Source organism: Brevundimonas sp. FG128 (genome assembly GCF_057809775.1).
On record NZ_JBMDKP010000003.1, the window covers coordinates 54,230 to 109,173 of the forward strand.

Annotated in this window: 57 protein-coding genes and 1 pseudogene (2 of these 58 running past the window's edge); 23 read left to right on the top strand and 35 right to left on the bottom strand. The window is 68.7% G+C overall.

Going from position 1 to position 54,944, the window contains the following annotated elements; all coding sequences use genetic code 11:
* Positions 1–232: the beginning of a ferrochelatase gene (hemH, locus tag ACODSC_RS08785; protein WP_488813525.1), read on the bottom strand. Its footprint begins 830 nt before the window's first position; 232 of the gene's 1,062 nt are visible here — the first part of the coding sequence; it begins with the start codon at positions 230–232; its stop codon lies off the left edge, out of view.
* Positions 229–1,287 carry a uroporphyrinogen decarboxylase gene (gene hemE, locus ACODSC_RS08790; RefSeq protein WP_488813526.1) on the bottom strand — a complete coding sequence of 353 codons (1,059 nt, stop codon included), beginning with the start codon at positions 1,285–1,287 and terminating at the stop codon, positions 229–231. The genes hemH and hemE overlap by 4 nt, the downstream gene beginning before the upstream one ends.
* Before the next feature lie 446 nt (positions 1,288–1,733).
* On the opposite strand from hemE, the gene ACODSC_RS08795 reads away from it, so the two are divergent.
* From ACODSC_RS08795 to dnaQ, 5 genes are read left to right on the top strand one after another with little or no spacing between them, the layout of a single operon-like run.
* Positions 1,734–2,618 (top strand): pyruvate, water dikinase regulatory protein, encoded by an 885-nt coding sequence (locus ACODSC_RS08795; RefSeq protein ID WP_488813527.1) that lies wholly within the window; start codon positions 1,734–1,736, stop codon positions 2,616–2,618.
* Positions 2,615–3,208 carry a Maf family protein gene (locus ACODSC_RS08800; protein ID WP_488813528.1) on the top strand — a complete coding sequence of 198 codons (594 nt, stop codon included), beginning with the start codon at positions 2,615–2,617 and terminating at the stop codon, positions 3,206–3,208. Before ACODSC_RS08795 ends, ACODSC_RS08800 begins: the two co-directional genes overlap by 4 nt.
* Complete coding sequence (locus tag ACODSC_RS08805) at positions 3,205–4,035, top strand: shikimate dehydrogenase family protein (protein WP_488813529.1); 831 nt, start codon at positions 3,205–3,207, stop codon at positions 4,033–4,035. Before ACODSC_RS08800 ends, ACODSC_RS08805 begins: the two co-directional genes overlap by 4 nt.
* Positions 4,032–4,682, top strand: coding sequence for a dephospho-CoA kinase (gene coaE, locus ACODSC_RS08810; RefSeq protein WP_488813530.1), 651 nt, complete (start codon positions 4,032–4,034; stop codon positions 4,680–4,682). The genes ACODSC_RS08805 and coaE overlap by 4 nt, the downstream gene beginning before the upstream one ends.
* Before the next feature lie 6 nt (positions 4,683–4,688).
* Entirely contained in the window at positions 4,689–5,411 is a 723-nt protein-coding gene (dnaQ, locus tag ACODSC_RS08815) for a DNA polymerase III subunit epsilon (protein WP_488813531.1), read from the top strand.
* 127 nt (positions 5,412–5,538) lie between these two features.
* Here the strand turns inward: dnaQ and dapB are convergent, their stop codons facing one another.
* The 3 genes from dapB to dnaK all read right to left on the bottom strand — a co-directional run bounded on the left by dapB (position 5,539) and on the right by dnaK (position 9,565).
* Positions 5,539–6,288, bottom strand: a complete 750-nt coding sequence (gene dapB / locus ACODSC_RS08820) for a 4-hydroxy-tetrahydrodipicolinate reductase (protein WP_488813532.1) — start codon at positions 6,286–6,288, stop codon at positions 5,539–5,541.
* Positions 6,285–7,484, bottom strand: a complete 1,200-nt coding sequence (gene dnaJ / locus ACODSC_RS08825) for a molecular chaperone DnaJ (RefSeq protein WP_488813533.1) — start codon at positions 7,482–7,484, stop codon at positions 6,285–6,287. Before dnaJ ends, dapB begins: the two co-directional genes overlap by 4 nt.
* Before the next feature lie 173 nt (positions 7,485–7,657).
* Positions 7,658–9,565, bottom strand: a complete 1,908-nt coding sequence (gene dnaK, locus ACODSC_RS08830; protein ID WP_488813534.1) for a molecular chaperone DnaK — start codon at positions 9,563–9,565, stop codon at positions 7,658–7,660.
* Between the two features lie 222 nt (positions 9,566–9,787).
* Here dnaK and ACODSC_RS08835 point away from each other — a divergent pair, with 222 nt between their 5' ends.
* Positions 9,788–10,417 carry an alpha-ketoglutarate-dependent dioxygenase AlkB gene (locus tag ACODSC_RS08835; RefSeq protein ID WP_488813535.1) on the top strand — a complete coding sequence of 210 codons (630 nt, stop codon included), beginning with the start codon at positions 9,788–9,790 and terminating at the stop codon, positions 10,415–10,417.
* Here ACODSC_RS08835 and ACODSC_RS08840 read toward each other — a convergent pair.
* From ACODSC_RS08840 to ACODSC_RS08850, 3 genes and pseudogenes are all read right to left on the bottom strand, one after another.
* A complete protein-coding gene (locus ACODSC_RS08840; RefSeq protein ID WP_488814051.1) occupies positions 10,404–10,868 on the bottom strand; it encodes a siderophore-interacting protein in 465 nt (154 codons plus the stop codon). The genes ACODSC_RS08835 and ACODSC_RS08840 overlap by 14 nt on opposite strands.
* Positions 10,869–10,877: 9 nt before the next feature.
* Positions 10,878–11,212, bottom strand: a pseudogene (locus ACODSC_RS08845) (siderophore-interacting protein); the annotation flags it as partial.
* The gene (locus ACODSC_RS08850; protein ID WP_488813536.1) at positions 11,209–11,745 is read right to left on the bottom strand and encodes a PadR family transcriptional regulator; all 537 of its coding nucleotides are present in this window, start codon (positions 11,743–11,745) and stop codon (positions 11,209–11,211) included. The gene ACODSC_RS08850 and the pseudogene ACODSC_RS08845, both read right to left, overlap by 4 nt.
* Positions 11,746–11,963: 218 nt before the next feature.
* Between ACODSC_RS08850 and ACODSC_RS08855 the strand changes: the two genes are divergently transcribed.
* The 3 genes from ACODSC_RS08855 to ACODSC_RS08865 are packed head-to-tail and all read left to right on the top strand — an operon-like array spanning position 11,964 to position 14,160.
* Positions 11,964–12,713: a dienelactone hydrolase family protein gene (locus tag ACODSC_RS08855; protein WP_488813537.1), complete on the top strand. Its 750-nt coding sequence runs from the start codon at positions 11,964–11,966 to the stop codon at positions 12,711–12,713.
* A gap of 57 nt (positions 12,714–12,770) precedes the next feature.
* Positions 12,771–13,250 (top strand): Rrf2 family transcriptional regulator, encoded by a 480-nt coding sequence (locus tag ACODSC_RS08860; RefSeq protein WP_488813538.1) that lies wholly within the window; start codon positions 12,771–12,773, stop codon positions 13,248–13,250.
* Entirely contained in the window at positions 13,228–14,160 is a 933-nt protein-coding gene (locus tag ACODSC_RS08865; protein ID WP_488813539.1) for an NAD(P)/FAD-dependent oxidoreductase, read from the top strand. Before ACODSC_RS08860 ends, ACODSC_RS08865 begins: the two co-directional genes overlap by 23 nt.
* Before the next feature lie 3 nt (positions 14,161–14,163).
* Here ACODSC_RS08865 and ACODSC_RS08870 read toward each other — a convergent pair whose 3' ends face one another.
* The 12 genes from ACODSC_RS08870 to ACODSC_RS08925 all read right to left on the bottom strand — a co-directional run bounded on the left by ACODSC_RS08870 (position 14,164) and on the right by ACODSC_RS08925 (position 26,377).
* On the bottom strand, positions 14,164–14,601 hold the full coding sequence (locus tag ACODSC_RS08870; RefSeq protein WP_488813540.1) for an NINE protein: 438 nt from the start codon (positions 14,599–14,601) through the stop codon (positions 14,164–14,166).
* A gap of 76 nt (positions 14,602–14,677) precedes the next feature.
* Positions 14,678–15,142, bottom strand: coding sequence for an OsmC family protein (locus ACODSC_RS08875; RefSeq protein WP_488813541.1), 465 nt, complete (start codon positions 15,140–15,142; stop codon positions 14,678–14,680).
* A 26-nt stretch (positions 15,143–15,168) separates the two neighbouring features.
* The gene (locus tag ACODSC_RS08880; RefSeq protein WP_488813542.1) at positions 15,169–15,864 is read right to left on the bottom strand and encodes a GNAT family N-acetyltransferase; all 696 of its coding nucleotides are present in this window, start codon (positions 15,862–15,864) and stop codon (positions 15,169–15,171) included.
* A 76-nt stretch (positions 15,865–15,940) separates the two neighbouring features.
* Positions 15,941–16,990, bottom strand: a complete 1,050-nt coding sequence (gene trpS, locus ACODSC_RS08885) for a tryptophan--tRNA ligase (RefSeq protein ID WP_488813543.1) — start codon at positions 16,988–16,990, stop codon at positions 15,941–15,943.
* Between the two features lie 135 nt (positions 16,991–17,125).
* The gene (gene murJ / locus ACODSC_RS08890) at positions 17,126–18,721 is read right to left on the bottom strand and encodes a murein biosynthesis integral membrane protein MurJ (RefSeq protein ID WP_488813544.1); all 1,596 of its coding nucleotides are present in this window, start codon (positions 18,719–18,721) and stop codon (positions 17,126–17,128) included.
* A gap of 36 nt (positions 18,722–18,757) precedes the next feature.
* A complete protein-coding gene (gene glnD, locus ACODSC_RS08895; protein WP_488813545.1) occupies positions 18,758–21,457 on the bottom strand; it encodes a [protein-PII] uridylyltransferase in 2,700 nt (899 codons plus the stop codon).
* 44 nt (positions 21,458–21,501) lie between these two features.
* Positions 21,502–23,334 carry a translational GTPase TypA gene (gene typA, locus ACODSC_RS08900; RefSeq protein WP_488813546.1) on the bottom strand — a complete coding sequence of 611 codons (1,833 nt, stop codon included), beginning with the start codon at positions 23,332–23,334 and terminating at the stop codon, positions 21,502–21,504.
* Positions 23,335–23,472: 138 nt separating this feature from the next.
* On the bottom strand, positions 23,473–23,979 hold the full coding sequence (locus ACODSC_RS08905; RefSeq protein WP_488813547.1) for a GNAT family N-acetyltransferase: 507 nt from the start codon (positions 23,977–23,979) through the stop codon (positions 23,473–23,475).
* Positions 23,979–24,413, bottom strand: a complete 435-nt coding sequence (locus tag ACODSC_RS08910) for a DUF1178 family protein (RefSeq protein WP_488813548.1) — start codon at positions 24,411–24,413, stop codon at positions 23,979–23,981. The genes ACODSC_RS08905 and ACODSC_RS08910 overlap by 1 nt, the downstream gene beginning before the upstream one ends.
* Before the next feature lie 7 nt (positions 24,414–24,420).
* The gene (locus ACODSC_RS08915; protein ID WP_488813549.1) at positions 24,421–25,257 is read right to left on the bottom strand and encodes a carbon-nitrogen hydrolase family protein; all 837 of its coding nucleotides are present in this window, start codon (positions 25,255–25,257) and stop codon (positions 24,421–24,423) included.
* A gap of 4 nt (positions 25,258–25,261) precedes the next feature.
* Positions 25,262–25,519 carry a glutaredoxin 3 gene (gene grxC, locus ACODSC_RS08920; RefSeq protein ID WP_488813550.1) on the bottom strand — a complete coding sequence of 86 codons (258 nt, stop codon included), beginning with the start codon at positions 25,517–25,519 and terminating at the stop codon, positions 25,262–25,264.
* Positions 25,520–25,582: 63 nt separating this feature from the next.
* Positions 25,583–26,377: a ComFC family protein gene (locus ACODSC_RS08925; protein WP_488813551.1), complete on the bottom strand. Its 795-nt coding sequence runs from the start codon at positions 26,375–26,377 to the stop codon at positions 25,583–25,585.
* Between ACODSC_RS08925 and ACODSC_RS08930 the strand changes: the two genes are divergently transcribed.
* Complete coding sequence (locus ACODSC_RS08930) at positions 26,376–27,278, top strand: methyltransferase domain-containing protein (protein WP_488813552.1); 903 nt, start codon at positions 26,376–26,378, stop codon at positions 27,276–27,278. The two genes, ACODSC_RS08925 and ACODSC_RS08930, sit on opposite strands and share 2 nt — an antisense overlap.
* Here ACODSC_RS08930 and ACODSC_RS08935 read toward each other — a convergent pair.
* From ACODSC_RS08935 to ACODSC_RS08960, 6 genes are read right to left on the bottom strand one after another with little or no spacing between them, the layout of a single operon-like run.
* The gene (locus tag ACODSC_RS08935) at positions 27,275–27,466 is read right to left on the bottom strand and encodes a Flp family type IVb pilin (protein WP_488813553.1); all 192 of its coding nucleotides are present in this window, start codon (positions 27,464–27,466) and stop codon (positions 27,275–27,277) included. The two genes, ACODSC_RS08930 and ACODSC_RS08935, sit on opposite strands and share 4 nt — an antisense overlap.
* A 24-nt stretch (positions 27,467–27,490) precedes the next feature.
* Positions 27,491–27,904 (bottom strand): (deoxy)nucleoside triphosphate pyrophosphohydrolase, encoded by a 414-nt coding sequence (locus tag ACODSC_RS08940; RefSeq protein ID WP_488813554.1) that lies wholly within the window; start codon positions 27,902–27,904, stop codon positions 27,491–27,493.
* Positions 27,901–28,173, bottom strand: a complete 273-nt coding sequence (locus tag ACODSC_RS08945; RefSeq protein ID WP_488813555.1) for a hypothetical protein — start codon at positions 28,171–28,173, stop codon at positions 27,901–27,903. Before ACODSC_RS08945 ends, ACODSC_RS08940 begins: the two co-directional genes overlap by 4 nt.
* Positions 28,157–28,381, bottom strand: coding sequence for a colicin E5-related ribonuclease (locus ACODSC_RS08950; RefSeq protein WP_488813556.1), 225 nt, complete (start codon positions 28,379–28,381; stop codon positions 28,157–28,159). The genes ACODSC_RS08945 and ACODSC_RS08950 overlap by 17 nt, the downstream gene beginning before the upstream one ends.
* A complete protein-coding gene (gene argJ, locus ACODSC_RS08955) occupies positions 28,381–29,784 on the bottom strand; it encodes a bifunctional glutamate N-acetyltransferase/amino-acid acetyltransferase ArgJ (protein ID WP_488813557.1) in 1,404 nt (467 codons plus the stop codon). The genes ACODSC_RS08950 and argJ overlap by 1 nt, the downstream gene beginning before the upstream one ends.
* Before the next feature lies 1 nt (position 29,785).
* Entirely contained in the window at positions 29,786–30,700 is a 915-nt protein-coding gene (locus ACODSC_RS08960) for a peptidylprolyl isomerase (RefSeq protein WP_488813558.1), read from the bottom strand.
* A 245-nt stretch (positions 30,701–30,945) separates the two neighbouring features.
* Between ACODSC_RS08960 and secA the strand changes: the two genes are divergently transcribed.
* The 4 genes from secA to ACODSC_RS08980 are packed head-to-tail and all read left to right on the top strand — an operon-like array spanning position 30,946 to position 35,587.
* Positions 30,946–33,795 carry a preprotein translocase subunit SecA gene (gene secA / locus ACODSC_RS08965; protein ID WP_488813559.1) on the top strand — a complete coding sequence of 950 codons (2,850 nt, stop codon included), beginning with the start codon at positions 30,946–30,948 and terminating at the stop codon, positions 33,793–33,795.
* 57 nt (positions 33,796–33,852) lie between these two features.
* Entirely contained in the window at positions 33,853–34,134 is a 282-nt protein-coding gene (locus tag ACODSC_RS08970; protein WP_488813560.1) for a ribbon-helix-helix domain-containing protein, read from the top strand.
* Entirely contained in the window at positions 34,131–34,430 is a 300-nt protein-coding gene (locus ACODSC_RS08975; protein WP_488813561.1) for a type II toxin-antitoxin system RelE/ParE family toxin, read from the top strand. The genes ACODSC_RS08970 and ACODSC_RS08975 overlap by 4 nt, the downstream gene beginning before the upstream one ends.
* Complete coding sequence (locus tag ACODSC_RS08980) at positions 34,427–35,587, top strand: aminotransferase class V-fold PLP-dependent enzyme (protein ID WP_488813562.1); 1,161 nt, start codon at positions 34,427–34,429, stop codon at positions 35,585–35,587. The genes ACODSC_RS08975 and ACODSC_RS08980 overlap by 4 nt, the downstream gene beginning before the upstream one ends.
* Here the strand turns inward: ACODSC_RS08980 and ACODSC_RS08985 are convergent, their stop codons facing one another.
* On the bottom strand, positions 35,588–36,493 hold the full coding sequence (locus tag ACODSC_RS08985) for a hypothetical protein (protein WP_488813563.1): 906 nt from the start codon (positions 36,491–36,493) through the stop codon (positions 35,588–35,590).
* Positions 36,494–36,927: 434 nt separating this feature from the next.
* Between ACODSC_RS08985 and ACODSC_RS08990 the strand changes: the two genes are divergently transcribed.
* Complete coding sequence (locus ACODSC_RS08990) at positions 36,928–41,802, top strand: NAD-glutamate dehydrogenase (protein WP_488813564.1); 4,875 nt, start codon at positions 36,928–36,930, stop codon at positions 41,800–41,802.
* Between the two features lie 91 nt (positions 41,803–41,893).
* Positions 41,894–42,361 (top strand): universal stress protein, encoded by a 468-nt coding sequence (locus tag ACODSC_RS08995; RefSeq protein ID WP_488813565.1) that lies wholly within the window; start codon positions 41,894–41,896, stop codon positions 42,359–42,361.
* Between the two features lie 10 nt (positions 42,362–42,371).
* On the opposite strand, the gene ACODSC_RS09000 is transcribed toward ACODSC_RS08995, so the two are convergent.
* A complete protein-coding gene (locus ACODSC_RS09000) occupies positions 42,372–43,502 on the bottom strand; it encodes an MltA domain-containing protein (RefSeq protein ID WP_488813566.1) in 1,131 nt (376 codons plus the stop codon).
* Positions 43,502–44,140, bottom strand: coding sequence for a TIM44-related membrane protein TimA (gene timA / locus ACODSC_RS09005; RefSeq protein WP_488814052.1), 639 nt, complete (start codon positions 44,138–44,140; stop codon positions 43,502–43,504). The genes ACODSC_RS09000 and timA overlap by 1 nt, the downstream gene beginning before the upstream one ends.
* A gap of 197 nt (positions 44,141–44,337) precedes the next feature.
* On the opposite strand from timA, the gene secB reads away from it, so the two are divergent.
* Both secB and ACODSC_RS09015 read left to right on the top strand, forming a co-directional pair.
* Positions 44,338–44,841, top strand: coding sequence for a protein-export chaperone SecB (secB, locus tag ACODSC_RS09010; protein ID WP_488813567.1), 504 nt, complete (start codon positions 44,338–44,340; stop codon positions 44,839–44,841).
* Between the two features lie 57 nt (positions 44,842–44,898).
* Positions 44,899–45,837: a DMT family transporter gene (locus ACODSC_RS09015; protein ID WP_488813568.1), complete on the top strand. Its 939-nt coding sequence runs from the start codon at positions 44,899–44,901 to the stop codon at positions 45,835–45,837.
* On the opposite strand, the gene ACODSC_RS09020 is transcribed toward ACODSC_RS09015, so the two are convergent.
* Genes ACODSC_RS09020 through coaBC form a run of 3 tightly spaced genes read right to left on the bottom strand, consistent with a single transcriptional unit; the run spans position 45,838 to position 47,960 of the window.
* Entirely contained in the window at positions 45,838–46,218 is a 381-nt protein-coding gene (locus ACODSC_RS09020) for a cupin domain-containing protein (RefSeq protein ID WP_488813569.1), read from the bottom strand.
* 57 nt (positions 46,219–46,275) lie between these two features.
* On the bottom strand, positions 46,276–46,734 hold the full coding sequence (gene dut, locus ACODSC_RS09025) for a dUTP diphosphatase (protein ID WP_488813570.1): 459 nt from the start codon (positions 46,732–46,734) through the stop codon (positions 46,276–46,278).
* On the bottom strand, positions 46,731–47,960 hold the full coding sequence (gene coaBC, locus ACODSC_RS09030; RefSeq protein ID WP_488813571.1) for a bifunctional phosphopantothenoylcysteine decarboxylase/phosphopantothenate--cysteine ligase CoaBC: 1,230 nt from the start codon (positions 47,958–47,960) through the stop codon (positions 46,731–46,733). Before coaBC ends, dut begins: the two co-directional genes overlap by 4 nt.
* 109 nt (positions 47,961–48,069) lie before the next feature.
* On the opposite strand from coaBC, the gene ACODSC_RS09035 reads away from it, so the two are divergent.
* Both ACODSC_RS09035 and ACODSC_RS09040 read left to right on the top strand, forming a co-directional pair.
* Positions 48,070–48,585, top strand: a complete 516-nt coding sequence (locus ACODSC_RS09035) for an S-type pyocin family protein (RefSeq protein ID WP_488813572.1) — start codon at positions 48,070–48,072, stop codon at positions 48,583–48,585.
* A 35-nt stretch (positions 48,586–48,620) separates the two neighbouring features.
* A complete protein-coding gene (locus ACODSC_RS09040) occupies positions 48,621–49,463 on the top strand; it encodes an HAD family hydrolase (RefSeq protein WP_488813573.1) in 843 nt (280 codons plus the stop codon).
* Here the strand turns inward: ACODSC_RS09040 and ACODSC_RS09045 are convergent.
* From ACODSC_RS09045 to ACODSC_RS09055, 3 genes are all read right to left on the bottom strand, one after another.
* Positions 49,460–49,813 (bottom strand): PilZ domain-containing protein, encoded by a 354-nt coding sequence (locus tag ACODSC_RS09045; RefSeq protein ID WP_488813574.1) that lies wholly within the window; start codon positions 49,811–49,813, stop codon positions 49,460–49,462. The two genes, ACODSC_RS09040 and ACODSC_RS09045, sit on opposite strands and share 4 nt — an antisense overlap.
* 63 nt (positions 49,814–49,876) lie before the next feature.
* On the bottom strand, positions 49,877–50,656 hold the full coding sequence (map, locus tag ACODSC_RS09050) for a type I methionyl aminopeptidase (protein ID WP_488813575.1): 780 nt from the start codon (positions 50,654–50,656) through the stop codon (positions 49,877–49,879).
* Positions 50,653–50,856, bottom strand: a complete 204-nt coding sequence (locus ACODSC_RS09055; RefSeq protein WP_488813576.1) for a ParD-like family protein — start codon at positions 50,854–50,856, stop codon at positions 50,653–50,655. The genes map and ACODSC_RS09055 overlap by 4 nt, the downstream gene beginning before the upstream one ends.
* A 152-nt stretch (positions 50,857–51,008) precedes the next feature.
* Here ACODSC_RS09055 and dapF point away from each other — a divergent pair, with 152 nt between their 5' ends.
* The 3 genes from dapF to rsmI form a co-directional block, all read left to right on the top strand.
* The gene (gene dapF, locus ACODSC_RS09060; protein ID WP_488813577.1) at positions 51,009–51,866 is read left to right on the top strand and encodes a diaminopimelate epimerase; all 858 of its coding nucleotides are present in this window, start codon (positions 51,009–51,011) and stop codon (positions 51,864–51,866) included.
* A gap of 208 nt (positions 51,867–52,074) precedes the next feature.
* A complete protein-coding gene (locus tag ACODSC_RS09065) occupies positions 52,075–54,405 on the top strand; it encodes an NADP-dependent malic enzyme (protein ID WP_488813578.1) in 2,331 nt (776 codons plus the stop codon).
* A protein-coding gene (rsmI, locus tag ACODSC_RS09070) for a 16S rRNA (cytidine(1402)-2'-O)-methyltransferase (RefSeq protein ID WP_488813579.1) crosses the window boundary here: on the top strand, positions 54,402–54,944 show its 5' portion. It continues 330 nt past the right edge of the window; only the first 543 of its 873 coding nucleotides appear in the window; its start codon is at positions 54,402–54,404; its stop codon lies beyond the right edge, outside the window. Before ACODSC_RS09065 ends, rsmI begins: the two co-directional genes overlap by 4 nt.

A 54,944-nucleotide genomic window follows, 5' to 3' on the forward strand; every position in this document is an offset into this window, starting at 1 on the left:
CGGCCAGCAGGGGCGATCCGCCGCCCATCAGCGCATAGTTGGCCTGGGCGCTGGTCTCGCGACGGCTGGAGATCAGTTTGGCCAGCGGCGTGCGCACGATCCCGGGCAGGCCGATGATGGCCGGGTCGTTGAACAGGTTGAAAAGAAACGGTTTCACCGACGCCTGATCGTCCGGCCCGCCCAGATTGAACAGCACCACCGCGATGCGGCGGCCGGCATGGGTTTCGGTCATTGGGCGCCGATCCGTTTCAGAACCTGTTCGACATGGTCGATGGGCACATCCGGCAGGATGCCGTGACCCAGGTTGAACACCCACGGCCCCTGGCCCCATGCCTCCATCAGTTGATCCACGCGGCGGTCCAGCAGGTCGCCGCCGGCGCGCAGCAACAGCGGGTCCAGCGCGCCCTGGATCGGCTTGATCTGCTGCACACGTTTGCCGACCTCCAGCGGACAGGCGGTGTCCAGGGCGACGGCGTCGACCTCGACCTCCTGCGCATACCGCTCTGCAAGCGCCGCAGAGCCCCGTGGGAAGCCGATCAGGGGCACGGTGACGCCCAGCTCCCGCGTGCGCTTAACAAGCGCCTGGTGGGGCGTCAGGACCAGTCTTTCGAACAGGTCATCCGGCAGGCCCTCCGCCCAGCTTTCGAAGATCTTCAGAACCTGGGCGCCGGCGTCCGCCTGCATCTTCAGATACCGGGCCGTGGCCTCGACCAGAACCTCCAGCGTCTCGTCCACCCGCCTGGGGTCGGCATAGGCATAGGTCCGGGCCTGGGCGCGTTCGCCCTTGCCGATGGTCCGGTGCTCGCCGTCCAGCATATAGGTGGCCACGGTCCAAGGCGCGCCGGCGAACCCGATCAGGGCCCGCTCGGGCTCCAGCGCCGCACGCACGATCGACAGGGTCTCGCCCACGGACGACAGATACTCGCCCGCCCCCGCAGCCAGTTCCGCCATCCGACCAGGAATCGGCATCTCGCCCAGACGCGGCCCCTCGCCCGTCTCGAACCAGACGTCCTGGCCCAGGGCGCGGGGGATCAGCAGGATGTCGGCGAAGACGATGGCCGCATCGAAGCCGAACCGCCGCATCGGCTGAAGCGTCGCCTCGGCCGCCATCTCGGGGTTCAGGCAGAAGGCGATGAAGTCGGGCGCCTCGGCCCTCAGCCGACGATACTCGGGCAGATACCGCCCCGCCTGGCGCATGAACCAGACCGGCGGGCGATCCAACGTCTCTCCCCGGAGAGCCCTGATCATTACAGGTGTCTGATCGGTGTTCTGGGTCGGATCGGTCATGCCGGACGATTAAGGTCACAGCCCCCCGCTCTCAATCCCTAATCAGATTAAGAATTAAAAGATTCGTAGTGGCAGGTAGGGCCGGGAATGACGGGGACGACTCTCGCGTCGCCCACGGAACAAAAGCGGATATCCACGCGCCGAGATCCTTAACGGGGATGTCTGAAGCGATTATTCAGCCGGTGGACAATCCCTAATGAAACCTTAATGCGCAAGGGTTCGCAGGGGTGCGGGGCTGTGAACGGGGTTAAGGGTCGTTAACCTTTCGTTAGGAGTTTCCACAGGTCGGTGAAAACCGGTTTTCAGCCTTGGGATGATCCGGGGCGGGCGCGCGAGGTCGCCCACCGTCATCCCCGCTCGCGGCCCGGTCGCTCAGCCGCTATGGAGAACGGCGCCCCGACGATCCCGCGCCGCCCACCGACTTTCCACAGGGAGCCGAACGCCCAATGAGCCCCGCCCGCCCTTCCGGCTCGCGTCCCTCCGGCCCCGGCCGGCTGGCCACCTATTTCCATGTCCATCTGGTGTCGGACTCGACCGGCGAGACGCTGAACGCCATGGCCAAGGCGGTGACGGCCCGGTTCGACGGCGTCATCCCCATCGAACACATCTACGCCCTGGTCCGTTCGGAAAAGCAGATGGACCGGGTGCTTCAGGAGGTGGCGGCGGCGCCGGGCGTGGTTCTGCACACCCTGGTCGATCGCGACCTGCGCGAACAGCTGGAGGAAGGTTGCCGCCAGCTGGACATGCCCCAGATCGGCGCCCTGGATCCGCTGGTGGGGGCGATGTCGCGCTATCTGGGCGCGGCCCTGTCCACCCGCGTCGGCGCCCAGCACGCCCTGGATCACGACTATTTCAACCGCATCGCCGCCCTGGACTTCGCTATGGCCTATGACGACGGCCAGGGCTCGCTGGAACAGCTCGAGGGGGCCGACGTCGTGCTGTGCGGGGTCAGCCGGACGTCCAAGACCCCGACCTGCATCTATCTGGCTCACCGCGGCATCCGGGCGGCGAACGTGCCGCTGGTGCCGGGCCAGGAGGACGGCGAACGGCTGACGCAGCTGAAAAACCCCCTGGTGATCGGCCTGACTGTCTCGCCGGATCGGCTGGTCCAGATCCGTCGCAACCGGATCGACAATCTGAACGCCAGCCAGTCCTCCAACTATACTGACCAGGACGCGGTGCGCGAGGAGACGATCAAGGCCAGGCGGGCCTTCGAGCGGCGCGGCTGGCCCACCATCGACGTCACCCGCCGCTCGGTCGAGGAGACGGCGGCGGCCATCACCAACCTGCTCAGCGAGCATCGTAACCACAAGATCGGGACGACCTGGTGACGGAAAATCTTATTCTGGCGTCCAGGAGCGCCGCCCGCCGCGCCATGCTGGAAAACGCCGGTGTTCCCTTCGACGTCCGCGTGGCCGATGTAGACGAGGAAGCGATCAAGGCCGTGTCCGGCGATCTGGACGCCGCAGCCCTGGCGGTGCGCCTCGCAGTGGCCAAGGCCCTGGCGGTGTCGCGCGACGATCCCGAGGCCTGGGTGCTGGGTTCGGACCAGACCCTGGCCTTCGACGGCGGCCTGGTGTCCAAGGCGAAATCCCTGGATGCGGCGCGCGAGCGGCTGAAAACCATGCGCGGCCGGTCGCACCAGCTTCATTCCGGCGCCGCCCTGGCCATCAAGGGCGAGATCGTCTGGTCCGGCGTCGATACGGTCGAGATGCGGATGCGCGACTTCTCCGACGCCTTCCTCGACGCCTATCTGGCGGCGGAGGGCGAGGTCCTTCTGTCCTGCGTCGGCTCCTATCGGTTGGAGGCCTTGGGCTCGCAGTTGTTCGCGGCGGTGGAGGGCGACTATTTCACCGTCCTGGGCCTGCCCCTCTGGCCCGTGCTGGCCGAGCTGCGTCGGGCGGGAGTTCTGACGGCATGACGAGACATCGCATAACGGGCGCGGCCATGGTCGCGGGCATTGCCGGCAATCCGATCATACATTCGCTCAGCCCGGTCATCCACAACGCCTGGCTGGCGGCCGGCGACATCGACGGCGCCTATGTTCCCTTCGCTCCGGCCGACGCCGACGGCTTCGCGGCCCTGGTCGCGGCGGGCCGGGCCGGGCTGATCGCCGGGCTCAACGTCACCGCCCCGTTCAAGGAACAGGCCTTCGCCCTGGCGGACGAGGCGACGGCGGCGGCGAAACTAACGTCCTCCGCCAATATCCTGGCCTTCGACGCCGGCCGGGTTCGCGCCGACAGTTCCGACGGCGTCGGCCTGATGCTGGGGCTGAAAGAACAGGCCCCCGATTTAAACGTGAAGGGTCGGCCCGTCGTCATCCTGGGCGCGGGCGGCGCCGCGCGCGCCGGATCGGGCGCCTTGGTCGAGGCCGGCGCCCTGGTCCGCATCGTCAACCGCTCGCCTGAGCGCGCCCAGGCCTTGGCCGCCGATCTCGGACCCTCGGTCCAGGTGATGGCCGCTGCCCGGGCCTTGGAGGGCGCCGTCCTGGTGATCAACGCCCTCAGCGTCCAGCCGGAGCTTGACTTCGCCGCCGTCGCCCCCGGCACGGTGATGATGGACATGACCTACAAGCCCTTGGCCACGCCCTTCCTGACGGCGGCGCGGGCGCGCGGCCTGCCGACGGTGGACGGCCTGTCCATGCTGATCGGCCAGGCGGCGCCGTCGTTCCAGGCCCTGTTTCGCCGCCCGCCGCCGCCGCTCGATCTGCGCGCCCTGCTGCTGAAACACCTGGGCGAGACGGCATGATCCTGCTCGGCCTCACCGGCTCCATCGGCATGGGCAAGTCCACGACGACCGCCATGTTCGCCGACCTGGGCGCCGTCGTCTGGAACGCCGACGACGCCGTGCACCGCCTCTACGCCCCCGGCGGCGCGGCGGTCGAACCCGTGGGCGACGTCTTTCCGGGCGTGGTCGTCGACGGTGCCGTGGATCGAACGCGTCTGGCGCAGGCCCTGGGCCGCGACGAGACGGCCTTTCGCCGCCTGGAGTCCATCGTTCATCCCCTGGTGGCGCAAGGACGGGCGGCGGACCTCGACGCAGCGCAGGCCTCGGGGGTGAAGCTGGCCGTGCTCGACATCCCCCTGCTGTTCGAGACCGGCGGAGACGCCCATGTCGATGCGGTGGTCGTGGTCTCCGCCGACGCCGCCGTCCAGGCCCAACGCGTCCTCGCCCGTCCCGGCATGACCCGCGACCGCTTCGAGGCCATTCTTGTGCGTCAGATGCCCGATGCGGAAAAGCGCGCGCGCGCCGACTTCATCATCGACACCGGGCGCGGGCTGGACCCCGCGCGGGCCCAGGTAAAGGCCGTGGTCGAGACGGTGCTGGATCCGGCGTGGATATCTCCCCGTCGCGGCAAGGCCGGTCTTCCGCAAAGCGACGAACCTCGCCATTAAGGGGACATGGCGCGCGAAATCGTTCTGGATACGGAAACCACCGGCTTCGACCCCAAGACGGGCGACCGGCTGATCGAGGTCGGCTGTATCGAGATTCAGGATCTGCTGCCCACCGGCCGCACCTTCCACCGTTTCGTCAATCCCGAGCGGACCATCCCGCCCGATGCGATCCGGGTTCACGGCATCACCGACAACAAGGTCAAGGACGCCCCGAAATTCGCCGAGATCGCCGACGACCTGATCGAATTCGTCGGCGATGCGCAGATGATCGCGCACAACGCCGCCTTCGACCGCAACTTCATCGACTTCGAATACAATCGCTGCGGCCGGCCGATCACGGGCGAGGCGCGCTGGATCGATACGCTGAAACTGGCCCAGGCCCGGTTTCCCGGCATGCCCAACTCGCTGGACGCCCTGTGCAAACGCTACAAGGTCTCCCTGGTCGAACGCACCCTGCACGGCGCCCTGATCGACGCCCGTCTGTTGGCGGAGGTCTATCTGGAGCTTCGCGGCGGCAAGGAGCGGGTTCTGGACCTGTCGTCCGGCCCCCGCGGAAGAGGCCCCGGCGGCGTGCTGGAAGTCGCCGCCTACGGCCAGCGTCCCCGCCCGCTGGCGCCCCGCTCGACCGAGGCTGAACAGGCCGCCCACATCGCCTTCCTGGCCCAGGTGCTGAAGGATCGGTCGCTGTGGGAAGCCTACGGCCTGCCCGCCCAGGACGACGCGGCCTGACGCAGCGGCGATCGCCGACGCTTATCAAATTGCGCTCAAGCCGTGAGCGACCGCAGAGCCTGTCCTCGGGCCGATCGAAGATCGGACCCGGGGGCGAACATAGCGCGGCGCGTCAGCGCCCTAGGCATCAAGCCTGCCTGAAGCCCAGCACGTCCTGCATGTCATAGAGGCCCGGGCCCCGCGTGCGAACCCAGGCGGCGGCCGCCACGGCGCCCCGGGCGAACAGGGACCGGTCGATGGCCGAATGGCTGAGGGTCAGCACCTCGTCCTCCGAGGCGAACAGAACCGTATGTTCGCCGATGATGCCGCCGGCGCGGATCGAGGAGAAGCCGATCTTGCCGCTCTCGCGCTCGCCCTGCACCCCGTCGTAGGGTTTGGACCGCACGTCCGCCAGATCCGAGAACCGGCCCTCGGCGGCGGCCTCGCCCAGCATCAGGGCGGTGCCTGACGGCGAATCCACCTTCCTGCGATGGTGGGCCTCGGTGATCTCGATGTCCCAGTCCTGGGCGTCCAGACGCTGGGCGGCGTGCTGGACCAGGCCGATCAGGATGTTCACGCCCAGCGAGAAGTTCCCGCTCTTGACGATGGCGACCGTCTCGGCGGCCTTCATCAACTCGGCCTCCTGTTCGGGCGTGAAGCCGGTCGAGCCGATGACCAGGGCCGGACCGCCGCGTTCCGCCGCCCCCTGCGCCAGGGCCACCGAGGCGTCGGGGGTCGAGAAGTCGATGATCACGTCGCACAGCGACAGGTCGGCCGTCTCGCCCCAGTCGAAGCGGGCGGCGACGACCACGTCCTCGCGTGCATCCAGCACCTGGGACACCGCGCGACCCATCCGGCCGCGATAGCCGGAGATGCCGGCGTGGAAGATTGCGCTCAAACCGCGTTCTCTTTCGATCCGTCCGCATCCTGATTGCCCAGGATGTCTGCCCAGAAGCGCTTCGCCTTTCCGGCGAAGCTGGAATTGCGAGGGTTCTGCCCCTCGCCGAACGACAGGGCAAGCTCTTCCAGCAACTCACGCTGGCGCGCGGTCAGATCGGTGGGCGTCTCGACGAACAGTTCGACCACCAGATCGCCGCGCGTGCGGCCGTTCAGATGGGGCATGCCCTTGCCCTTGATGCGGACGGTCTTGCCGGTCTGGGCGCCGGCGGGCACCGTAACGGCGGCCCGGCATTTGCCGTCGCAGGCGGCCGACACCAGGCAGGGGGCGTCGATCTCGCCGCCCAGGGCCGCCACCGTCATCGGCACGGGCACGGTGACCAGCAGGTCCAGGTTGTCGCGTTCGAACAGGTCGTGCGGCGTCACCGAGATGAAGACATACAGGTCCCCGCGCGGTCCGCCGCGCTGGCCGGCATCGCCCTCGCCCGACAGGCGAATGCGCGAGCCGTCGTCCACGCCGGCGGGGATCTTCAGGTTCAGGGTGCGGGTCTTACGCACCTGGCCGTGACCGTGGCAGGTGGTGCAGGGATCGGCGATCATCTGGCCCGAGCCATGGCAGCGGGGGCAGGTGCGCTCGACCTGGAAGAAACCGTTGGCCTGGCGCACGCGGCCGGCGCCCTGGCAGGTGCTGCAGGTGACGGGCTTGGTGCCCGGCTTGGCGCCCGACCCCTCGCAGGTCTCGCAGGTCATGGTCGCGGGAATGGCGATCTCGACGTCTTCGCCCTTGTAGGCCTGCTCCAGGGTGATCTCGAGATCGTAGCGCAGGTCCGAACCCCGACGCGGTCCGCCCTGCTGGCCCCGGCCCTGGCGCCCGCCGAAGGCGTCCCCGAACGCATCGCCGAAGACCTGCGAGAAGATGTCGTTGATGTCAGAGAAGCCCTGCTGGCCCTGGCCGAAGCCGCCGCCTGCGCCGCCGTTCACGCCCGCATGGCCGAACCGGTCGTAGGCGGCCCGCTTGTTGTCGTCCGACAGGACCGTATAGGCCTCGGAGATTTCCTTGAACTGGGCCATCGACTCTTCCGAACCGCCGTTGCGGTCGGGGTGATGGATCATGGCCAGCTTGCGATAGGCGGCCTTCAGACCAGGGGCGTCGACCGTGCGTTCGACGCCAAGAACCTCGTAATAATCACGCGCCATCGGGCGTTCGTCCTCATACTTCCCCTGCCGTTCACCTCGGATCTCTGCGGACCCTGGAGGAAAACGGTGTCCCGGCTGACATGGGGGCCGGGACGAACGATGCAAGTTTCAGAAAAAGGCCCCGCCTATCGCAAGACAAGCGGGGCCGTATCATTTCAGCGCACTGTGGCGGATCAGGCGCTCTTCTTGTCGTCGCCGTCGGTGTCCGAGACTTCCTCGAACTCGGCGTCGACCACGCCGTCGTCGGCCGGGGCGGCGCCGCCTTCGCCCGCGCCCTGCTGCTGGGCGTACATGGCCTCGCCCAGCTTCATCGAGGCCTGGACCAGGGTGTTGGTCTTGGCACGGATGTCTTCCGCGTCCGTGCCTTCACGCGCGGTCCTCAGCTCGGCCAGGCCGGTCTCGATCGCCGCCTTCTCGTCCGCACCCACCTTGTCGCCGTGTTCGGCCAGGGCCTTCTCGGTCGAGTTGATCAGGCTGTCGGCGGCGTTCTGGGCCTCGACCAGATCCTTGCGGACCTTGTCGGAGGCGGCGTTGGCCTCGGCTTCCTTGACCATCTTGTCGATGTCGGCGTCCGACAGGCCGCCGTTCGCCTGGATGCGGATCGACTGTTCCTTGTTGGTCGCCTTGTCCTTGGCCGAGACGTTGACGATGCCGTTGGCGTCGATGTCGAAGGCGACCTCGATCTGCGGCATGCCGCGCGGCGACGGCGGAATGCCCATCAGGTCGAACTGACCCAGCATCTTGTTGTCCGACGCCATCGGACGTTCGCCCTGGAAGACCCGGATCGTCACGGCCGACTGGTTGTCGTCGGCGGTCGAGAAGGTCTGGCTCTTCTTGGTCGGGATCGTCGTGTTGCGCTCGATCAGGGGCGTGAAGACGCCGCCCAGGGTCTCGATGCCCAGGGTCAGAGGCGTCACGTCCAGCAGCAGCACGTCCTTGACGTCGCCTTGCAGAACGCCGGCCTGAACGGCGGCGCCCAGGGCCACGACCTCGTCAGGGTTCACGCCCTTGTGGGGCTCCTTGCCGAAGAAGGCCTTCACGGCCTCCTGCACCATGGGCATGCGGGTCATGCCGCCGACCAGGACGACTTCGTCGATGTCTGCCGCCTTCAGCCCGGCGTCGGCCAAGGCCTTCTTGCAAGGCTCGATCGTGCGCTGGACCAGGTCTTCGACCAGGGATTCCAGCTTGGCGCGCGTCAGCTTGATGTTCAGGTGCAGCGGACCCGAGGCGTTCATGGTGATGAACGGCAGGTTGACCTCGTACTGGGTCGTGGTCGACAGCTCCTTCTTGGCCTTTTCGGCCTCTTCCTTCAGACGCTGCAGGGCCAGCTTGTCCTGGCGCAGATCGACGCTCTGCTCTTTTTTGAACTCATCGGCCAGGTAATCGACCAGGCGCAGGTCGAAGTCCTCGCCGCCCAGGAAGGTGTCGCCGTTGGTCGACTTCACTTCGAAGACGCCGTCGCCGATCTCCAGGACAGAGACGTCGAAGGTGCCGCCGCCCAGGTCATAGACGGCGATCTTCTGACCGTCGTTCTTCTCCAGCCCATAGGCGAGCGCGGCCGCAGTCGGCTCGTTGATGATGCGCAGCACTTCCAGGCCGGCGATCTTGCCGGCGTCCTTGGTGGCCTGGCGCTGGCTGTCGTTGAAGTATGCGGGAACGGTGATGACGGCTTGCGTCACCTTGTCGCCCAGGAAGGCCTCTGCCGATTCCTTCATCTTCTGCAGGATGAAGGCCGAGATCTGCTGGGGAGAATAGTCCTTGCCGAAGGCGCGCACCCAGGCGTCGCCGTTCGGACCCTTGACGATCTCATAGGGCACCATCCCCTTGTCCTTCGCCACGACGGGGTCGTCGAAGTTGCGGCCGATCAGGCGCTTGATGGCGAAGAAGGTGTTGGACGGGTTGGTGACGGCCTGGCGTTTGGCGGGCTGGCCCACCAGCACTTCCGCGCCGTCCTGGATCGCCACGACCGACGGGGTCGTGCGGTTGCCTTCGGCGTTCTCGATGACCTTGGGGGTCTTGCCGTCCATGGCCGCCACGCAGGAGTTGGTGGTGCCGAGGTCGATGCCGATAATCTTGGCCATGTGTTTCTTCAGTCTCTCTCGTTCAGCGGGCGATGCGGCGGCCTTCGAGGAAGCGCTGCGCGTGACCGCCCCCGGTTGGGTTGGCGTGGATCGAACTGGATAGCCCCAGGATTTGCGGGGTTTCTCCGAAGCTGGCCCCGATATGGGAAAATCCACTGCCCCTGCAAGAGCGTTATGCGATTCAGCGGTGCGCGCGGCCCCGATTTCGCGCAGGATCGGCTCATGTCCGCCATCTCAGAGGTGAAGACCGCCGTCGAGGGCTTTCGGCTGTGGCCGGGCGCGCTGGACGCGGCCGAACAGAACCGCCTCGTCGCCGAGGTCTTCGCGCGCCTCCAAGCCGCCCCGCCGTATTGGCCCCAGACGCCGGGCGGGCGGCCGTTTTCGGTCCAGATGAGCAATTTCGGGCCGCTGGGCTGGGTCTCGGACCGCGCCGGCTATCGCTATCAGCCGACCCATCCCGTCACCGGCGAGCCTTGGCCGACGATCCCGCAAAGCCTTCTGGACCTGTGGGACGCCACGGTCGGCTGGCCCGATCCGCCGGACGCCTGTCTGGTCAATCTGTACCGCGAGGGCGCCAGGATGGGCCTGCATCAGGACAAGGACGAGACCGACCTGGGCGCGCCCGTCTTGTCGATCTCCCTGGGCGACACCGCCCTGTTCCGTATCGGCCCGGCCGCTGGCGGACGCACCACGACGCTGAGGCTGGAAAGCGGAGACGTCTGCGCCCTGACGGGATCGGCGCGACTGGCCCGCCACGGGATCGACCGCGTGCTGGAGGGCTCGTCTCGCCTGATCCCCGGCGGCGGCCGTCTGAACCTGACGCTGCGCCGCGCTGGCCTCAATCCAGGTTGATCTTTTCGCCGCCCGCGCCGCCCAACCGCCAATAGCCGGCCGCCTTGATCGCCTTTGGTGAAAAGCCCATCGCCAGGACCTGAGCCCGCAGGGTCTTTGCCACCTGCGCCTCGGCGGCGATCCAGACATAGGCGTCGGACGGATCGACCTCGCGCAGGGCCTTATCCACCGCCGTCCGCAGGGTTTCCTCGCGTCCGCGCGGGGCGCCGTCGCGCGTCGCCCAGGTCATCGCGACCTCGGCCCTGCTTTCCAGCGCCAGACGGGACGCCGCGTCGGCGACCTCGACCACCGCATGGGCGCGGACCCCGGCCGGCAGTTCCTCCAGCCGTCGGGCGATGGCCGGCAGCGCGGTCTCGTCGCCGATCAGCACATGATCGGCGAAGACGGTCGGCACGATAAAGGAGCCGCGCGGCCCGCCGATCCCCAGCAAGGAACCGACCTTGGCCGCCATCGCCCATTCGGTCGCCGGCCCGCCGTGGCCGGTCACGAAGTCCAGCGTCAGCCGGTTCGTCGCCGCATCATGGGCGCGGGGCGTATAGTCGCGGGCGACCGGGCGCGGCTCGGGAAGACAGGCCCGTCCGGCCCCATGGTCGGCAGGATCGGCGCCCGGCCGTCGGCGGCGGGAAAGATCTTCACATGGTCGTCGAACCCCGGCGAGACGAAACCGGCCAGATCCGCCCCCTCCAGCACGATGCGGCGAAGACCGGGCGTCAGGTCCTGGACCGAGGCGACGCTCAGGGTGCGGAACTTCAGTTCGTGTCGCACCCGCCGGGAAATGCGAAGCCCGTCGCTCATGCCGTCTCCACCTTGTCGGCGGCCTCGGCCAGGATGGCGGCGATGGCCTGGACCTGGGCCTCTGTCAGGGCGGTCTCGCCCGTCAGGCGCGCATGGATGGCGTGGCGCAGGCGGCCGATGGCGTCCTGGATGGCGGTCGGGCGCAGGGCGCGGGCGGCGAACTTGTCCATGGTCGCCTCGGCGGCGCGCAGGACCTCGGCGTTCTCGGCCAGAAGCGCACGGCCCGCCTCAGTTATGGAATACAGTTTCTTGCCGCCCTGCGCCTCGGAATCCAGGGCGCCCATCTCTTCCAGCAGGGTCAGGCTGGGATAGATGACGCCGGGGCTGGGCGAATAGGCGCCGCCCAGCCGGGTCTCGACCGCCTTGATCAGCTCATAGCCATGGCTGGGCTTGTCCGCGATCAGCGACAGCAGCACCCAGCGCAGGGTTCCGTGGTCGAACAGACGCCCGCCGCCGCGTCGACCGTGGCCGTGACCTCGCCCCTCGCCGCCTTCCCAGCCCGGCCCGAAGTCCGCGCCGCGTCCGCCGCGCATGGCCCGCCCAAAACCTTGGCCGAAGCCGCGCCCGAACCCGTGGCCGCCATGGCGACCTTGTTTTTCACCGCATCCGTCGCGGCGTCCTTCAAAGATCCCCTTGGATCGCATCATCTCTTCCTTTTCGATATATCTGTTCACGAGCGATTAGATATATCTGAATAACGTCCCACGCAAGGGGCTGGCGTTCGGGCGCAGGCTGCGGCCATAAATCCGGCATGGACGATCTGAAGCGCCGCTGGGCCCGGCTGGAGCCCCATGTCACCGTCGTCGGTCCCGACGACGACCGGCCCCGGCCGTCGGTTCTACTGTTCCATGGTTGCGGCGGCCTGCGCGGTCACCTGCCGCGATACGCCGAGGCGGCCAAGGCGGCGGGCTGGCGGGCCTTCATCGTCGATTCCTACGCCCCGCGCGGCTGGGGCCGTGGCTACACTTTGACGGCGGTCTGCACCGGCCTGGCCTTTCGCGGCTATGAGCGGGCGGGCGACGTCCTGGCGGCCATCCACGGCGTCTCGGCCCGGTCGGATGTGGATGCGACCCGACTGGCTCTGGCGGGCTGGAGCCACGGCGGCTGGTCGATCATGGAGATGATGAGCGCCGCGCCCGATCCGAACACGGTCGGGGTCGCCGATCCCGCTTCGGCCGACCTGTCCGGCGTCAGGGCGGTCTGGCTGGCCTACCCCTACGTCGGGCCGTTCGCCTTCAACCGGATGAAGCCCTGGCGCCACTGCCCCAAGGTGCTGGCCGTCACTTGCAGACGCGATCACCTGACCACGGTGCGCAACGCCGAACAGGTCAACGCCATGATCCGCAACTGCGGCGCCGAGGTCGAAAGCTGGATCGCCGAGGGCACCCACGCCTTCGACGAACCCACCAACAACGGCCCCATGCGCCACGACCCGGCCCTGGCGGACGAAGCGCTGGCCCGCTTCCGCGCCTTCCTGACCGACGCCGCGCCGCACGGCTGAAAAGAATCCGGCGGGCGAGGCTTGACGCGCCCCCCATCACGTAACAATTGAAGTTACATGAAAAGAGACTCCCGCCTCTCCAACATCCTCCACGCCCTGCTGCACATGGCCGACCATGAGGCCAGAACGGGTGGCCCCATGACGTCGGACCAGTTGGCGCTCTGCCTGTCCACCAATCCGGTGGTGGTGCGTCGGACCATGGCGGGCCTGCGCGAACAGGGGCTGGTGGCGTCCGAAAGGGGCCATGGCGGCGGCTGGCGTCTGGCCCGGCCGCTGGATCAGGTGACCCTGGGCCAGGTGAACACCGCCCTCGGGGGCGCCGATCTGTTTCCGCCGGCTCCGCCCGTCGAGGCCGAGGGCTGCCTGGTCGAGGCGGCGGTCAACGACGCCCTGGCCGAGACCTACGCCGCGGCCCGCGCCCTGCTGGTCGCGCGGCTGAACGACATCACCCTGGCCGATCTGGCGGCGGACTTCTCGCGCCGGATGGCCGCCCATCCGAACAGGACCCCTCCCCATGACCACAGACACCCGGCGTGACCCCAGGCCCCACGACGCCCTGATCATCGGCGGCTCCTACGCCGGCCTGTCCGCCGCCATGCAGCTGGTCCGCGCCCGGCGCCGGGTGCTGGTCATCGACGACGGGCGGCCGCGCAACCGCTTCGCCGCCCGCTCCCACGGCGTCCTGACAAACGACGGCAAGCCGGGGGCCGAGATCGCCGCCGTCGCCCGCGCCCAGGTCGCCGCCTATCCCACCGCCGCCTTCCGCATGGCCGAGGCGGTCGCGGTGGAGCGGATCGACGACGGCTTCTCGGTCGCCTTCGCCGACGGCACGCGCACCACAGGGCGCCGGCTGCTGCTGTCGCACGGGGTCGAGGACGTACTGGCCGATATTCCCGGGGTGAAGGACCGCTGGGGCCGCACCGCCCTGCACTGCCCCTGGTGCCACGGCTACGAGATCGGCGGCGGGCCCATCGGCGTGCTGGGGCGCGGCGACCACGCGGTCCAGTATGCGGTCACCGTCGCCGAATGGGGTGATGTCACCCTGTTCATGGATATGGACGTCGGCCTGTCGCCCGAGGACGCCCATCTGCTGGACCGGCGCGGCGTGACCATCGAGCCGACGCCCATCGCACGGCTGGAGGGCGAGGCTCCAGCCCTGGCCGGGGCGCGGCTGACCGACGGGCGGTTCGTTCCGCTGAAGGCCATCTTCGTCGGCGCCAGCGTCCGCGTCGCCAGTCCCTTCGCCGAACGTCTGGGCTGCGAGATGACCGACACGCCCATGGGCCGGGTGATCAAGGTGGACGCCCTGCAGGCGACGACCCAGCCGGGCGTCTTCGCCGCCGGCGATCTCGCGCGCGCGGCCTCCAACATCACCCTGGCGACCTCCGACGGCATGATCGCCGCCCACGGCCTGTTCCGCTCCCTGATCGAGGAGGAGACGCGATAGGCGTCAGACGGGGACGCCTATCAGGCGTCGCTTCTGCGCTTCGTATTCGTCCTGCGAAATGGCGCCGCTATCCCGCAATGTCGCAAACTTAGCCAGCTCATCGACGACGGACTCTTGGGGTTTCGTGCCCACATTGAGGCGGTCCATCAGCTTTCGATTTTGTTCTTCGACCATGCCGCCGATGGTGAACAGATCGATCAGCAGCCAAACCGCCAGAGCAGCGATCAAGAAGAATCCGACGACCACCACAGCGAGCAATATGCCGGTCAGGCAGAGAGTGAGTTGGGCCACGGCGGATCCGGTGCGGCCAAGGTAGAAACGATGCCCGCCCACGCTCCCGGTGAAAAACCAGAGCAGATAGGCGACGCCAGCGGACTTCTTGCTGGCTTCGAACGCCATCAAGGCCTGCGTATCGGCGCTCAGGCCGCTTTGATTGGACATCTTACTTCCCCCACAAGGGGTGTATTTCTCAACCGAAGCGCGTGGAGTCAAGGTGCTCCGGCTTTCGCATCAGACTTCAGCCGATGGTCGCCTCGACCGTAATCACAGCCCGGACCGAATGGGCCATTTCGCAATGCTCGTGAGCCTGGTGGTGCAGGGCGTCCAACTCTTCCTGCGACGGCGCGCGGCCGGTAAAGCGGGTGCAGGGGCGCAGGGTCACCTCGGCGATATAGCCGCGTCCCTGTTCGTTTTTACCCATCTTGCCCGAGGCCTCGTCGATATAGCTATCCACCACCAGGCCGGCGTTGACGGCGAAGGCCAGGAACCACAGCATGTGGCAGCTGGACAGGGAGGCGATCATCGCCTCCTCCGGATCGACCGCAGCGGGATCCGACATCGGCACGGGCACGCTGACCGGCGCCGACGACCCCGGGACGACCGCGCCGCCGTCGAAGGTCCAGGAATGGGCGCGGCTGTAACGCTTGTCGAGGAAGGGCTGGTCGCCCCGGCTCCAGGCGATCCTGGCTTCGTACACGCCCATGTCGGTCTCCCCGTCTGTTGGCCAGTCTATTCGGCCAGAATGGTATAGGTCATCGGCGCGCGGATTTCGAAGCCCAGCGACCGATAGAAGGCGATGGTCCCGTCGTGGTCGGCGAAGGCGTGCAGGAAGGCGGCCTCGCCCGTGGCGTGGATCTCGCCGACGATCAGGCGCGACAGCGCCGCCGCATAGCCCTGGCCGCGATGATCCGGATGGGTGCAGACCCCGCTCAGCTCGGTGAAACCCTCCACCCTCAGCCGCCGCCCCGCCATGGCGACCAGTTCGCCGTCCTGCTTGATCCCGATGAAGGGGCCGAGTTCGCGGGTCTTCGATCGGAACGGGCCGGGCCGGGTCAGGGTCGCCAGGGCCAGCATGGCCGGGGCGTCGGCCTCGGCCAGGGTCTCGAAGGCGATGTCGGGCGCGTGCGCGGGCGTCAAGGCGGTCGCGGTCATCTGCACCAGGGCGATGCGCCGCTCGACCGCGATCCCGTCGGGCAGGACCTCGGCCATCGGCCCGTCGGCGCGCTCGACCAGGCTCGCTCCCGGATGGCGGCGCGCCAGTTCGGTCAGGTGCGCACGGCTTTCGCGCGAGGCGTCGGCGGCGGACAGGAAGACCCCCACCTCGGGATCGATCCGCACGGCGCGCGCGTCGGAATCCGGCGTCGTGAAGGCGGACAGCCTAGTATCCAGGGCGTTCCAGACGGCGCGGTCGAGCGGGTGGTTCATGGCCGCGCTTCTAGTCCGGTCAAAGCGTGAGCGGAACGGGTTCCGACGATGTCGCAGCCGAAAACCGCCGAGGGCCTTACGCCCGCCAGAAGCCCACGATCTTCTTGACCTCGTCCACCACCGGATCGGCCACCTCGGCCGCCCGTTCGGCGCCGTCCTTCAGCACCCGGTCGATCTCTGCGGGATCATCCATCAGCCGGCGCATCTCGGCCGTGACGGGGGCGAGCGACGCCACCGCCAGATCCGCCAGCGCAGGCTTGAAGGCGCCGAAGCCCTGACCGCCGAACTGTGCGATCACCTGTTCGCGCGTCAGGCCGGCCAGGGCGGCGTAGATGGCCACCAGATTTTTAGCCTCGGGCCGGTCGTTCAACCCGTCCAGGGTTTCCGGCAGGGGCTCGGGATCGGTCTTGGCCTTCCTGATCTTGGACGCGATCGTGTCGGCGTCGTCGGTCAGGTTGATGCGGCTGTTGTCCGACGGATCCGACTTGGACATCTTGGCCGCCCCGTCGCGCAGGCTCATGACGCGCGTCGCCGGCCCCTGGATGATCGGCTCCGGCACCGGGAAATAGCCGGGCACGCCGAAGTCGTTGTTGAACTTGGCGGCGATGTCGCGGGTCAGTTCCAGATGCTGTTTCTGGTCCTCGCCGACCGGCACTTCCGTGGCCTTGTACAGCAGGATGTCGGCGGCCTGGAGCACGGGATAGGTATAGAGGCCGACCGAGGCCCGCTCCTTGTGCTTGCCCGACTTCTCCTTGAACTGGGTCATCCGGTCCAGCCAGCCCAGGCGGGCGACGCAGTTGAAGATCCAGGCCAGTTCGGCGTGGGCGCGCACGGCCGATTGCGGGAAGATGATCGACTTGGCCGGATCCAGGCCCGAGGCCAGATAGGCGGCGGCGATCTCGCGCGTCTGGGCCGCCAGCTTCTCGGGCTCCTGCCAGACCGTGATGGCGTGCAGGTCGGCGACGAAGACGAAGACCGGCGCGCCCTGGTCCTGCAGTTCGACGAACCGCTTCAGCGCGCCCAGATAGTTGCCCAGGTGCAGGGCGCCCGAGGCCTGGATGCCGGACAGGATGCGGCGCGGGCCGTCATAGGCCGGAGCAGCGGTCGGCGGGGTTTGGTCGGTCATGAAATCGGGTCTCGAAAAGTCGGGGTCAGGCGTGGCGAAGGGTGCGGCGGTTCAGCCGCACCATCGCCGGTCGAGGATCGGGCCCGAAAGGATCATGGCTCGCGCTTATCGCCTCGGCCCCTTGCCGTCCAGACCTCAATCCAGGCCGGACACCGGCCCGGCGCCCGGCTCGCGCCGCAGCGTCCCTTTGAGTTCCGACAGGGTGACGGCGCGGAAGGCCAGCAGACAGACGCCATAGACCCCTGCACCGGCCGCGCAGACGATCAGCACCGCCGCCTCTTTGGCCAGGAACAACCGGCTGAGTACCGGATAGCCGAGGCTGGCGGCGAACAGCAGGCCGGCCATGACCAGGCTGGCGGCGACGATGCGCGAGAAGCGCGACACGAAGGCCGCAGACGGCCGCCAGCTGTCTTCGCGGATCAGCGTGCCGGCCAGAAGCGCGACGTTCACCCAGGCGGAGATGCTGGTGGCGATGGCAAGGCCCAGAACCCCGTCCCAGCCCCGCGACCCGAACCAGAAGAACAGGGCCGATCCCAGCACCACGGTCAGGATCACCGAGGTTACGGCGAAGATCATCGGCCGGCGCGTGTCCTGACGCGCGAAGAACGGCGGGGTCAGCACCTTGACCAGGACGAAGGCCGGCACCCCCCAGGCGAACTGGCGCAACACGTCGGCGGTCCGCGCCGCATCGGCGGAGGTGAAGGCCGCGCGCGTCACCGTGGCGTCGATGATGAAGAAGGGAATGACGAACAGGGCCACAGCCGCCGGCAGGGCGAAGGCCAGCGCCAGACCCAGTCCGTCGTCCATCGTCCGGCGTCCGCCCTCGTGGTCGCCCGAGACGAAGGCCCGCGTCAACCGCGGCACCAGGGCCAGGCCCAGCGCCACCCCCACCAGGCCCAGCGGCAGCTGGTACAGCCGGTCGGCGTTGTACAGCACCGACCGCGCCCCTTCGTTCGACCCGGCCAGGAACTGGCTGACCAGGGAGTTGATCTGGAAGGCGCCCCCGGCCAGCACACCGGGAATGGCCAGCGCCAGCGTCTTTTTGACCCCGGTCGTCAGACGCGGCCACGACAGGCTGATCCCCACGCCGAGACGGCGCACGCCCCACCACAGCAACGCCGCCTGGACCACCCCCGACACGGTCACCGCCGCGCTGACCGCCATCAGGATCTCGGGTTGGGCCATCGGTACGACGCTGGGGGCCATCAGCGGGACCAGGGTGCACAGGTTCAGGAAAACCGGCACGCCCGCCGACAGGGCGAACCGCCCGCCGGTGTTCAGCACGCCCGACAGCAGCGACGCTATGGTCATGCAGGCCAGATAGGGCATGGTCAGCTGAGCCGCCGTCACCGCAGCGCGCATCACCGCGTCGTCGTCGCGCCAGGCCGACAGCAGCCAGGGCATGATCCACGGCATGGCGACCTGCAATACGATGCAGAAGGCCGCCACCACCGCGAAGATGAAGCTCAGCGCCTCCGACGCCGTGACGGCCGCCGCCGCCTCGCCCTCGCGCGCCCGCACCCCGCCATAGATCGGCACGAAGGCCTGGGCGAAGGCGCCCTCGGCGAACAGGCGGCGGAACATGTTGGGCAGCATCAGCGCGGTGGTGAAGGCGTCCATCATCGGCCCCTGGCCGAACCGCGCCGACAGGAACAGGTCGCGGGCGAAACCCAGTATGCGACTTCCCAGGGTCAGGCTGGCTTGCACCAGGGTGTTGCGGGCGAGGCTCATGCGGACCGGCGGCGAAGGACTGGAAAGGAGGGACGCTTAGCGCGCTTGCGCGGCCGGCGATACGGGCTTGGCGCGGGTGCGGCGGCCCAGGTCGGAGACGTCGCGGGCGCTGGCGCGGGCCGAGGCGACCTTGCGGCCGGCGGGGGCCGGGGCGCGGCTGTCCAGCACGGCTTCCAGGGCGGTGCGCAGTTCGGCGATCCGCTGTTCGGAGGTCACCTTGCGCCCCTTTCCATCGACGACATAGAAGCTGTCGACCGCCCGCTCGCCATAGCTGGCGACGTGGGCCGAACGGATGTTCAGCCCCTCGTCGTTGAATACGCGCGACAGGGCCGCCAGCAGGCCGGGCCGGTCGGCGCCGGACACCTCGACCACGGTGGCGCTCTCGCTGGCGTGGTGATCGACCATGACCACGGGGCGCACCTCGAAGGCGGCCTTGCGGGCGTTGCCGGCGGGGTCGGGCGCCTTGCCGATGCGGCCGTCGCCGCGCGCGGCCTTCTCCAGCGCCTCGACCAGGGCCTTGAGCCGTCGCGGCTCGGCCTGGCCATAGGGCAGGCCCGCCCCGTCCTGAACGCGGAACACGTCCAGCACCACCCCGTCCAGCGTCGCCACCCGTGCGTCGGTCACGTCTGCGCCCAGGGCCGCCATTGTCTGCGCCAGGTCCGCGAACAGGCCCGCTCGGTCGATCGCGGCGATGGAGATTTCGGTGGTCTGGACCGCCAGACCCTCGACCGGGGCGGTGGGCGAGGCCTCGGCTGCGGCGCCGTTCTCGCGCGCCCGCTGGACCAGCGCCGGATGCGCCGCCAGGGGATCCTCGCGCGCCACGTCCTCGCCTCGGAACAGGGCGTTGACCTGGTTGTAGAGGGTGCGCATCAACTGCCCCTTCCAGCCGTTCCACACCCCCGGCCCCACCGCCCGGATATCGGCCACGGTCAGCACCAGCAGCATCCGCAGCCGTTCGGGATCGCCCACCAGTTCGGCGAAGGCGCGGACCGTGGCCGGATCGGACAGATCGCGCTTCTGCGCATAGTCCGACAGCGCTAGATGGCTGCGCACCAGCCAGACCACCAGTTCGATGCGGCGCGGATCGACGCCCAGCCGTTCGCAGGCCCGGCGCGCGGCGATGGCGCCGTCCTCCAGCTGCCCCCGCTCGCCGCCCTTGCCCACGTCGTGCAGCAGCATGCCCAGCATCAGGGCTTCCATGTCCGAGATCAGGTGCACGATCTCCGACGCCATCGGATGGTCGCCCTTCAGCTTGCCGCGCGCGATGTCGTTGATGATGCCGATGGCCTGCAGCGTGTGCTCGTCCACCGTATAGGCGTGGTACATGTTGAACTGGGTCTGGCCGACGATCCGCCCCCATTCGGGCAGGAACCGACCCAAGAGCCCCGTCTCGTTCATGATCGTCAGGACGCGATAGGGCCGCTGCCCGTGCGCCAGAATGTCCAGAAAGGCCCGCGTCGCCGCCGGATCGCGCCTCAGCCGGGGCGTCACCAGCGACAGCGACCGCGTCACGGCCGAAAAGGCGTCGGGGTGCAGGTCCAGGTCGTGCCGGTCGGCGCAGACGAACAGGGCCAGCAGCTTGACCGGGTCGGCGGCGAACACCTCCGGCCCCTCGACCGACAGCCGCCCCTGGTCGATCCAGAACCCCTCGACCTCCATCTTGCGCCGCGCCGGCCGGAACGGCGTCATCAGGCGCGACAGCCCCTGCGCCGTCTTCTGGTGGCGCGCCTCCAGCTTGGCGGACATGGCGCGGGTCAGGGCGCCGACATCGCGGGCGACCAGAAAGTATCGGCGCATGAACCGTTCCACCGCCGGCTCGTCGCCCCGCCCGCGCCAGCCCATCCGGCGGGCCACCTCGGGCTGCATGTCGAAGGTCAGCTTTTCCTCGGCCCGCCCCGCGATCAGATGCAGATGGATCCGCACCCGCCACAGGAAGTCGAACGCCTCGTCCGAGGTGCGCCGCTCGCGCGGGGTGAACAGCTCGTCCATCACCGTCGCCCCCAGCCGGCTCTCGGGCGCCAGGGACCGTGCAATCCAGTACAGGGTGTTCAGGTCGCGAAGCCCGCCCTTGCCGTCCTTGACGTTGGGCTCGACCTTGTAGCGGGTCACCCCCGCCTTCTGGTGGCGGACGGCGCGCTCCTCCAGCTTGGCGGCGATGAAGGGGCGCGGGTCCGACTTGGACACCATGTCGCGAAACCGCCCGACCATCAGTTCGGCCAGGGCCTGGTCTCCCGCCAGGGGCCGCGCCTCCAGCAGGGTCGTGCGCACCGTCATGTCGGTGCGCGACAGGGTCAGGCATTCCTCGACCGACCGCACGGCGGCCCCGACCTTCGCGCCAAGGTCCCACAGCACATAGAGGACGAATTCGATCACCCGCTCGCCGCGCGGCGTCGCCTTCGAGGAGCGCAGAAACAGCAGGTCCAGATCGGAATGGGGCGCCAGAACGCCCCGGCCGTAGCCCCCGACCGCCACCAGCGACAGCCGCTCGCTCTCGACGGCTGAGATCGGCCACAGCGTCTGGGTCGCGACCCGCCACAGGCTGGCCAGCATCTCGTCGGCGGCGGCGGCGTACAGGCGCGCCACGTCGCGCCCGTTTCCGCCCGCGTCCAGCCGGCGCTCGGCGCGGGCGCGGGCGGCGTCATAGGTCTCGCGCAAAACGACAGAGACCGCCGCGCGCGGATCGTCCGCGCGGGCGGCCTCGTCAAGGCGGTCATCCAGACTGGGCGAAACGGTCATGTCAGCCACCTATAGGCCGCATCCCCCTTCGCGTCAGTGCAGGATTACTCGGGGCGAACGCGCTTCTTGCGGAACGACGGGTTCAGCGTCTGCTTGCGCAGGCGGATGGACTTCGGCGTCACCTCGACCAGCTCGTCGTCGTCGATATAGGCGATGGCCTGTTCCAGCGACATCTGGCGCGGCGGGGTCAGGCGCACGGCCTCGTCCTTGCCGGAGGCGCGGACGTTGGTCAGTTGCTTGCCCTTGATCGGGTTGACGTCCAGGTCGTCCCAGCGTGCGTTCTCGCCGATGATCATGCCCTGATAGGTCTTCTCGCCGGCGCCGACGAACATGATGCCGCGATCTTCCAGGTTCCACAGGGCGAAGGCGGCGGTGTCGCCGTCCGAGTTCGAGATCAGCACGCCCTTCAGACGGCCGGCGATCGCGCCCTTGTAGCCTTCGTAGTGGCTGAAGACCCGGTTCAGCACGCCCGAACCGCGCGTGTCGGTCAGGAACTCGCCCTGATAGCCGATCAGCGAGCGCGACGGGCATTTCAGGCTGATGCGGGTCTTGCCGGCGCCCGACGGCCCCATGTCGGTCATTTCGGCCTTACGGGCCGACAGTTTCTCGATGACGATGCCCGAGAACTCGTCGTCGACGTCGATCATGACGTCTTCGATGGGCTCCATCTTCTCGCCGTTGGGGCCTTCCTGGAAGACCACGCGCGGACGCGAGATCGAGACCTCGAAGCCTTCGCGGCGCATGTTCTCGATCAGAACGCCCAGCTGCAGTTCGCCACGGCCGGCGACCTCATAGGCGTCGCCGCCTTCGGTGGTCGTGACGCGGATGGCGACGTTGGCCTCGGCTTCCTTCAGCAGACGGTCGCGAATGACGCGCGACTGGACCTTGTCGCCTTCGCGACCGGCGAGCGGGCTGTCGTTGACCGAGACGGTCATGGAGATGGTCGGCGGATCGATCGGCTGGGCCGGCAGGGCGTCGGTGACTTCCATGGCGCACAGGGTGTCGGCCACGGTCGCCTTGGACATGCCGGCGATGGCGACGATGTCGCCCGCTTCCGAACCCTCGTCCAGGGCCTGACGCTTCAGGCCGCGGAAGGCCAGGACCTTGGTGATCCGGCCGCGCTCGATTTCCTTGCCTTCACGGTCCAGGGCGTGGATCGCCATGCCGGGAACGGCCTTGCCGCTCTCGATCCGGCCGGTCAGGATCCGGCCCAGGAAGGGGTCGGATTCGATCAGCACGTTCAGCATTTGGAACGGCTTGTCCTTGTTGTCCTGCACCTTGGGCGGCGGGACGTGATCGACGATCAGGTCGAACAGCGGGGCCAGGTTGTCGTTGGGCTGGTTCAGATCCATCGTCGCCCAGCCGTTGCGGCCCGAGGCGTAGATGTGCGGGAAGTCCAGCTGCTCGTCCGTCGCGCCGATGGCGGCGAACAGGTCGAAGGTCTCGTTGTGGACGCGGTCCGGATCGGCGTGGGCGCGGTCGACCTTGTTGATGCACAGGATCGGGCGCAGGCCCATCTTCAGCGCCTTGGTCAGGACGAACTTGGTCTGGGGCATGACGCCCTCTTCGGCGTCGACCAGGATGACGCAGCCGTCCACCATGCCCAGGATGCGCTCGACTTCGCCGCCGAAGTCGGCGTGGCCGGGGGTGTCGATGATGTTGATGCGGGTTTCACCGGCCTTGCCGTTCCAGAGCACCGAGGTGCACTTGGCCAGGATGGTGATGCCACGCTCTTTTTCCTGGTCGTTGGAGTCCATGGCGCGCTCGGTCGTCGCCTCATTGGCTCGGAAGACGCCGGACTGGGCGAGCAGCTGATCCACCAGGGTGGTCTTGCCATGGTCGACGTGGGCGATGATGGCGACGTTGCGCAGGTTCATTTGATAATCGCGTAAAGGCGCGGCCGGCATACGGGCGGCCGCTGGTCATGAAAAGGCATGCGGGAGGCGCGCGCCTCTTACAGCCATGTGGACAGAAACACCAGAGCAGGCGTCAAGACGGCCGGCGGGACACCCCGCTCACGCGTCTTGCAGGTCACGCACCATATAGCGGGCGTCGGCCCCGTAGCTGGCGAGTTTTTCCTCCATGCCCACGACTTCGCGGGGCTGAAAGCCATGCCTGACCCAGAAACCGACCGCGTCGTTGACCGCGACCAGGGCGATGGCGGGCCAGCCGTCCTCGGCCGCCTGTTCGGCCAGCCGCTCGACGACGGCGCCGGCCACGCCGCCCCCCCTCGCCTCGGGATGCAGGGCCAGGTCGTGCAGATAGATCAGGTCCGGATCGGCCGGCAGCCCCTCGATCACCGTATTCAGCGGCGGCGCGCTTTCGGCTCGCCACGGATAAGCGATCAGATAGCCCTGTGCGGGGGCGTCGCCGTCCGCCAGCACGAAACAGCCGCGTGGATACAGCGCCAGCCGGTTCTGGAAACAGGCCCGATCCTCGAAATGATCCGGAAACGACACTCGCGCCACCTCGACCACGGCCTCGATGTCGCCCGGCCGCATGGGACGCCAGTGCAGGGTCATCAGTTCACCTTGGCCGGATCGATCGGCGCGTCGGGCAGGGCCGAGACCGGCACGCCGTCGTCCTTCAGCTTCCTCACCTCAGCCGGCGTCGCCTCGCCATAGATCTCGCGCTTCTCGGACTTGCCCTCGTGAATGTCGCGGGCCTCGCGGGCGAAGCTGTCGCCGACATAGTCGAAGTTGGCCTCGACATGGGCGCGGACTTCTCGGGCCGCCGCCATCATCACCGTCTGCATCCGGGCGGCGACGTCTGCTGCCGGATCGGCCTTGCGCGCGCCGCTGACGGCCGGGGCCATGACCGCCTTGTCGACGGCGCGCGAGCCGCAGAACGGGCATTCCACCAGCCCACGCGCCGCCTGGTCGTCATAGTCGGACGATGAGCCGAACCAGGCCTCGAACCCGTGGGCCAGGTCGCATCTCAGGGCGTAGCGGATCATGGGCGCCTCAGGGAACAGGCAGGAAATCGCGGTCATGGGTCAGGGCGGGCACCGCCGCGCGGGCGCGGGCGACCGCCTCCATGTCCAGCTTCGCTGTCACGATACAAGGCTCGTCGTGATCCGCCTTGGCGATCACCTCGCCCCACGGCCCGACGACGGTGGACCTCCCCCAGGTCCGCCGGCCGTCCTCGTGCAGTCCGCCCTGCGCCGGGGCCAGGACGAAGGCGCCCGTCTCGATGGCGCGCGCCCGCAGCAAAGTCTCCCAGTGCGCCTCGCCGGTCGGGGCGGTGAAGGCGGCGGGCGCGGCTATCATCGACGCCCCCGCCTTGGCCAGCTGGCGATACAGATGCGGAAAACGGATGTCGTAGCATATGCTCAGGCCCAGCCGGCCCCAGGGGGTGTCGGCGACCATCGCCCCGTCGCCGGGCCGCACCGTCGCGCTCTCGCGGTAGCGCTCGCCGTTGGGCAGATCGACGTCGAAGACGTGCAGCTTGTCGTACCGGGCGACGATCCCGCCCGCCGCATCGATCAGCAGCGCCCGGTTGGCCGCCCGGTCGTCGCCCGAACGGCCCGACCGCACGATGGCCGAGCCGATCAGCAGCCAGACGCCCAGTTCCGCCGCCAGCCGGCGCAGGCCCAGTACGGCGACATCGGCGTCCTCGTCGGTGATGGCGGCGTCGCGGTGGTCGCGGCGCTGCTCCAGCACATTGGTCGCCTCGGGCGTCAGGATGAACCGGGCGCCGCTTGCCGCCGCCTCGCGGATCAGGGGCTCGACATGGGCCAGCGCCGCCTCGGCCGTCGCCGGCGTACGGGTCTGGATCAGGGCGATGTCGAGCCCGCTCATGGGATCAGGCCGCCAGCAAGGCGTCGAGCTTGCCTTCGCGATCCAGCGCATGGACCTCGTCGGAGCCGCCGACATGCTGTCCGGCGATGAAGATCTGCGGGAAGGTCATGCGGCCGCCCGACTTTTCGACCATCTCGGCCTTCTTGGCGGGATCGTTGGAGGCGACGATCTCGGTATAGTCCACGCCCTTCTTCTTCAGCAGCGACATTGCGCTGAAGCAGTAGGGGCAGCCAGGCTTGGTGTAGATGACGACGTCGGCCAAGGTTCGATCTCCGGAACAGGGGGCGCTTTCGGCGGCGAACGGCCGCCGGGCGCCGGGGTCCCCTTACATAATAAGTTCACGCGCGTTTCGCACCCTCGCGATGACGGCCAGGTCCACCGCGCGGGCGCCGGCCTCCATCAGGGCCCGCGCGCAGGCCTCTCCGGTCGCGCCGGTGGTCAGGACGTCGTCGATCAGCAACACCCGCCGCCCCTTGATCCGGCGACGCCCCTCCTCGGTCGTCGCAAAGGCCTTTTTGACGTTCAGCCGCCGTCCCCGCCGGCTCTTGCCGCCCTGGCTGGCCGTATGGCTGGTCCGCACCAGGGCGTCGGGCAGATAGTCCAGCCGCGCGGTCCGGGCCAGCGGCCGGGCGATCTCCGCCGCCTGGTTGAACCGGCGCGACAGCAGGCGAAACCGGTGCAGGGGCACGGGCGCGACCACATCGGCCTCCTCAATCAGCTCGGCGGCCGCCCGGCCGATCCAGCGCGCGAACAGCGGGGCGAACTGCTGCTGGTCGCCGTGTTTGTAGCGCAGGATCAGCCCTCGCGACGCCTCGTCATACAGACACGCCGCCCGCGCCCGCTGAAAGGCGTAGGGCTGGGCGAGGCAGGCGGCGCAGCGGCTGTCCGCAAAGGCGCCGCCGTCATATTCGAACGCCGCCCCGCACCCGTCGCAGACCGGCGCCTCCAGAAACCGGATCCGGCTCCAGGCGTCGGGCGTCAGGCCTGCGGCGGCCGTCGCCTCGCGGCTGTCGTGCGCCATCGGCGGCAGGATCAGGTCCGCCAACCCGCGTCCCGCCCCACGCAACTGTCGCCCCGCCCCTTCCCAGGCGCGCCGCCAGCCCCCATCCTGTTGATCCATGACCGCCCCCCAATCCCCTTCCGAAGGCCCCCCGCGCATCTTCGACCCCGTCCGGCGTCAGGCGCGGCTGGCGCGGTCCGCCGCCCGTTTCGACCAGGCCGACTTCCTGCACGCCCGCGCCGCCGCCAACGCCGCCGAGAGCCTGGAAGCCATACTGCGCGATTTTCCCGTTGCGGTCGATCTGTCCGCCCATCCAGGGGTGTTTGAACGCGCGGTGCTTTCCAGCGACGCCGCCGACCGCGTCGGCCCTATCCTGACGCCCGCCTCCCTGGCCCAGCGCGCGGCGCCGGGGGCCGGCCCCCTGCCGCTGGCGGACGGCTCCACCGATCTGATCGTCTCGCTGCTGACCCTGCACTGGGCCAACGACCTGCCCGGCGCCCTGGCCCAGATCCGGCGCGCGCTGAAGCCCGACGGCCTGTTCATCGGCACCCTGTTCGGCGCGGGCACGCTGAAGGAGTTGCGCGCCGTCCTGACCGAGGTCGAGCTGGAAGAGCGCGGCGGCGCCCAGGCCCGCGTCTCGCCCTTCGCTGACGGCTATGACGGCGCGGCCTTGCTGCAGCGCGCAGGCTTCGCTCTGCCCGTCTCCGACGTGGACCGGTTCACCGTCCGCTACGCCGACCTGTTCGCCCTGATCCGCGACCTGCGCGCCATGGGCGAGACCAATGTCTTGCACGGTTCGGTCCGGCCGCTCAGCCGCCGCATCGTCGCGCGCGCCGCCGCCCTCTACGCCGAACGCCACGCCCAGGCCGACGGCCGCATCCCGGCGACGTTCGAGATCATCCACCTGGCCGGCTGGAAACCGCACGAGAGCCAGCAGAAACCCCTTGCGCGCGGCTCCGCCAAGACCCGCCTCGCCGACGCCCTGGGCGTGAAGGAGATGACGGGCGAAGAGCCGGTCTAGCCGCCGATCGCAGCCTTCATGGCGGCGGTCAGCTTGCCGACCGTCACGGCGAAACCGCCCGTATTGGCGTTGCCCAGCGCGCTGACTGAAGCGACGATCCCCAGAAAGAGCAGGGCGCAGATCAGGCCGTATTCGATGGCTGTGGCGCCGTCCTCGTCACGCAGGAACCGGCCGATAAGACGTCTCATGGCCGGCCTCCTGGTCGGCGGTGATCAGAGCAGGTCGCGCAACCAGGCGACCAGAGGTTCGTCCGCCGGCGGCATGGGATAGTCCGAAAGCGTGTTCGGCTTCACCCAGGCCAAGCCGTCGTGCTCACGCGCCGTGACCACGCCGTCCCACCGTCGGCACAGATATAATGGCATCAACAGGTGAAACGAATCGTAAGCGTGGCTGGCGAAAACGAACGGCGACAGACAGTTTTCGCTGACGTCGATGCCCAGTTCTTCCTTCAGTTCGCGGATCAGGGCCGCTTCGGGCCGCTCGCCCGGCTCCACCTTGCCGCCCGGAAACTCCCATAGCCCGGCCAGTTTCTTGCCCTGCGGCCGCTTGGCGATCAGCACCCGCCCATCCACATCGATCAGGGCGACAGCGACGACCAGGACGGTGGGAAGCGACGCGCCGCTCACCCGGCCTTCCGCAGCCAAAGGTTCGACCGCTCGTCCATGTCCGAAGCGCGCGCGACGGCGACCAGCACGTCCGCATCGCCGTTGGCGCGCCGTTCGACCACGACCTCGTCGCCGGGTTCGAAGGCCCAGCGTTCGTCCTCCGGAACAGGGTCGTCGCTCAGGTGAAAGACGTGGTCGCTGACGGCGCGAGCCTTCACCGGACGCCAGACATCGACGGCGTCGTCCACGATGCGGACGTGGACATCAGTCCAGTCAGTAGATGAAGCCATCGCCGCCGACATGAATAACCTCTCCGGACTCGTCCTCGATCACCACCGAACGTCCCGTCTCGGGATGAATATAGCGCGTCGCGGGGCGGTCTGTCTCGCGGTTCGCCGCCGCGATGCGGGCGCCGCTCGCGACCGCATCGGCGATCTGATCGTCCGTCCAGCCGCGCGCAGCCATCTGCCGACGCAGCTTGTCCGGCCGTTTGACCATCAGCTGCGATAGTCGCCGTTGATCTCGATGTAGCCCTTGGTCAGGTCGCAGGTCCAGACGGTCGCAGAGGCCCGGCCTGCGCTCACGTCCACCGTGATGTCGATCTCGGGCCTCTTCATATAGGCGCTCATCTTCGCCTCGTCGTAGGTCTCGGACGGCGCGCCGTCGACGGCCGCGACGTTCGGGCCGAACCTGATGCCCAGGCGGTCGCGATCCACCGGCTCCTCGGTCTTGCCGACCGCCATGACGACGCGGCCCCAGTTGGCGTCCTCGCCGGCAATGGCGGTCTTGACTAGGGGGCTGTCGGCGATGGACTTGGCGAGTTTGCGGGCCGAGGCCGGGCTGGCCGCGCCGTCCACCGTCACCTTGACGAATTTGGTCGCCCCCTCGCCGTCGCGCACCAGCTGGTGCGCCAGGTCCAGCATCACCTTGTCCAGGGCGGCCGAGAAGCTCTTCAGCCGCCGATCCCCCACCCGCCCGATGCGCGGCGCGCCAGAGGTTCCGGTGGCGAACAGCAATGCCGTGTCATTGGTTGAGGTGTCGCCGTCCACCGTCACGCTGTTGAAGGTGGTGCGGACGTGCAGGCCAAGCAGCGCCTGCAGCACATTGGGATGGATGTCGGCGTCGGTGACGATGAAGGCCAGCATGGTGGCCATGTCCGGCGCGATCATGCCCGACCCCTTGGCGATCCCGGCGATGCGGACCTTGTAACCCTCGATCTCGGCCTCGGCGTAAGAGCCCTTGGGGAAGGTGTCGGTGGTCATAATGCCCCGCCCGGCCCTGGCCCACTGTTCGGACGGAGGGGTGTCGGCGTCCAGCCCGTGCTCGATGTCGTGCAGCCTGGAGACGATCTTCTTTTCGTCCAGCACCACGCCGATCACCCCGGTCGAGGCCAGCATGACGTCGCGCTGGCGACAGCCGAACCGTTTGGCGACCTCGGAGGCCGTTCGGCGGGCGGCGTCGGCGCCCGCCTTGCCGGTGAAGGCGTTGGCGCAGCCGGCGTTGACCACCAGAGCGCGCACGTCCTTGCCCCCGTCCGTCCCCGCCAGATGTTTCTTGCACCAGTCCACGGGCGCCGAGCCGATCTTGTGGCGGGTGAAGACCCCGGCGCAGCTGGTGCCGCGCGCAAAGCGGAACACCACCAGATCATCGCGCTCGTGCTTGTAGAAGCCGGCGCGCGCGGTGGCGATCTCGACCCCGCCGATGGGCGCAATGGTCGGGAAGGGCACGGCCAGGGGCGAAATCTTCAGTCCCGGCTTGCCGGCGGCGGGCGCAGGCGTCGTGGCCGCCGGGTCCCACCCCGGCGTGCGGGTGGCGCGCTTCAGGGCCGTGGCGAAGGGGTCCAGCGCCTTTTCGAACGCATGCTCGATCTTCTGGCCGGTCGTGGAGGGGGGCTTGGTCATGTCAGGCGGCCGGTGCGGGAGACGGGGTGGGCGACGGGGCTGGCGAAGCAGGGGCGGGGGCCGCCTGTCCGGGCAGAAGCACATCCACCTCGGCCTTGCCGCGAAGCTGCTCCAGCAGCTGACGCACGCCCTCATAGGTCAGATAGCGCACGATCTGCGGACGCGCCTGCTCCAGGGTCGGCGGGTTTTCCTTGCGCCGATCCTCGACCCTCAGCACGGCCCAGCCGCCCTCGGTCTGGAACGGGCCGACGGTCGAACCGGCCGGCTTGTCGCGCAGGGCGTCGGCATAGGCTTGCGGCATGACGTCCAGCGTCGAATAGCCCAGGTCCCCGCCCGAGAACCGCGTCGCCTCATCCACCGACCGTTCCATGGCCACCGCCTCGAACCCGGCGCCCTGGCCCAGAATGCCGATCACGGCGTCGGCCTCGGGCTTGGTGCGCGACAGGATCAGGCGCACGCGGATCTCTTCCGAGGTCTTCGCCAGCCGAAGCTGCTCGTTATAGAGGGTCTGCACCGCCTGATCGGACACGGCCTTGTTGACCACGCTCTCCACCAGCATGTCGCCCAGGATGCGTTCCCGCGTCGCCTCCAGCCGCCGTTGCGCCAGGGGCGAGGAATCCAGTCGCCGCCGTTCGGCCTCGCCGGCCAGCAGCTTCTGGTCGATCACCTCGTCCAGCACGCGGCGGAAAAGATCCGACGTCGTATCCAGCGGCTCGCCCTCGCCGATCAGGCCTTGCGCCACGGCCTCGCGCTTCACGTCCGACGCCCAGATGGTCTTGTCCTGAACGGTGGCCACGGCCCTGTCGCCCTGTTCGGGCGGCCGATCGTCGCCGCCGCCCGAACAGGCGGCCGTCGTCAGGGCGATGGCGACGAGCGCCGTCGTCAAGAGGCTGGAAGGTCGCCGGAATGGGGTCAAGGGGGCGCTCCGTCGAAGGCGGCCGAAAGCCCCTCGCGTTGACAGGGGTTAGGCCGGTGCTTAAGTCCCGCCTGCGCCCAAGTCGAGGGGTTTTGATCGTCTGCGCGGCCCTTCGCGCGCGCCTGTTGCGGCGCTCCGGGGCCGCCACCGGTTCGGGCCTCTCTCGCGGCGTCCGTATCGCCGCCCCTCACGGGATTTCCAGAGCCGCTCAGCTCGCAGACGCTCGACCGCTTACCGGATCCAACATGCTCGGCTTCGCCAAGAAACTTTTCGGCTCTTCCAACGACCGCAAGGTCAAGGCCTTCCAGGACCACGCCCAGCGCATCAATGCGCTGGAGCCCAAGTTCGCCGCCCTGTCCGACGACGAGCTGCGGATGATGACCGACGCCTTCCGGGATCGTCTGGCCAACGGCGACACGCTGGAGAAGATCCTGCCCGAGGCCTTCGCCGTGGTGCGCGAGGCCTCCAAGCGGGTGCTGGGCCAACGTCAGTACGACGTCCAGCTGGCCGGCGGCATGATCCTGAACGAGGGCGGCATCGCCGAGATGCGGACCGGCGAGGGCAAGACCCTGGTCGCCGTGGCGCCGGTCTATCTGAACGCCCTGCCCGGCAAGGGCGTGCACGTCATCACCGTCAACGACTATCTGGCCCGCCGCGACGCCGAGACGATGGGCAAGGTCTATCGCTTCCTGGGCCTCGAGGTCGGCGTCATCGTCAACGGCCTCAGCCAGGGGCAGCGCCAGCAGGCCTACAACGCCGACGTCACCTACGGCACCAACAACGAGTTCGGCTTCGACTATCTGCGCGACAACCTGGTCTATGACCGGCGCGAGATGGTGCAGCGCCCGCACAACTTCGCCATCGTCGACGAAGTCGACTCCATCCTGATCGACGAGGCGCGCACGCCTCTGATCATCTCGGGCCCGACCGAGGACCGGTCGGACCTCTATAAAATCCTCGACGGCCTGATCAAGGAACTGATCAAGGACAAGGACGCCTACGAGCTCGACGAGAAGCAGAAGCAGGTCCTGCTGACCGAACTGGGTTCGGAACGGATCGAAGAGGCGCTGGAGGCGGGCGGTCACTTCGCCGCCGACACGACCGGCCTGTATGACGCCGCCAACATCAGCCTGGTCCACCACGCCAACCAGGCCCTGCGCGCCAACACCCTGTATCAGCGCGACAAGGACTATATCATCAAGGGCGGCGAGATCGTTCTGATCGATGAATTCACCGGCCGTATGATGACCGGCCGCCGCCTGTCCGAAGGCCTGCACCAGGCCATCGAGGCCAAGGAAGACGTCAAGATCCAGCCCGAGAACCAGACCCTGGCCTCGGTGACGATCCAGAACTATTTCCGCCTGTACGAGAAACTGTCGGGCATGACCGGCACGGCCGCGACCGAGGCGCAGGAATTCGGCGACATCTACAAGATGGACGTTCTGGAAGTGCCGACCAACCGGCCGATCCAGCGCAAGGACTATGACGACGAGGTCTATCGGACCCACGCCGAGAAGAACCAGGCCATCGCCAAACAGATCGCCGAATGCCACCTGGCGGGGCAGCCGATCCTGGTCGGCACGGTCTCGATCGAGCGTTCGGAACAGCTGTCGGACCTGCTGAGCACGTTCGAATACAAGGTCGAGGTCTCGCGCGCGCTGAAGCCGGAATATGCGGGCAAGGCCAAGGAGGCCGAAAAGATCGGCGACGCCGCCTATGACATCACCTACGAGACCAAGCTGCGCGGCATCCCGCACAGCGTCCTGAACGCGCGCCAGCACGAACAGGAAGCCTATATCGTCGCCGACGCCGGCCTGCCGGGCGTGGTGACCATCGCTACCAATATGGCGGGCCGCGGCACCGACATTCAGCTCGGGGGCAACCTCGAGATGAAGATGCAGAAGTGGCTGCTGGAACAGCGCAACATGGCCGTCGAGGTCACGCCGGAAATGGAAGCAGCCAAGGAGGCCGAGTTCAAGGCCGAGATCGCCGTCCAGAAGAAGATCGCGCTGGAGGCCGGCGGCCTGTTCGTCTTGGGCACCGAGCGCCACGAAAGCCGCCGCATCGACAACCAGCTGCGCGGCCGCACCGGCCGTCAGGGCGACCCCGGCACCTCGAAATTCTATCTGTCCTGCGAAGACGACCTGCTGCGCATCTTCGCTGGCGACCGCCTCGACTCGATCATGAAGACCTTCGGCGTGGCGGAGGGCGAGGCCATCACCCACCCCTGGCTGAACCGCGCCATCGAGACCGCCCAGAAGCGCGTCGAGACCCGCAACTACGACATCCGCAAGAACCTGCTGAAATACGACGACGTCGTGAACGACCAGCGCAAGGCCGTGTTCGAACAGCGTCAGGAGTTCATGGACTCCGAGGATCTGTCGGAGCTTGTCGGCGACTTCCGCCGCGACGTCGTGTCCGACCTGGTCGAACGCTACATGCCGCCCAAGGCCTATGCCGAACAGTGGGACATCGACGGCCTGGACGAAAAGGTCCGCTCGACCCTGGGTCTGGAGCTGCCGCTGCACGACTGGGCTGCAGAGGAAGGCGTGTCGAACGAGGAGATCGAGGAGCGGCTGCTGGCCGCCGCCGACGCCCGCGCCGCCGAACGCCTGGAACAGATCGGCGCCGACCAGACGCGCGGTCTGGAAAAACAGTTCATGCTGCAGATGATCGACATGCAGTGGCGCGAGCACCTGGTCCATCTGGACCACCTGCGCGGCGTCATCGGCCTGCGCGGCTATGGCCAGCGCGACCCTCTGAACGAATACAAGACCGAAGCCTTCTCACTGTTCGAGAACCTGCTCTACGACCTGCGCCACAACGTCACCCGCTGGCTGATGACGGTCGAGTTCCGCTTCCAGGCCCCGCCCGAACTGCCCGAGTTCCAGGAAATCCACCTGAACCCCGGCACCGGCGAGAACGAGATGGCCAATCCGTCGGCCCAGAACCCGGAAGGCGCGCTGATCGGCGACGACCGCTCCAAACTGCCGATCGAGATGCTGCCGCCCGGCTGGGAAATGACCGGCCGCAACTCCCCCTGCCCCTGCGGCTCGGGCCGCAAGTTCAAACACTGCCACGGGGCGCTGGTCTAAGCCGCGCCGCTTGCCTCGACGCGGTCTCTGGACGATCCTGATCGAAAGGAGACCGCGATGGGCAGACACGAACGGATATCGACGGACCTGCCGGCCTATATGGTCGGCGAACTGCGCGCCGCCGTGGACGCCGGCGAGTTCGCCTCCACCGACGAGGCCGTGCGCGAGGCCCTGACCCACTGGCTCGTCGGCCGCTCCACGACGCCGATGACCCCGGACGAGCTGCGCGAACACCTTCAGGCCGAACGTAGCGGTCCCGGCGAAGACGCCGAGGCGGTGTTCGACCGGCTAGACGCCAAATACAGCGCCCTCGTTGCGGCGGATCAGCCCAAGGGATGAAGGTCGTCTTCTCGCCCGGCAGCGAGAGGGATCTCGAACAGATCGCCGATCATATCGCCCAAGACAGTCCGCGCCGCGCCCTCAGCTTCGTTCGTGAACTTCGCGCCGCAGCCCAGGCCCTGGCGCTGGATCCCGAGAGCCGGCCCAGGGCGAACTTCGATCCGCGCATCCGCCGATCCGTCCTCGGCGCCTACAATCTCTATTACGCCGTCCTTCCGGGTGAACTTGGCTTCCTGGCCATCGTTCATGGCTCGCGAGCGGACGACGCCGTTCTGTTCGATCTGGTCAAGCGATGAGCCACAAATCCCTCTTCTCCCGCGCCCTGTCGGCGGCCCCCGAGCGGCTGCATTTCGCCGCCCACAGCCACCATCTGTGGCCCGACGCCAGTTTCGAGGCCCAGCAGCAGGCCTGGCTGGACGCCAATCTGCATGCGGATCACAAGTGGGACCTCGTCTTCGGCGAGGTGATCCCCCAGGCCCAGGCCCATGTCGCCGCCGAGCTGGGCCTGCCGTCGCCCGACAGCGTGGTCTTCTCGTCCAACACCCATGACTTCCTTCTGCGCCTGTTCTCGGGCGTGGAGCGGACTCCGGTCCGCATCCTGGCGACGGACGGCGAGTTCCACTCCTTCCGCCGTCAGGCCGAGCGATGGGAGGAGATCGGGGCGGCGGTGGTGACCCGCGTGCCGCTGGCCCCCTTCGACACCTTCGCCGACCGCTTCGTCGCGGAAGCGAGCAAAGGCGGCTACGATTGGATCATGGTCAGCCAGGTCTTCTTTCGCACCGGCGGGCTGTTCGACCGGATCGAGGATCTCGCCGCCCTGGCCAGGCCCGAGGGGCCGTGGGTGCTGGTCGACGGCTATCACGGCTTCATGGCGACGCCGACCGACCTGTCGTCTGTGGCGGACCGGGTCTTCTATGTCGCCGGGGGCTATAAATACGCCATGGCGGGCGAGGGCGCCTGTTTCCTGCACGCCCCGCCCGGCTTCTGCCCCCGGCCGGTGATCACCGGCTGGTTCGCGGAGTTCGGCGACCTGTCCGGCCCGCCCGGCGGGGTCCAGTACCGCAGCGACGGCGGCCGCTTCTGGGGCGCGACCTTCGACTGTTCGGCCCTTTATCGCTTCAACGCCGCGCGCCGGATGCTGGACGACCAGGGGCTGGACACCGCCGCCGTCGCCGCCCACGCGCGTGACCTGGCAGGCCGTTTCCAGACGGCGGTCCGCGACGGCCGCGCCGGGGTGCTGGCCCAGGCGGACATCCTCAATCCGGTCGAGGACGACGCCCCCCGCGCCCGCTTCCTGGCCCTGCGCCATGCCGACGCCCAGGCCTGGTGCGCGGGTCTGCGCCGGGCCAACATCGTCACCGACGTGCGCGACGACGTGATCCGCTTCGGCTTCGGCCTCTATCAGGACGCCCCGGACGTCGATCGCCTGATCGAAGCCTGCCGCGCCCTCTGATCAATAGAAGGTCGTGTCGTCCGACTTCCTGGGCGCGGGCGCGGCCCGGGGCGTCGCGTTCGGCCGGGTCTGCGGCGACGGCGCAGGCTGGGCGCCGTTCGGGGATTGGGGCTGGGATTGGGTCGCGTCCGGCGTCGGAACCGGCTGCTGGCCGTCCACCGGCGGAATGGCGGGCAGGGTCGGATAGGGCATGGCGGGGGCCTCGCCCTCGGTGACCTCTTCTTGCGGGGCGACCACCTCGTCGGCCGACGATCCCAGCCGGTCCGGCGCGCCCACGTCGTCGCGGATGAAGGCCCAGGCGCGGCGATCGGCGCAGCCGCACGCCTTCAGGAAGCCGTTCTGGTCGCGCCACAGGATGAGAGGATAGCTGATCTCGACCCCTGAATCCCGCAACAGCCCGCCCAGCTTCTCCTCGAACCGGCGCCCGGCCTCGACCACCGCCGTGCGCGCCAGATTGCCGTCCGCCTGGGGCACGCCGGCGGCGGTCCAGCTGCGCGCCGGGGTCGCCATCCAGCGCTGGTAAAGCGCCCAGTCGCGGGTCAGCCACAGTTCGGCGACGGTCGCCCGCTCGGCGGCCGTGGATTGGGGTGCGCCCTCCAGGTCGGGCCGGGCGAACAGGACGAACCGGGTCTCGACCCCCGCCGCCTTCAGCTTGGCCACCTCGTCGCGCTCGTACCGCTGGGCCGAGGCGCTGTCGCGATAGGTGACGATATACAGGGCCTGCCCCCCGCTGCCGTCCGACACCCAGGACGCCTCGTCGAGCAGCTGCTGGATCTCGGCCTGATGCTGGTTGATCGTCACCGGCTGGAACCGCGAATAGAAGTTCCAGTAGGCCCAATAGCCTGCGCCCGCGAGCAACAGGGCGACCACGGCCGCGACGACCGATCCTATCAGAAAACGACGCATGCGATCGGGCGCTCCAGCTTCACAGTCGATCCGACACAACGCATAGCATCGAAATCCGTTGTCGGCGTGACGCGCGCGTTTTGGTCAGGCCGAATTGTCGCGGCGAAATCCGTCTTCGCGGCTCTTGAACGGCGATGGCCGCTTCCCATCTTCGTCTTCGACGCTGCGGGACATCCCCCTCCGAACCGCAGCGAAGCGAGACCGGCGCCCTCCCCTCCCCTCCAGGCGCCGCTCGCGCAGGCCGCCGGACCCCCCAGTCCGGCGGCTTTCTGCTTTGTGGCGCTGCACAATAATTCCAACCTTATCGCTGATCATCACAACGATCGGTCGCCGGGGGCTTCCCGAGCGACCGGACCTGGCCTAGTCAGCGAGGGTGGCGCCCCGTCGCGCCGCATTCCTTAGCGGCCCTGCCGTGTCGTTCGAGACTGCTCTTCATGACCGTCCCCGATCTGCGCCAATCCTCCGTTCAGCCGATCACCAAGGCCGCGCTGGAGGCGGCCTTCGCCCGGATCGTGGGAACCGGACCCGGCGCGGCGGAGCAGGCCTATCTGGCCCAGGCGCATGAGGACTACGCCGCCGACGAAACGCCCGAGCTGGGCGGCGAGGATTTGGCCGCCCTTCTGGCCGCCTCTTGGAAGGCCGCCCAGGACTATCCTCAGGATGCCTCGGCTCCCGTCATCACTGTCGGGCCCCTGGCCGGCGCGGACGGCAAGGCCTTGGACTACGACCTGATCCGCATCGTCCAGTCCGACGCCCCCTTCCTGGTCGACAGCGTCATGGGCGTGCTGGCTGACGCCGGCGTGTCCGTGCGGGCGCTGTTCCACCCGATCGGCGACGTGGGCGGCCGCCGCCTGTCGATCATCATCCTGGTCATCGACGCCGTCCCGCAGGAGCGCCGCGACGCCCTGGGCGAGGGCGTGGCCCAGAGCCTGGCCGACGTCCACGCCGCCGTGGGCGACCACGAGGCGATGAACGCCCTGATGCGCCAGGCCGTCCAGCGGTTGGAGGCGACCCCGCCCAACGTCGATCCTGCGGTCCTGGCCGAGAACATCGCCTTCCTGAAATGGCTCAAGAGCGACCATTTCGTCTTCCTGGGCGCGCGCGACTACGACTATCCGCTGAACGCCGACGGCGACTACGAGGCCGAGGCCCCGCTCAGCCAATCCAGCGCGGGCCTGGGCATCCTGGCCGATCCCGACCGCACCGTGCTGCGCCGCGCCTCCGAGCCCGCCGTCCTGACCCGTCAGATGCGCCGTCAGCTGGACCTCAGCGAGCCGGTCACCGTGGCCAAGGCCAACGCCCGCTCGCGCGTCCACCGCCGCGCCTACATGGACTATATCGGGGTCAAGCGTTACGGCGCCGAGGGCAAGGCGACGGGCGAGACCCGTTTTGTCGGCCTGTTCACCTCCGAAGCCTACGACCAGCTGGCCAGCGACGTGCCCCTGGTGCGCCGCAAGGTCGCCAACGCCCTGGCCCGCGCAGACAAGGCCCCCGGCAGCCACAACGAAAAACGGCTGAAGAACATCCTCGAAAACTACCCCCGCGACGAGCTGTTCCAGATCGGCGAGGACGAGCTTCTGACCATCGCGCTGGGCGTGCTGCACCTGTACGACCGGCCGCGCATCCGCATCTTCACGCGCCAGGACCCGTTCGACCGGTTCGTCTCGGTCCTGCTGTTCGTGCCGCGCGAACGCTATGACGTCTCGGTGCGTGAGCGCATCGGCCATATCCTGGCCCGCGCCTGGGGCGGCCGCATTTCGGCCTGGTATCCCCAGCTGACCGACGCCCCGCTGACGCGGGTCCACTTCATCATCGGCGTGGAGCCCGGCGGCCATCCGGTCCCCGACCTGGCCCAGCTGGAGGCGGACGTAGCCGAGGCCGGCCGCGGCTGGATGGAACGGTTCGAGAGCGCCCTGCGCCGCGCCGACATCGACGACGTCGAGGTGGGGCCGCTCAGCGCCCGCTGGGCCCGCGCCTTCGGCCCCGCCTACCGCGACCGCTATGACGCCGACGAGGCCGTGCGCGACCTGCAGGAGATCGACCGGCTCAGCGCCGATGGCCTGGTCGCCCCCGGCGCGCCCCGGGCGGGCGAGCCCGTCGCCGTGCGCGCCTTCCGCGATCCGAACGACAGCCCGCTGCAGTTCCGCTTCAAACTCTATCGTCGCGGCCCGGCCGTCCCCCTGTCGGACGTCCTGCCGATCATGGCCGACATGGGCCTGAAGACGCTGGAGGAATACGGCTACCCCATCCGGCCCGCCAGCGACGGCGAGATCCACGTCCATGAGTTCCTGATGGAGGATCCGCGCGGCGAGGCCCTGGTCTTCGCCGATGTGAAGGCCCCGTTCGAGCGCGCCTTCGCCGCCGTCTGGACCGGCCGCACCGAGAGCGACGGCTTCAACCGCTTGGTGATCGAGCTGGGGCTGGAATGGCGCGAGGCCGCTCTGATCCGCACCCTGGCCCGCTATCGCCAGCAGACGGGTCTCGATCCGTCCCAGGCGGTGCAGGAAGAGGCCCTGCGCGAATATCCCGACGTCTCGCGCGCCCTCGTCTCCCTGTTCGCGGCCAAGTTCGGCCCCGAGGGCGGCTCGGCCGACGACCGTCAGTCGGCGGTCGCCGAACTGAACGACAAGATCGCCGGCCTGCTTCAGGACGTGAAGGCGCTGGACCACGACCGGGCCCTGCGCCGCATGGCGGCCCTGGTCGGCGCCCTGAAACGCACCAACTACTATCAGCTGGACGCCGAGGGGGCGCCCAAGCCGCACATCTCCATCAAGATCGCCTCGCGCGAGCTTGAGGACCTGCCTCTGCCCAAGCCCTTCCGCGAAATCTTCGTCTGGGCGCCGCACGTCGAGGGCGTGCACCTGCGCTTCGGCCCCGTCGCGCGCGGCGGCCTGCGCTGGTCGGACCGTCGCGACGACTTCCGCACCGAGGTGCTGGGCCTGGTCAAGGCGCAGCAGGTCAAGAACGCCGTCATCGTGCCGGTCGGCTCCAAGGGCGGCTTCTATCCCAAGCAACTGCCCCGCACGACGGACCGCGAGGCCATTCAGGGCGAGGCCATCCGCGCCTATCGCACCTTCCTGTCCGGCCTTCTGGACATCACCGACAACATCGCCGCTGACGGTTCGGTGACCCATCCGGCCAATGTGGTCGCCTGGGAAGGCGACGACCCCTATCTGGTCGTGGCGGCGGACAAGGGCACGGCGACCTTCTCCGACATCGCCAACGGCGTCTCGGCCTCCTACGGCTTCTGGCTGGGCGACGCCTTCGCCTCGGGCGGCTCCATCGGCTACGACCATAAGGCCATGGGCATCACCGCCCGGGGCGCCTGGGAGGCGGTCAAGCGCCACTTCCGCGAGATGGGCAAGGACATCCAGACCCAGCCCTTCACCATGGTCGGCGTCGGCGACATGTCCGGCGACGTCTTCGGCAATGGCGCGCTTCTGTCCAAGGCGACCCAGCTGGTCGCCGCCTTCGACCACCGCGACATCTTCATCGACCCCACCCCCGATCCGGCCACCAGCTGGGTCGAGCGCAAACGCCTGTTCGACCTGCCGCGCTCGTCCTGGCAGGACTATGACAAGGCCCTGATCTCGGCGGGCGGCGGCGTCTTCTCGCGCTCGGCCAAGTCGATCGAACTTACGCCCCAGATCAAGGCCGCCCTGGACATCACCGACGACGTGCTGGACCCCGTCAGCCTGATCCGCGCCATCCTCAAGGCGCCGGCCGAGCTGCTCTATCTGGGCGGCATCGGCACCTATGTGAAATCGGCGGCCGAGACCGACGCCCAGGTCGGGGACAAGGGGACCGACGCCCTGCGCATCAACGCCGAGGAACTGCGGGTCAAGGTGGTGGGCGAGGGCGCCAACCTGGGCTTCACCCAGGCGGGACGCATTGGCTTTGGCCAAACTGGCGGACGTATCAACACAGACGCCATCGACAACTCCGCCGGCGTCGACACCTCCGACCACGAGGTCAACATCAAGATCCTGGTCGGATCTGCCGTGACCAACGGCGTGCTGCCGGTCGAGGAGCGCCCGGCCCTGCTGGCCTCCATGACCGACGAGGTGGGCCTGAAGGTGCTGGCCCACAACTACGACCAGACCCTGGCTCTGACCCTGCAACAGGCCGAAGGCGTCGGCGCGCTGGACGCCCAGCAGCGGTTCATGCAGACCCTGTCGGCGCGCGGCAAGCTGGACCGCAAGGTCGAGGGCCTGCCCAACGACCTGCGCGTGAAGGAGTTGATGGCGGCGGGCGTTCCGCTGGCCCGGCCCGAACTGGCCGTCCTTCTGGCCTACGCCAAGCTGGAGCTGTCGGACGACATCGTGGCCTCGCAAGCGCCCGAGGATCCCTTCTTCGAACAGATCCTGGTCCGCTACTTCCCAGAACCTCTGGCCCGGTTCGAGCCGGAGATGAAGAGCCACCGGCTGCGGCGCGAGATCATCGCCACCGTCATGGCCAACGAAGTCGTCAACATGTGCGGCCCGACCTTCCCCGACCGCCTGCGCGGTTCGGCGGAATGCGACACCACCGCCCTGATCATTGCCTTCGAGGCCGCGCGTCGCGTCTTCCGCCTGGACCAGGCCTGGGACGCCGTCTCGGCCCTGGACCTGAAGATTTCGGCCGAGGCCCAGACGGCCCTCTATCAGGAGATCGCCGTGGTCCTGCGCCGCCAGACCTTCTGGCTGGCGCGCCGCGCCAAGGGCGGCGTCTCGGTCCAGGCCCTGATCGACCGCTACCGTCCGGTCGCTGACGCCCTCCAGACGGGAGGATCTGCGGTCCTGTCGCGCTTTGAACAGGGGCGTCTGGACGCGCGGGTCAAGACCTTCGCCGATCACGGCGCGCCCGAGGATTTGACGCGCAGCATAGCCATCATGCGTCCGCTGGTCGCCGCCGCCGACATCGGCGACCTGGCCCAGGAGGCCAACTGGCCGGTCGCGGCCATGGCGCGCCTGTATCACCAGGTCGGGGCCGCCTTCGACTTCGACCGCCTGCGCGCCGCCGCCGGCTCCATTCCGTCTGCGGACCATTTCGATCGCCTGGCGGTGCGCCGCCTGATCGAGGACCTGATGAACGAACAGGCCGCCCTGACCCGCGCCGTCGCCCGCGTCTCCGACCCTTCCGTCGGCGTCAGCGAGGATGCGGCCGAGGCCGCCGTGGACGCCTGGATCGGCTCCAAACAGGCCGTGGTCGAGGGCGTCCGCGCCTCGGTGGACGAGATCGAACAGTCCGGCGCCGGTTGGACCTTCGCCAAACTGACCATCGCCAACGCCACGATCCGCGACCTGGCGACGGCCTCGGTGATGGCCTAGTGCCCGCGACCGGCCTCTCGGCCTGCCTGAGCGCGCGCTTGACGGCGCGCGCTTATCCCGGCCTCTTCGGCCTTTAGCGGGAGAGGCCGGCATGCCGAGAAAGTTCCTCGTCGTCGTGGACGACAGCCCCGAGTTCGAGGCCGCCCTGCGGTTCGCCTCGCGCCGGGCGCGCTCCACCGGCGGGCGCGTGGTCATGCTGCGCGTCCTGCCCTCCAACAGCGACGCCCACTGGTCCGGCGCCCGCGAGGAGATCGAGCGTCAGCAGCGCGAGGAGGCCGAAGGCCTGATGACCCGGCTGGGCGAGGAGGCGCTGGAACGCTCCGGCGCCGCCCCCGTCTTCCTGATCGAACAGGGCGACGCCCAGGGCGCGATCAAGAAGGTCGTCGCCGCCGATCCCGAGATCAAGATCCTGGTCCTGGCCGCCGGAACCGGCTCGCGCGGCCCCGGCCCCCTGGTCTCGGCCATCATCAAACAGGGCGCCCAGCTGGGCGGCCGCAAGCTGCCCGTCACCATCGTCCCCGGCGAACTGACCGAAGACGAGATCGAGGACCTGGCCTGAGGGGAGGGGCCTAACCCTTCGGGACCAGGCGCCACATCCGCAAGGGGTGGCGCACGGTCCCGGCCTCGGCCCCGGCGGCGTCGCCGCGCCCCATATACAGGTCGGCCCGCACAGGTCCGCGAATGGCCGATCCCGTGTCCAGCGCCATGGCCAGGCCGCGATAGCTGGCCGTGGCGCCGCGCAGGTTGCCGCCGTCCGCCTCCAGCCACACCAGTTCGCCATAGCGCCAGTGCGACGGATCCACCGCTATGGCCCGCCGCTCGGTCAGGGGCACGCCCGCAGCCCCCGCAGGATGGCCGTCGTCGTCGGGGTCCAGCCGGAAGAAGATGTAGCGGGGGTTCAGCGCCATCACGGCCTGCGCCTCATAGCCCCTGTGGTCCGCCAGCCAGCCCCGGATCGCGTCGCCCGAGGTGCCGTTCTGCGGCAGCAGACCCTGCCGGGCCATCGGCCGCGCGATGCCGACGAAGGTCTTGCCGTTGTCGGCGGCGTAGGCGGCTCGGCCGCGTGTTCCGTCCTCGAACGTCAGATAGCCCGAGCCCTGGATCTGCAGGAAGAACAGGTCTTCGGCCCGCATCCAGGCCAGGGCCTGGTCCGGCCGCGCCTGGGCCTCGATGTCCGCCCGGTCGCCGGCCGCGCGGGGATTGGCGGGCTTGGGCAGGACGGGGGCCGAGAACTCGGCGTCCGGCCGGCGTCGCGCGGGATATTCCGGCGCGAAATAGGAGGTCAGCAGCCCCGGCCGGCCGTCCGCCGTCGCGGCGGGCACGGCGCTGAAACTGGCTTCGAAGAAGGCGCGGGCGTCGGACGGGGTGACGGTGGTCGTCGTCGCCATGGCCTTGGCCCGTCCGCAGACGGCGCGAGCGGCCGCATCCCGCGCCGCGCCGCACCCGTCCACATAGGCGCGAAAGGCCGCCAGGTGATCCTCGGCGCTCCAGCCCGGCAGGACGGCGGGGCTCAGCGCATTGGACGGCGCAGGCCGGGGGCGCTCAGGCGTCGGCGACGGAACATAAGGGACCAGCTCCGTCTGCGGTCCCGCCTGCGGTCCGGTCGGCGCGACAGGCGTCATAGGCCCGGTCGAACAGGCGGCGAGGGCCAGCGAACCCGCCAGCAGCGGCCAGGCGCCGACCTGGCGCAGGGCCGACATCAGGCGTTGGCCGGCTCGACGCGGGCCAGGACCCAGTTGGGATCGGCCGCGCCCAGGGTGCGTTCGAACGTCCAGTGTTCGGCCGTGCGGCGTTCCTCGACCACCGGCTCGCCGGTCTCGACGTCGGCGGGCTCGCCCGAGACCTTGGTCACCCGGCTGCGCAGTTCGGCCAGGAACCGCACCTTGGCCACGGCACGGTCGCCCTCGGCGGCGGCGCCTTCCAGATCGGCGCGGGGCGGAAACAGGAACTCGACCGTCTCGGTCTCGCCCCGCGTCTCGCGCGCCGCGATCCCGGCCTCGAACGAGGCCATGACATTGGGCTTCAGCAGCGGCGTCAGCGCCGCCCGGTCCCCGGCGGCGTAGCCCCGCACGATGGTCTCATAGGCCTGGCGCGCCCCGTCCAGGAACCGCGCCGGGTCGAAGGCCGGATCGCGCGCCTTCAGGGTGGCGATGGTGGCCAGGGTGGCCGGGTCGATGGCCGGGATCTTGGCCGCCTCGACCTGGGCCTGGCCGGGCGCCGCGATCTTGGCGTCCTCCTGCGGTTGGCGGCCCACCCGCTTGCCCAGCACGTTGTAGAGCTGGAACAGCACGATGGCCGCGATCACGGCGAAGACGACGATCTGGAACTGGACCGGCAGGTTCAAGGGGGATTTCCTGTAGCGAACGACGGGCGCGCCAAACATGCGTCTGGCGTGATTAGGGTCTCATATAGGGCGAGGCAAGGCGAAGCGCCCCCCCAATCGCGCGCACGCCGTTGCGGCCAAGCGTCCCGGCATGGTAGTCGCGGCGCCTCATTCCGGCCTCAACGGCCTCAAATCGTTTAAAGACCGTTCTCATGACCGACGCCGCTCCTCCCGCCGACACCGCGCAACCGCAACAGGGCCAGCCCGCCGGCCCCGGCTTCCGCATCCTGGCGCAATACGTCCGCGATTTCTCGTTCGAGAACCCGCGCGCCCCGGAATCCCTGCGTATCGACGGCAAGCCCGCCATCGACCTGGGCGTCGAAATGGCCGCCCAGGGTCGCCCGGACGGCCTGTTCGAACTGGATCTGAAGCTGTCGATCAAGGCCACCCACGAGAACCAGCCCGTCTTCCACGTCGAACTGGTCTATGGCGGCCTGTTCCAGCTGGCCAACGTCAGCGAGCAGGACATCGAGCCCCTGCTGCTGATCGAATGCCCGCGCTACCTGTTCCCGTTCGCCCGCGAGATCATCTCGGGCGCGACGGCCGACGGCGGCTTCTACCCCCCGTTCCAGCTGGACCCCATCGACTTCGCCGCCATCTACATCGCCCGCCAGCAGCAGATCGCCCAGCAGCCCGTCGAAACCGGCCAGGCGTAAGCCGAACTGTTCCTGCGGCCGGGGCCTTCATCGTCCTGGCCGCATCGAAAGGCGCGGATGGTCAAGGGCGTTCAGGCGACAGGCGGACGCGGCGAGGATATCGCCCGCGGCATCGCCCTGCGCATCGCGGCGGCGGGCTGTTTCTCGGTCATGGCGGCGGTGCTGAAACTGGCGTCGCTGGACGGCGTCGTCGCGCCCGAGATGCTGTTCTACCGCGCCTTCTTCGGCCTGCCGGTGGTTCTGGCCTGGGTGTTGACCCAGCCGGGCGGTCTTGCGGGCCTGACCACGCGCCGCCCCCTGGCGCATGTCGGCCGCAGCGCCCTGGGCATCGTCTCGATCCTGTGCGTCTTCCAGACCCTGACGCTGCTGCCGCTGGCCGACGCGACGACCCTCAGCTTCACCGCTCCCATCTTCGCCACCCTGCTGTCCTTCCTGATCCTGAAGGAGGCGGTCGGGCCGCGCCGCTGGGCCGCCGTCGCCGTGGGCTTCATCGGCGTGATCATCGTCATGAGGCCGGGCGCTGCCGACCATGCCGTGCCGGTCGAGGGGATCGCCTTCGGCCTGGTCGCGGCCCTGCTGACGGCCGGCGTGACCATCACCCTGCGTCAGCTGCGCGACACCGAACATGTCGCCGCCATCGTCTTCTGGTTCTTCGTCGGTTCGTCGATCGTGGGGGCGATCCTGCTGCCCTTCGTCGGCCAGATGCATTCGCCCCTGACCTTCGCCCTGCTGATCGCCTCGGGCCTGACCGGCGGCCTGGCCCAGCTGTTCATGACCGCCTCGCTGCAAAAGGCGCCGGTCGCCGTGGTCGCGCCCTTCGACTATCTCCAGATCGTCGGCGCCATCGTCTTCGGCTGGTGGCTGATGTCCACCACCCCGACCCTCAGCACCCTGGCCGGCGCCGCCCTGATCGGGTCCAGCGGCCTCTACACCGCCTGGCGCGAACACGTCCGCCGCAAGGCCGCCCTGATCCAGCCGACCGCGCCGCCGGTCTGATCAATCCCCTGGCTTCATCTCGATCCGCAGCGCCCTGAACGGGGCGGTTCCGGTGTTGTGGATGGCGTGCGGCCCCTCGGGCTCGAACCACAGGGCAGGCGGCGGCGGGCCATCAGGCAGAGGAATTCGACGCGCCTCGACCAGAACGCCGTCCTTCAGCTCATAGAGGATATCCACCAGAGGCTGAGCCGACTGGATCTGCATGACGCTGGGCCAGCGGTGGACATGGACCGGTTCGGTCTCGCCGGGCTGCACGATCACCTGCAGCACCCGCACCCGATCATTCTCCAGCACGACGACATGGTTGCCAGGCGCCGCAGTCACGGCGTCCAGAGGGTCGCTCTGCAAGGCGAGGCAGGCGACGAGAGCGAGCATGATCATGAAAGACCTCCGTGTTGAACGGAGAGTGGCACGTTTTCCGACGCGGGGATAACCGCGTTACCGCCCCGTCGATCCGAACCCGCCCGCCCCGCGCGCGGTCTCGTCCAGCGTCTCGACCTCGACCCAGTCCGCGCGTTCATGCTTGGCGATCACCAGCTGGGCGATCCGTTCGCCCCGGCGGATGACGAAGGGTTCGGCGCCGATGTTGGCCAGGATCACGCCGCACTCGCCGCGATAGTCGCTGTCGATGGTGCCGGGCGCATTGGGGCAGATGATCCCATGCTTCAGCGCCAGGCCCGAGCGCGCCCGCACCTGAGCCTCATAGCCCAGCGGCAGGGCGATCTTCAGCCCCGTGGGGACCAAGGCGCGGGCGCCGGGCGCCAGCGTCATCGGCTGGTCTTCCGGCACGGCCGCGCGCAGGTCCATGCCCGCCGACCCGGCCGTTTCATAGGCCGGCAGGGGCAGGCCCTCGGCGTGCGACAGGCGCAGGATTTGGACGGCGACGGGATCGGTCATTCGGGGCTCTTGAAATGGTCGGCGATACGGGCGGCGACGGCGCGGGCGATGGCGGTCTTGGACTGGCGCGGCCAGGTTTCGGTCCGGTCGGCGGTGACCAGCAGCACGGCGTTGCCGTCCGAGCCGAAGACGTCGTCGGACACGTCGTTGCCGATGATCCAGTCGCAGCCCTTCTTCGACAGCTTGGCCCGCGCATTGGCCTCCAGGTCCGTGGTCTCGGCGGCGAAGCCGATCACCAGGGCCGGCCGGTTCGGTCCCGGCGCGGCGACGCCCGCCAGGATGTCAGGGTTCTCGATCAGGGCCAGGGTCGGCGGGCCGCCCGGTCCCTTCTTGATCTTGCCGCCGGCGATGGTGTCCACGCGCCAGTCGGCCACGGCGGCCGACAATACGGCGATGTCGGCGGGCAGGGCCGCGCGCGTCGCCGCCTGCATCTCCAGCGCGCTCTCCACGTCGATCCGCGTCACGCCCGTGGGCGCGCCCAGCGCCGTCGGCCCGGACACCAGCGTCACCTCCGCGCCCAGCTCGGCCAGAGCCGCCGCGATGGCGTAGCCCTGTTTGCCGCTGGAGCGATTGGTCAGGCCCCGCACCGGGTCGATCGGCTCGAACGTCGGCCCGGCCGTGACGACGGCGCGTTTGCCCGCCAGGGGACGTCCGCCCGCGCCGGCCAGCAGGCCCTGAATGGCCTCCAGGATCGCCGCCGGCTCGGCCATACGGCCCGGCCCATATTCGCCGCAGGCCATCTCGCCGTCGTCCGGCCCGACCACGGCGACGCCGTGGAAGCCGGGAAAGGCCTTCAGCCGCTCCATATTGGCCTGCACCGCCGGATGCTCCCACATCCGCACGTTCATCGCCGGCGCCAGCAGCACCCGCTTGTCCGTGGCGATCAGGGTGGTCGAGGCCAGGTCGTCGGCCAAACCGTTCGCCGCCTTGGCGATCAGCCCCGCCGTCGCCGGCGCCACCACCACCAGATCGGCCCAGCGCGACAGCTCGATATGACCCATGCTGGTCTCGTCGTCGGGGTGGAACAGGCCCGACCGCACCGGATGGCCGCTCAGCGCCGCCAGCGACAGGGGCGTCACGAACTCGGCCCCGGATTCAGTCAGGATTACCCGAGTCTGGCCGCCCGCCTTGGCGATCAGCCGCACCAGCTCCAGCGCCTTGTAGGCCGCGATGCCGCCGCCGACGATCAGCAACACCTTGCGGTTCGAGAGGGAGCGATTGTCCATGCTCTCCGTCTAGCCGCCCCGCGTGGTGCCGTCGAGACGCGCAAACAGAACATTGCGCGAACATAAAGGTTGTGCTTTCATATCTTTCAGCGGGTATCTGGAGGGAAGAATGACAACGCTGAAGAGGGGAGGGGCCGTCCTGACGGCCTTGGGGCTGCTGGTTCTGGCGGGGTGCGATAACGCCTCGGCGGTCGAGACGCGAGATCGCACGGCCGAGGTCCGGCCGATCGCCCTGGCCTCCACGACGACGACCACCGACGACGAGGGCGTCGCGCCCCAGGAAAAGCCGGCCCTGACCGCCAACCGGCGCGAGACCGTCGACGCCAAGATCGCCCGTCTCTACGACCGCAACGGCGCCGACTTCGACGCCCGCTCGGCCGAGGATTATCTGGACAAGGTCACGGCCTTCACCGCCAAGCCGCCGCGCGACGTCGAGACGGTCAAACGGCCCAACGGCGACACCCTGATCTACCAGGCCTCGACCAATACCTTCGCCGTGGTCGCCCGCAACGGCGCGCCGCGCACCATGTTCAAGCCGACCACGGGCGCCGACTACTGGGCCGAGCAGAAGGCGGCCGCCCCCACCTTCGGCCGGCGCCGCCAATCGACGCCGGACGCCGGCTGATATAGAGGGCGGGCTCCACCTCAGGATCTCGCCCCATGCCCGCACCGCTGAAGACCGCCCTGATCTATGATTTCGACGGCACCCTGGCGCGCGGCAACATGCAGGAGGTGTCGTTCATCCCCTCGGTGGGCATGGACATCGGCGCCTTCTGGGAGGAGGCCGAACGCCTGACCAAGGACGCCGACGGCGACGGTATCCTGATGTACATGCAGCTGATGCTCCACCATGCGCGCCAGAACGGGTCGCCGGTGACGCGCGAGACCCTGCGCCAGCACGGCGAGGCCGTCGCCCTGTTCGAAGGCTTGAAGGACCTCAGCTGGTTCGACCGGATGAACGCCTTCGGCGCCAGATACGGGCTTGAGATCGAACACTATATCGTCTCCGCCGGCCTGGAGGAGATGATCGACGGCACGCCGATCCGCCCCGCCCTGACCCACGTCTTCGCCTCCCACTACGTCTATGACGAAAAGGGCGAGGCCGCCTGGCCGGCCGTGGGCGTCAACTACACCACCAAGACCCAGTATCTGTTCCGCATCAACAAGGGGGTGAAGAACCACTGGGAGCACGAGCGGATCAACCACTTCATCCCCGACGACGAACGCGCCGTGCCCTTCGACCGGATGATCTTCATCGGCGACGGCGACACCGACGTCCCGACCATGAAGATGATGCACACCAAGGGCGGCTTCTCCATCGCCGTCTATGATCCGCGCTCGAACGAGAAGGACCAGAAGAAGGTCTATTCCCTGATCTCGGAAGACCGGGTCAACTTCGTCGCCGCCGCCGACTACCGCGAGGGCTCGGCCCTGGATCTGATCGTCAAGGGCCTGCTGGGCCGGATCGCCATCAACGAAGGCGCCATGCCCGCCGGGCTCTAACGCCCGCCGGCCCTCAGCCAGGCGTCGCGCGCGCCCGTCAGCCGGGCGGGCGCCAGGCCGCGCAGGGACCGCGCGCCGGTCTGTTTCAGCCCCGCCTCCTGCCCCTTCTGCCACATCACCGTGGCGGGATAGGCCACGCCCTGGGCCACATCGATCACCACCACCTCGCCCGGCAGGGCCGCGCTCCGGTCCAGCCTCAGCTTCATCCCGGCGGGCGACAGATCGACGATGATGCAGGCGGTCTCCACACCGGGGGCCGAGACCACGCCCCGCGCATTGACCACCTTGCGGGTTTCGCCGCGACGGTCGGCGGGGTCGGCGCCGCGCGCCCTGGATCCAAACAAACGCATGGCCTCCGAAACGCGTCAGACGCCTGCTGGTCGCATCGCCCGCTCCGGTTCGTCAACCCTGCATCAGGCGAAGGCCGGCTGCGCTCTCGCTTCGTCCGGCCGCAGGGTCAGCACCCGCACCCCGTCGCGCGTCACCGCCACCGTATGTTCGAACTGGGCCGACAGCATGCCGTCGGCCGTCACCACGGTCCAGCCGTCGTCTTCTGTCCGCACCGTGCGCCGCCCCTGGTTCAGCATCGGCTCGATGGTGAAGACCATCCCCTCGCGCAGGGTCAGCCCCGTCCCCGCCCGTCCGAAGTGCAGCACCTGCGGCGCCTCGTGCATCTCGCGCCCGATCCCGTGCCCGCAATAGTCCCGCACCACCGAATAGCCGCCTCGCTTGGCGTGCCGCTCGATGGCGAAGCCGATGTCGCCCAGTGTCGCGCCCGGCCGCACCGCCCGGATCCCCTTCCACATCGCCTCATAGGTCGCCTGCACCAGACGCCGCGCCGGCGCCGCCACCGTCCCGACCAGATAGGTCTTGGAGGAATCGGCGATGAAGCCGTGCTTCTCCAGCGTGATGTCGAAGTTGACGATGTCGCCGTCCTTCAGCACCTCGTCCGCCGACGGCACGCCATGGCAGACCACCTGATTGCGCGAGCTGTTCAGCACGAAACCATAGCCGTACTGCCCCTTGCTGGCCGGCCGCGCCTTCAGCTCATCGATGATGAAGGCCTCGACCCGACCATCGATCTCCAGCGTGCTCATCCCCGCCAGCGCCAGCCCGTCCAGATGCGTGAACACCGAGGCCAGCAGCCGCCCCGCCTCGGCCATCAGCGCCACCTCCTCCGGCGTCTTGGTCACGCAGCAAGCTCCGGCGCCGCCACCCCCGCCGCCTTCAGCTCGCGCGCGGCCAGTTCCTGAAACGTCAGGCCGGGGTTCAGCTCGCCCAGCATGCCGATCCGGATCCAGAAGGCCGCCTGCCCATTGATCGACCGGCACGACGCCCGGCTGGCCCGCCTCAGCTGCTCGTGCAGCTCATCCTCGATATTGACGATCCCCATCAGACGGCCCCAAAACATACGATATGCATATGTTTTATATATCTCTGTCGAGGCGGCGGCAAGAGAGGTTGCGGTCGATCCGTAATCCCGACCAGCCCATCTCGCTAGGGCGAGCGGTTTCCGAAACGGAGCGACAAGACTATATCGCGTCCATGACACCGTCCGCCCAGACCCGGCCCTTCGTGAAGATAAACGGCGCAGGCAACGACTTCGTTGTCGTCAATGCGCTGGAACAGCCGTTCCGACCCACCGTGGATCAGGTTCGGGCGCTGGCTGATCGTCGAACCGGCGAGGGGTTCGATCAACTGATCGCCATAGAACCGTCCGCGTCCGGCGATTCCGCAGCCGACGCCTTCATGCGGGTGTGGAACGCCGACGGCTCCATGGTCGAGACCTGTGGCAACGCGCTGCGGTGTGTCGGCTGGCTGCTGATGGAGGCGAACGGTTCGGATCGGGTGCTGATAGACACCGCTGGCGGCCCTACGACAGCGACGCGGGCCGGCGATCGCCGCGTGACGGTGGACATGGGCAGGCCCCGCCTGGACTGGTCGCAGGTGCCGTTGGCCGAAGAGATGGATACGCGAGGCATCGAACTCCAGGTCGGCCCCATCGACGCGCCCTTGCTGCATACGCCCGGCGCCGTCTCCATGGGCAATCCGCACGTGGTCTTCTTCACCGACCTTCAGGATGATGCATTCGTGCGGGGATCGGGTTCGCTGGTCGAACACCACCCGCTGTTTCCCGAAGGGGTCAATGTCGGCTTCGCCGACGTGCTGGACCGGAGCCGCATTCGGCTTCGGGTGTGGGAACGGGGCGCGGGGCTGACCAAGGCCTGCGGCACCGGCGCCTGCGCCGCCCAAGTCGCCGCCGCCCGCCGCGGCCTGACTGACCGCAAGGCCACGGTGGTGGTCGACGGCGGCGAGTTGCTCATCGACTGGGACGAGGCCACCGACCATGTGCTGATGACTGGGCCGGTCGAGATCGAACACGCGGGCGTCCTGTCCATTTGAAGCGTCGCACAGAGACTTTGCGGAAATCCGCACGGAGCCGGGGCTGACGATCACCTTTTTCGCACATCCGTCGGCAAGGCGGCAGCCTCGACGTCCCTGAAGCCCCGCACGCGCGGCGCTGAGGCGTGCGTGGTTGTCGCGCCCCGCGCGCCGCTTTAGGAACAGAGGGAGCCAATCAAAAACGCCGCGCCCGGAAACGCCTGAAGTCATGCCCGATCAAACCGAAAAACAGACCTTCTCCGACCAAGAGGCGCTGGATTTCCACCGCATCCCCACGCCGGGCAAGATCTCCATGGCGCCGACCAAGCCGATGGCGACCCAGCGCGACCTGTCGCTGGCCTATTCGCCCGGCGTGGCCGTGCCCGTGCTGGCGATCGCGGCCGATGCGGACAAGGCCTATGACTACACCTCAAAGGGCAATCTGGTCGCCGTGATTTCGAACGGCACCGCCATCCTGGGCCTGGGCAACCTGGGCCACATGGCTTCCAAGCCGGTGATGGAAGGCAAGTCGGTCCTGTTCAAGCGGTTCGCTGACGTCGACAGCTTCGACGTCGAGGTGAAGACCACCGATCCGGACGAGTTCATCACCGTCGTAAAGAATATCGGCGACACATGGGGCGGCATCAATCTGGAGGACATCAAGTCCCCGGAATGTTTCGTCATCGAGAGCGAGCTTCAGGACTTGCTGGACATCCCCGTCTTCCATGACGACCAGCACGGCACCGCCATCATCTCCACCGCCGGCCTGATCAACGCCTGCCACGTCGCCGGCAAGCGGCTGGACGAGGTCAAGGTCGTGCTGGCGGGCGCCGGCGCGGCGGGCCTGTCCTCCATCGCCCTGATGAAGGCCGCAGGCGTCAAGGCCGAGAACACCGTGATCTGCGACCGCGACGGCGTGGTCTACAAGGGCCGTGACCACGGCATGGATCAGTGGAAGGCCGCCCATGCGACCGACACCCCGCTGCGCACCCTGGCCGAGGCCATGGTCGGCGCCGACGTGGTGCTGGGCCTGTCCGCCAAGGGCGCGATCACCAAGGAGATGGTGGCGTCGATGGCCCCCAATCCGATCATCTTCGCCATGGCCAACCCCGATCCCGAGATCACGCCGGAAGACGTCAAGTCGGTGCGCTCCGACGCCATCATCGCCACAGGCCGCTCGGACTATGTGAATCAGGTCAACAACGTCCTGGCCTTCCCCTATCTGTTCCGGGGCGCCCTGGACGTGCGGGCGCGGCGCGTGAACCACGAGATGAAGATCGCCTGCGCCCAGGCCCTGGCGGCTCTTGCGCGCGAGGACGTGCCGGACGAGGTCGCCGCCGCCTATCGCGGGCGCAAGCTGAAGTTCGGCCCCGACTATATCATCCCAACGCCGTTCGACCCGCGCCTGATCTGGTACATCCCGCCCTTCATCGCCCAGGCGGCGATGGACACCGGCGTGGCCCGCGTGCCGATCGAGGACATGGACGTCTATCGCAATGCCCTGCGTTCGCGCGTCGATCCGTCCGCCGCCCTGATGCAGAAGATCAGCTCGGCAGTGCGCGGCGGGCCCAACAAGCGCGTCGTCTTCGCCGAGGGCGAGGAGCCGGCCGTCATCCGCGCCGCCTGGGGTTTCAAACAGGCGGATTTGGGCACGCCCTTGCTGGTGGGGCGCGAGGATCTGATCCGTCAGAACGCCGCCGAGGCGGGTCTGAACTTCGACGAACTGGGCATCGAGATCATCAACGCCCGCGTCTCCAGCCACAATGTCGAAGACACCGACTGGCTTTACGAAAAGCTGCAACGCCGGGGCTATCTGCGCCGCGACGTGCAGCGAATGATCAACCAGGACCGCAACTATTTCGCCGCCACCCTGGTCGCCAAGGGCCGCGCCGACGCCATGGTCGCGGGCGTGACCCGCAACTTCAACATGGCGCTGAAGGAGGTCCAGCGCGTGCTGGACGTCGAGGACACGCTGATCGGCCTGTCGATCCTGCTGGCCAAGGGCCGGACCCTGTTCGTCGCCGACACCACCATTCACGAACTGCCGAACGCCGAAGAGCTGGCCGACATCGCCGTCAAGGCCGCCGAGACGGTTCGCAGGCTGGGCCGCAATCCGCGCGTGGCCTTCCTGTCCTATTCCACCTTCGGCAATCCGCCCGGCGACCGCGCCGAAAAGGTGCGCGAGGCGATCCGCATCCTGGACAAGAAGGGCGTCGATTTCGAATACGAGGGCGAAATGCCGCCCGAGGTCGCCCTGGATCCCAAGGGTCACTCGGCCTACGCCTTCAATCGCCTGACCAAGCCGGCCAACATCCTGGTCATGCCCGCCATCCATTCGGCCGCCATCTCGACCAAATTGGTCCAGGCCCTGGGCGGCGCGACCGTGATCGGGCCGCTGCTGGTCGGCCTGGAGAAGCCGGTGCAGATCGTGTCCCTGGGCGCCTCGGTCAGCGAGATCATCACCGCCGCCACCTTCGCCGCCTACGACGCCGGTCCCGCCTTCCAGGGGTCGGGCCTGACCTCGGCGCCGCGCCCGCCGGCGGCCGTGGTGGAGCGTTGAGCGAACCCTCGCCCTTTCCCCCCGCCGCCCCGCCGCCCCGGCGGGTGGAGCCGGGCCTCTATCTGGTCGCCACCCCGATCGGAAACCTGCGGGACATGACGCTGAGGGCGCTGGACGTGCTGGCCGCCGCCGACCTGGTGCTGGCCGAGGACACCCGCGTCACCGCCAAACTGCTGGCGGCCTATGGGCTGAAGGCCAAGCTGGAACGCTGCGACGACCATGCGTCCGGCCGCGCCGCCGACCTGGCCATCGCCCGCCTGCGCGAAGGCCAGGTCGTGGCCCTGGTCTCGGACGCGGGCACGCCCCTGGTCAGCGATCCCGGCTTCGTCGTCGCCCGCGCGGTCATCGCCGAGGGCTTGCCCGTCCATCCGATCCCCGGCCCGTCCAGCCTGCTGGCGGCCCTGTGCATCGCCGGCCTGCCCGCCGACCGGGTGCTATTCGCCGGCTTCCTGCCGCCCAAGACGGCGGGCCGCACCGCCGCGCTGGAAGGCCTGAAGGGCCAGCGCCAGACCCTGGTCTTCTTCGAAAGCGGGCCGCGC

Coding starts and splice junctions, on each gene's coding strand:
- hemE (WP_488813526.1), bottom strand. CDS start 1,287: ATGACCGATCCGACCCAGAACACCGATCAGACACCTGTAATGATCAGG.
- ACODSC_RS08795 (WP_488813527.1), top strand. CDS start 1,734: ATGAGCCCCGCCCGCCCTTCCGGCTCGCGTCCCTCCGGCCCCGGCCGG.
- ACODSC_RS08805 (WP_488813529.1), top strand. CDS start 3,205: ATGACGAGACATCGCATAACGGGCGCGGCCATGGTCGCGGGCATTGCC.
- coaE (WP_488813530.1), top strand. CDS start 4,032: ATGATCCTGCTCGGCCTCACCGGCTCCATCGGCATGGGCAAGTCCACG.
- dnaQ (WP_488813531.1), top strand. CDS start 4,689: ATGGCGCGCGAAATCGTTCTGGATACGGAAACCACCGGCTTCGACCCC.
- dnaJ (WP_488813533.1), bottom strand. CDS start 7,484: ATGGCGCGTGATTATTACGAGGTTCTTGGCGTCGAACGCACGGTCGAC.
- dnaK (WP_488813534.1), bottom strand. CDS start 9,565: ATGGCCAAGATTATCGGCATCGACCTCGGCACCACCAACTCCTGCGTG.
- ACODSC_RS08835 (WP_488813535.1), top strand. CDS start 9,788: ATGTCCGCCATCTCAGAGGTGAAGACCGCCGTCGAGGGCTTTCGGCTG.
- ACODSC_RS08840 (WP_488814051.1), bottom strand. CDS start 10,868: ATGGCGGCCAAGGTCGGTTCCTTGCTGGGGATCGGCGGGCCGCGCGGC.
- ACODSC_RS08850 (WP_488813536.1), bottom strand. CDS start 11,745: ATGCGCGGCGGACGCGGCGCGGACTTCGGGCCGGGCTGGGAAGGCGGC.
- ACODSC_RS08855 (WP_488813537.1), top strand. CDS start 11,964: ATGGACGATCTGAAGCGCCGCTGGGCCCGGCTGGAGCCCCATGTCACC.
- ACODSC_RS08860 (WP_488813538.1), top strand. CDS start 12,771: ATGAAAAGAGACTCCCGCCTCTCCAACATCCTCCACGCCCTGCTGCAC.
- ACODSC_RS08865 (WP_488813539.1), top strand. CDS start 13,228: ATGACCACAGACACCCGGCGTGACCCCAGGCCCCACGACGCCCTGATC.
- ACODSC_RS08870 (WP_488813540.1), bottom strand. CDS start 14,601: ATGTCCAATCAAAGCGGCCTGAGCGCCGATACGCAGGCCTTGATGGCG.
- ACODSC_RS08875 (WP_488813541.1), bottom strand. CDS start 15,142: ATGGGCGTGTACGAAGCCAGGATCGCCTGGAGCCGGGGCGACCAGCCC.
- ACODSC_RS08880 (WP_488813542.1), bottom strand. CDS start 15,864: ATGAACCACCCGCTCGACCGCGCCGTCTGGAACGCCCTGGATACTAGG.
- trpS (WP_488813543.1), bottom strand. CDS start 16,990: ATGACCGACCAAACCCCGCCGACCGCTGCTCCGGCCTATGACGGCCCG.
- murJ (WP_488813544.1), bottom strand. CDS start 18,721: ATGAGCCTCGCCCGCAACACCCTGGTGCAAGCCAGCCTGACCCTGGGA.
- glnD (WP_488813545.1), bottom strand. CDS start 21,457: ATGACCGTTTCGCCCAGTCTGGATGACCGCCTTGACGAGGCCGCCCGC.
- typA (WP_488813546.1), bottom strand. CDS start 23,334: ATGAACCTGCGCAACGTCGCCATCATCGCCCACGTCGACCATGGCAAG.
- ACODSC_RS08905 (WP_488813547.1), bottom strand. CDS start 23,979: ATGACCCTGCACTGGCGTCCCATGCGGCCGGGCGACATCGAGGCCGTG.
- ACODSC_RS08910 (WP_488813548.1), bottom strand. CDS start 24,413: ATGATCCGCTACGCCCTGAGATGCGACCTGGCCCACGGGTTCGAGGCC.
- ACODSC_RS08915 (WP_488813549.1), bottom strand. CDS start 25,257: ATGAGCGGGCTCGACATCGCCCTGATCCAGACCCGTACGCCGGCGACG.
- ACODSC_RS08930 (WP_488813552.1), top strand. CDS start 26,376: ATGACCGCCCCCCAATCCCCTTCCGAAGGCCCCCCGCGCATCTTCGAC.
- ACODSC_RS08925 (WP_488813551.1), bottom strand. CDS start 26,377: ATGGATCAACAGGATGGGGGCTGGCGGCGCGCCTGGGAAGGGGCGGGG.
- ACODSC_RS08935 (WP_488813553.1), bottom strand. CDS start 27,466: ATGAGACGTCTTATCGGCCGGTTCCTGCGTGACGAGGACGGCGCCACA.
- ACODSC_RS08945 (WP_488813555.1), bottom strand. CDS start 28,173: ATGGCTTCATCTACTGACTGGACTGATGTCCACGTCCGCATCGTGGAC.
- ACODSC_RS08950 (WP_488813556.1), bottom strand. CDS start 28,381: ATGGTCAAACGGCCGGACAAGCTGCGTCGGCAGATGGCTGCGCGCGGC.
- argJ (WP_488813557.1), bottom strand. CDS start 29,784: ATGACCAAGCCCCCCTCCACGACCGGCCAGAAGATCGAGCATGCGTTC.
- secA (WP_488813559.1), top strand. CDS start 30,946: ATGCTCGGCTTCGCCAAGAAACTTTTCGGCTCTTCCAACGACCGCAAG.
- ACODSC_RS08970 (WP_488813560.1), top strand. CDS start 33,853: ATGGGCAGACACGAACGGATATCGACGGACCTGCCGGCCTATATGGTC.
- ACODSC_RS08975 (WP_488813561.1), top strand. CDS start 34,131: ATGAAGGTCGTCTTCTCGCCCGGCAGCGAGAGGGATCTCGAACAGATC.
- ACODSC_RS08980 (WP_488813562.1), top strand. CDS start 34,427: ATGAGCCACAAATCCCTCTTCTCCCGCGCCCTGTCGGCGGCCCCCGAG.
- ACODSC_RS08985 (WP_488813563.1), bottom strand. CDS start 36,493: ATGCGTCGTTTTCTGATAGGATCGGTCGTCGCGGCCGTGGTCGCCCTG.
- ACODSC_RS08990 (WP_488813564.1), top strand. CDS start 36,928: ATGACCGTCCCCGATCTGCGCCAATCCTCCGTTCAGCCGATCACCAAG.
- ACODSC_RS08995 (WP_488813565.1), top strand. CDS start 41,894: ATGCCGAGAAAGTTCCTCGTCGTCGTGGACGACAGCCCCGAGTTCGAG.
- ACODSC_RS09000 (WP_488813566.1), bottom strand. CDS start 43,502: ATGTCGGCCCTGCGCCAGGTCGGCGCCTGGCCGCTGCTGGCGGGTTCG.
- secB (WP_488813567.1), top strand. CDS start 44,338: ATGACCGACGCCGCTCCTCCCGCCGACACCGCGCAACCGCAACAGGGC.
- ACODSC_RS09015 (WP_488813568.1), top strand. CDS start 44,899: ATGGTCAAGGGCGTTCAGGCGACAGGCGGACGCGGCGAGGATATCGCC.
- ACODSC_RS09020 (WP_488813569.1), bottom strand. CDS start 46,218: ATGATCATGCTCGCTCTCGTCGCCTGCCTCGCCTTGCAGAGCGACCCT.
- dut (WP_488813570.1), bottom strand. CDS start 46,734: ATGACCGATCCCGTCGCCGTCCAAATCCTGCGCCTGTCGCACGCCGAG.
- coaBC (WP_488813571.1), bottom strand. CDS start 47,960: ATGGACAATCGCTCCCTCTCGAACCGCAAGGTGTTGCTGATCGTCGGC.
- ACODSC_RS09035 (WP_488813572.1), top strand. CDS start 48,070: ATGACAACGCTGAAGAGGGGAGGGGCCGTCCTGACGGCCTTGGGGCTG.
- ACODSC_RS09040 (WP_488813573.1), top strand. CDS start 48,621: ATGCCCGCACCGCTGAAGACCGCCCTGATCTATGATTTCGACGGCACC.
- ACODSC_RS09045 (WP_488813574.1), bottom strand. CDS start 49,813: ATGCGTTTGTTTGGATCCAGGGCGCGCGGCGCCGACCCCGCCGACCGT.
- ACODSC_RS09055 (WP_488813576.1), bottom strand. CDS start 50,856: ATGGGGATCGTCAATATCGAGGATGAGCTGCACGAGCAGCTGAGGCGG.
- dapF (WP_488813577.1), top strand. CDS start 51,009: ATGACACCGTCCGCCCAGACCCGGCCCTTCGTGAAGATAAACGGCGCA.
- ACODSC_RS09065 (WP_488813578.1), top strand. CDS start 52,075: ATGCCCGATCAAACCGAAAAACAGACCTTCTCCGACCAAGAGGCGCTG.